At 43.2% G+C, this 57,671-nt stretch carries 60 protein-coding genes and 3 tRNA genes (2 of these 63 running past the window's edge); 54 read left to right on the top strand and 9 right to left on the bottom strand.

The features are described 5' to 3' along the window. The 11 genes from MHI15_RS17340 to MHI15_RS17290 all read left to right on the top strand — a co-directional run. Nucleotides 1-336 carry the 3' portion of an oxidoreductase gene (locus MHI15_RS17340; RefSeq protein ID WP_076220227.1) on the top strand. The gene continues 111 nt to the left of window position 1, outside the view, so only the last 336 of its 447 coding nucleotides appear in the window; the start codon falls outside the window, past its left edge; the stop codon is at nt 334-336. 102 nt (nt 337-438) lie between these two features. After that, nucleotides 439-1,044, top strand: coding sequence for a class I SAM-dependent methyltransferase (locus MHI15_RS17335; protein WP_076282036.1), 606 nt, complete (start codon nt 439-441; stop codon nt 1,042-1,044). Between the two features lie 241 nt (nt 1,045-1,285). Continuing rightward, entirely contained in the window at nt 1,286-1,831 is a 546-nt protein-coding gene (locus MHI15_RS17330; RefSeq protein ID WP_341164641.1) for an O-acetyl-ADP-ribose deacetylase, read from the top strand. Between the two features lie 34 nt (nt 1,832-1,865). Then, complete coding sequence (locus MHI15_RS17325) at nt 1,866-2,327, top strand: DinB family protein (protein ID WP_076280575.1); 462 nt, start codon at nt 1,866-1,868, stop codon at nt 2,325-2,327. 472 nt (nt 2,328-2,799) lie between these two features. Further along, on the top strand, nt 2,800-3,705 hold the full coding sequence (locus MHI15_RS17320) for a branched-chain amino acid ABC transporter permease (RefSeq protein ID WP_038569087.1): 906 nt from the start codon (nt 2,800-2,802) through the stop codon (nt 3,703-3,705). A gap of 10 nt (nt 3,706-3,715) precedes the next feature. Further along, nucleotides 3,716-4,684 carry a branched-chain amino acid ABC transporter permease gene (locus tag MHI15_RS17315; protein ID WP_341164640.1) on the top strand — a complete coding sequence of 323 codons (969 nt, stop codon included), beginning with the start codon at nt 3,716-3,718 and terminating at the stop codon, nt 4,682-4,684. After that, complete coding sequence (locus MHI15_RS17310; RefSeq protein WP_340034078.1) at nt 4,653-5,435, top strand: ABC transporter ATP-binding protein; 783 nt, start codon at nt 4,653-4,655, stop codon at nt 5,433-5,435. The genes MHI15_RS17315 and MHI15_RS17310 overlap by 32 nt, the downstream gene beginning before the upstream one ends. Before the next feature lie 6 nt (nt 5,436-5,441). Continuing rightward, complete coding sequence (locus tag MHI15_RS17305; RefSeq protein ID WP_076304490.1) at nt 5,442-6,143, top strand: ABC transporter ATP-binding protein; 702 nt, start codon at nt 5,442-5,444, stop codon at nt 6,141-6,143. A gap of 71 nt (nt 6,144-6,214) precedes the next feature. Next, nucleotides 6,215-7,405 carry an ABC transporter substrate-binding protein gene (locus MHI15_RS17300; RefSeq protein ID WP_341164639.1) on the top strand — a complete coding sequence of 397 codons (1,191 nt, stop codon included), beginning with the start codon at nt 6,215-6,217 and terminating at the stop codon, nt 7,403-7,405. Nucleotides 7,406-7,543: 138 nt separating this feature from the next. Continuing rightward, nucleotides 7,544-7,615 (top strand) — tRNA-Glu (locus MHI15_RS17295). Nucleotides 7,616-7,621: 6 nt separating this feature from the next. Further along, nucleotides 7,622-7,704, top strand: a tRNA-Leu gene (locus MHI15_RS17290). A gap of 87 nt (nt 7,705-7,791) precedes the next feature. Here MHI15_RS17290 and MHI15_RS17285 read toward each other — a convergent pair. Next, nucleotides 7,792-8,415: a hypothetical protein gene (locus MHI15_RS17285; RefSeq protein ID WP_341164638.1), complete on the bottom strand. Its 624-nt coding sequence runs from the start codon at nt 8,413-8,415 to the stop codon at nt 7,792-7,794. A gap of 227 nt (nt 8,416-8,642) precedes the next feature. On the opposite strand from MHI15_RS17285, the gene MHI15_RS17280 reads away from it, so the two are divergent. Together MHI15_RS17280 and MHI15_RS17275 are read left to right on the top strand one after the other, a co-directional pair. Continuing rightward, nucleotides 8,643-9,008 (top strand): helix-turn-helix domain-containing protein, encoded by a 366-nt coding sequence (locus MHI15_RS17280; RefSeq protein ID WP_076282034.1) that lies wholly within the window; start codon nt 8,643-8,645, stop codon nt 9,006-9,008. Nucleotides 9,009-9,096: 88 nt separating this feature from the next. After that, nucleotides 9,097-9,179: transfer RNA gene (locus MHI15_RS17275), tRNA-Leu, on the top strand. 67 nt (nt 9,180-9,246) lie between these two features. Here MHI15_RS17275 and MHI15_RS17270 read toward each other — a convergent pair. Beyond that, on the bottom strand, nt 9,247-9,756 hold the full coding sequence (locus MHI15_RS17270; RefSeq protein ID WP_076128218.1) for a GyrI-like domain-containing protein: 510 nt from the start codon (nt 9,754-9,756) through the stop codon (nt 9,247-9,249). 169 nt (nt 9,757-9,925) lie between these two features. Then, entirely contained in the window at nt 9,926-10,405 is a 480-nt protein-coding gene (locus tag MHI15_RS17265; RefSeq protein ID WP_038569095.1) for a glutathione peroxidase, read from the bottom strand. 180 nt (nt 10,406-10,585) lie between these two features. On the opposite strand from MHI15_RS17265, the gene MHI15_RS17260 reads away from it, so the two are divergent. The 15 genes from MHI15_RS17260 (at nt 10,586) to MHI15_RS17190 (ending at nt 24,002) form a co-directional block, all read left to right on the top strand. Beyond that, entirely contained in the window at nt 10,586-11,008 is a 423-nt protein-coding gene (locus MHI15_RS17260; protein ID WP_036681676.1) for an organic hydroperoxide resistance protein, read from the top strand. Nucleotides 11,009-11,198: 190 nt separating this feature from the next. Next, on the top strand, nt 11,199-11,477 hold the full coding sequence (locus tag MHI15_RS17255; protein WP_036681678.1) for a hypothetical protein: 279 nt from the start codon (nt 11,199-11,201) through the stop codon (nt 11,475-11,477). Nucleotides 11,478-11,571: 94 nt separating this feature from the next. After that, nucleotides 11,572-11,991, top strand: a complete 420-nt coding sequence (locus MHI15_RS17250; protein ID WP_076282033.1) for a thiol-disulfide oxidoreductase DCC family protein — start codon at nt 11,572-11,574, stop codon at nt 11,989-11,991. 112 nt (nt 11,992-12,103) lie between these two features. After that, nucleotides 12,104-12,976 (top strand): copper amine oxidase N-terminal domain-containing protein, encoded by an 873-nt coding sequence (locus MHI15_RS17245; RefSeq protein WP_179088185.1) that lies wholly within the window; start codon nt 12,104-12,106, stop codon nt 12,974-12,976. A gap of 35 nt (nt 12,977-13,011) precedes the next feature. Beyond that, complete coding sequence (locus tag MHI15_RS17240; protein ID WP_076185827.1) at nt 13,012-13,446, top strand: DUF6526 family protein; 435 nt, start codon at nt 13,012-13,014, stop codon at nt 13,444-13,446. 185 nt (nt 13,447-13,631) lie between these two features. Next, the gene (locus tag MHI15_RS17235; protein WP_076099052.1) at nt 13,632-14,795 is read left to right on the top strand and encodes a hypothetical protein; all 1,164 of its coding nucleotides are present in this window, start codon (nt 13,632-13,634) and stop codon (nt 14,793-14,795) included. Continuing rightward, nucleotides 14,788-16,020 carry a CpaF family protein gene (locus MHI15_RS17230; protein WP_076099051.1) on the top strand — a complete coding sequence of 411 codons (1,233 nt, stop codon included), beginning with the start codon at nt 14,788-14,790 and terminating at the stop codon, nt 16,018-16,020. The genes MHI15_RS17235 and MHI15_RS17230 overlap by 8 nt, the downstream gene beginning before the upstream one ends. A gap of 30 nt (nt 16,021-16,050) precedes the next feature. Next, nucleotides 16,051-16,854 carry a type II secretion system F family protein gene (locus MHI15_RS17225; protein WP_076099050.1) on the top strand — a complete coding sequence of 268 codons (804 nt, stop codon included), beginning with the start codon at nt 16,051-16,053 and terminating at the stop codon, nt 16,852-16,854. Between the two features lie 10 nt (nt 16,855-16,864). Continuing rightward, nucleotides 16,865-17,740 carry a type II secretion system F family protein gene (locus MHI15_RS17220; protein WP_076128212.1) on the top strand — a complete coding sequence of 292 codons (876 nt, stop codon included), beginning with the start codon at nt 16,865-16,867 and terminating at the stop codon, nt 17,738-17,740. A gap of 13 nt (nt 17,741-17,753) precedes the next feature. After that, nucleotides 17,754-17,942: a Flp1 family type IVb pilin gene (locus MHI15_RS17215; protein WP_076128210.1), complete on the top strand. Its 189-nt coding sequence runs from the start codon at nt 17,754-17,756 to the stop codon at nt 17,940-17,942. After that, the gene (locus tag MHI15_RS17210) at nt 17,939-18,610 is read left to right on the top strand and encodes a TadE family protein (RefSeq protein WP_076304493.1); all 672 of its coding nucleotides are present in this window, start codon (nt 17,939-17,941) and stop codon (nt 18,608-18,610) included. Before MHI15_RS17215 ends, MHI15_RS17210 begins: the two co-directional genes overlap by 4 nt. A gap of 27 nt (nt 18,611-18,637) precedes the next feature. Beyond that, nucleotides 18,638-20,866, top strand: a complete 2,229-nt coding sequence (locus MHI15_RS17205; RefSeq protein WP_076304494.1) for a hypothetical protein — start codon at nt 18,638-18,640, stop codon at nt 20,864-20,866. 18 nt (nt 20,867-20,884) lie between these two features. Next, nucleotides 20,885-21,871: a pilus assembly protein gene (locus MHI15_RS17200; RefSeq protein WP_076304495.1), complete on the top strand. Its 987-nt coding sequence runs from the start codon at nt 20,885-20,887 to the stop codon at nt 21,869-21,871. Nucleotides 21,872-21,896: 25 nt separating this feature from the next. Next, nucleotides 21,897-22,406, top strand: coding sequence for an A24 family peptidase (locus MHI15_RS17195; protein WP_076219718.1), 510 nt, complete (start codon nt 21,897-21,899; stop codon nt 22,404-22,406). A gap of 18 nt (nt 22,407-22,424) precedes the next feature. Continuing rightward, entirely contained in the window at nt 22,425-24,002 is a 1,578-nt protein-coding gene (locus MHI15_RS17190) for a DUF6382 domain-containing protein (protein WP_076309593.1), read from the top strand. Between the two features lie 27 nt (nt 24,003-24,029). Here the strand turns inward: MHI15_RS17190 and MHI15_RS17185 are convergent, their stop codons facing one another. Together MHI15_RS17185 and MHI15_RS17180 are read right to left on the bottom strand one after the other, a co-directional pair. After that, nucleotides 24,030-24,941 (bottom strand): TIGR01777 family oxidoreductase, encoded by a 912-nt coding sequence (locus MHI15_RS17185; protein WP_076219716.1) that lies wholly within the window; start codon nt 24,939-24,941, stop codon nt 24,030-24,032. Between the two features lie 39 nt (nt 24,942-24,980). Next, on the bottom strand, nt 24,981-25,442 hold the full coding sequence (locus MHI15_RS17180; protein ID WP_036681700.1) for a DUF2621 domain-containing protein: 462 nt from the start codon (nt 25,440-25,442) through the stop codon (nt 24,981-24,983). A 172-nt stretch (nt 25,443-25,614) separates the two neighbouring features. Between MHI15_RS17180 and MHI15_RS17175 the strand changes: the two genes are divergently transcribed. From MHI15_RS17175 to MHI15_RS17110, 14 genes are all read left to right on the top strand, one after another. Further along, nucleotides 25,615-26,724, top strand: coding sequence for a deoxyribonuclease IV (locus MHI15_RS17175; RefSeq protein WP_036681702.1), 1,110 nt, complete (start codon nt 25,615-25,617; stop codon nt 26,722-26,724). Nucleotides 26,725-26,789: 65 nt separating this feature from the next. Next, nucleotides 26,790-27,689: a formyltetrahydrofolate deformylase gene (gene purU / locus MHI15_RS17170; protein ID WP_076219715.1), complete on the top strand. Its 900-nt coding sequence runs from the start codon at nt 26,790-26,792 to the stop codon at nt 27,687-27,689. Nucleotides 27,690-27,864: 175 nt separating this feature from the next. Further along, complete coding sequence (locus tag MHI15_RS17165) at nt 27,865-28,614, top strand: SAF domain-containing protein (RefSeq protein WP_076309594.1); 750 nt, start codon at nt 27,865-27,867, stop codon at nt 28,612-28,614. Between the two features lie 12 nt (nt 28,615-28,626). Beyond that, entirely contained in the window at nt 28,627-29,691 is a 1,065-nt protein-coding gene (locus MHI15_RS17160; protein ID WP_076128191.1) for a hypothetical protein, read from the top strand. Beyond that, the gene (locus MHI15_RS17155; RefSeq protein ID WP_076280072.1) at nt 29,688-31,133 is read left to right on the top strand and encodes an ATPase, T2SS/T4P/T4SS family; all 1,446 of its coding nucleotides are present in this window, start codon (nt 29,688-29,690) and stop codon (nt 31,131-31,133) included. Before MHI15_RS17160 ends, MHI15_RS17155 begins: the two co-directional genes overlap by 4 nt. Nucleotides 31,134-31,145: 12 nt before the next feature. Further along, on the top strand, nt 31,146-32,195 hold the full coding sequence (locus tag MHI15_RS17150; protein ID WP_076307118.1) for a hypothetical protein: 1,050 nt from the start codon (nt 31,146-31,148) through the stop codon (nt 32,193-32,195). 11 nt (nt 32,196-32,206) lie between these two features. Beyond that, nucleotides 32,207-33,076: a hypothetical protein gene (locus MHI15_RS17145; RefSeq protein ID WP_341164637.1), complete on the top strand. Its 870-nt coding sequence runs from the start codon at nt 32,207-32,209 to the stop codon at nt 33,074-33,076. A gap of 57 nt (nt 33,077-33,133) precedes the next feature. Beyond that, nucleotides 33,134-33,343 carry a hypothetical protein gene (locus MHI15_RS17140; protein ID WP_076128184.1) on the top strand — a complete coding sequence of 70 codons (210 nt, stop codon included), beginning with the start codon at nt 33,134-33,136 and terminating at the stop codon, nt 33,341-33,343. Nucleotides 33,344-33,348: 5 nt separating this feature from the next. Further along, nucleotides 33,349-33,492, top strand: coding sequence for a hypothetical protein (locus MHI15_RS17135; RefSeq protein ID WP_162636675.1), 144 nt, complete (start codon nt 33,349-33,351; stop codon nt 33,490-33,492). A gap of 15 nt (nt 33,493-33,507) precedes the next feature. After that, complete coding sequence (locus tag MHI15_RS17130) at nt 33,508-33,888, top strand: hypothetical protein (protein ID WP_036681716.1); 381 nt, start codon at nt 33,508-33,510, stop codon at nt 33,886-33,888. Between the two features lie 20 nt (nt 33,889-33,908). After that, nucleotides 33,909-34,406, top strand: a complete 498-nt coding sequence (locus MHI15_RS17125; RefSeq protein WP_076128182.1) for a hypothetical protein — start codon at nt 33,909-33,911, stop codon at nt 34,404-34,406. Nucleotides 34,407-34,441: 35 nt separating this feature from the next. Then, a complete protein-coding gene (locus MHI15_RS17120) occupies nt 34,442-35,092 on the top strand; it encodes a hypothetical protein (protein ID WP_341164636.1) in 651 nt (216 codons plus the stop codon). A 6-nt stretch (nt 35,093-35,098) separates the two neighbouring features. After that, on the top strand, nt 35,099-37,357 hold the full coding sequence (locus tag MHI15_RS17115) for a PKD domain-containing protein (protein WP_341164635.1): 2,259 nt from the start codon (nt 35,099-35,101) through the stop codon (nt 37,355-37,357). A 12-nt stretch (nt 37,358-37,369) separates the two neighbouring features. Further along, nucleotides 37,370-41,164 carry a hypothetical protein gene (locus MHI15_RS17110; protein ID WP_341164634.1) on the top strand — a complete coding sequence of 1,265 codons (3,795 nt, stop codon included), beginning with the start codon at nt 37,370-37,372 and terminating at the stop codon, nt 41,162-41,164. Between the two features lie 87 nt (nt 41,165-41,251). On the opposite strand, the gene MHI15_RS17105 is transcribed toward MHI15_RS17110, so the two are convergent. After that, nucleotides 41,252-41,884 (bottom strand): hypothetical protein, encoded by a 633-nt coding sequence (locus tag MHI15_RS17105; protein WP_036681725.1) that lies wholly within the window; start codon nt 41,882-41,884, stop codon nt 41,252-41,254. Between the two features lie 303 nt (nt 41,885-42,187). On the opposite strand from MHI15_RS17105, the gene tkt reads away from it, so the two are divergent. Next, nucleotides 42,188-44,230 (top strand): transketolase, encoded by a 2,043-nt coding sequence (gene tkt / locus MHI15_RS17100; protein ID WP_036681727.1) that lies wholly within the window; start codon nt 42,188-42,190, stop codon nt 44,228-44,230. Between the two features lie 33 nt (nt 44,231-44,263). Beyond that, nucleotides 44,264-44,581: a pyrimidine/purine nucleoside phosphorylase gene (gene ppnP / locus MHI15_RS17095; protein ID WP_036681729.1), complete on the top strand. Its 318-nt coding sequence runs from the start codon at nt 44,264-44,266 to the stop codon at nt 44,579-44,581. A gap of 1,385 nt (nt 44,582-45,966) precedes the next feature. On the opposite strand, the gene MHI15_RS17090 is transcribed toward ppnP, so the two are convergent. Both MHI15_RS17090 and MHI15_RS17085 read right to left on the bottom strand, forming a co-directional pair. Then, on the bottom strand, nt 45,967-46,179 hold the full coding sequence (locus MHI15_RS17090; RefSeq protein ID WP_340393470.1) for a hypothetical protein: 213 nt from the start codon (nt 46,177-46,179) through the stop codon (nt 45,967-45,969). Between the two features lie 169 nt (nt 46,180-46,348). After that, nucleotides 46,349-47,251, bottom strand: coding sequence for an NAD(P)-dependent oxidoreductase (locus tag MHI15_RS17085; protein ID WP_076218826.1), 903 nt, complete (start codon nt 47,249-47,251; stop codon nt 46,349-46,351). Nucleotides 47,252-47,486: 235 nt separating this feature from the next. Between MHI15_RS17085 and MHI15_RS17080 the strand changes: the two genes are divergently transcribed. From MHI15_RS17080 to MHI15_RS17070, 3 genes are all read left to right on the top strand, one after another. Continuing rightward, the gene (locus MHI15_RS17080) at nt 47,487-48,842 is read left to right on the top strand and encodes a glucose-6-phosphate isomerase (protein ID WP_036681734.1); all 1,356 of its coding nucleotides are present in this window, start codon (nt 47,487-47,489) and stop codon (nt 48,840-48,842) included. A gap of 146 nt (nt 48,843-48,988) precedes the next feature. After that, the gene (locus MHI15_RS17075; RefSeq protein WP_076128170.1) at nt 48,989-49,621 is read left to right on the top strand and encodes a YigZ family protein; all 633 of its coding nucleotides are present in this window, start codon (nt 48,989-48,991) and stop codon (nt 49,619-49,621) included. 3 nt (nt 49,622-49,624) lie between these two features. Further along, the gene (locus tag MHI15_RS17070; protein ID WP_036681739.1) at nt 49,625-50,206 is read left to right on the top strand and encodes a TetR/AcrR family transcriptional regulator; all 582 of its coding nucleotides are present in this window, start codon (nt 49,625-49,627) and stop codon (nt 50,204-50,206) included. 146 nt (nt 50,207-50,352) lie between these two features. Here the strand turns inward: MHI15_RS17070 and MHI15_RS17065 are convergent, their stop codons facing one another. Continuing rightward, on the bottom strand, nt 50,353-50,754 hold the full coding sequence (locus tag MHI15_RS17065) for a secondary thiamine-phosphate synthase enzyme YjbQ (protein ID WP_076099035.1): 402 nt from the start codon (nt 50,752-50,754) through the stop codon (nt 50,353-50,355). Between the two features lie 208 nt (nt 50,755-50,962). Between MHI15_RS17065 and cysT the strand changes: the two genes are divergently transcribed. From cysT to MHI15_RS17030, 7 genes are all read left to right on the top strand, one after another. After that, nucleotides 50,963-51,778 (top strand): sulfate ABC transporter permease subunit CysT, encoded by an 816-nt coding sequence (gene cysT, locus MHI15_RS17060; RefSeq protein WP_038569140.1) that lies wholly within the window; start codon nt 50,963-50,965, stop codon nt 51,776-51,778. Further along, entirely contained in the window at nt 51,775-52,572 is a 798-nt protein-coding gene (locus MHI15_RS17055) for a sulfate ABC transporter permease subunit (protein WP_076104839.1), read from the top strand. Before cysT ends, MHI15_RS17055 begins: the two co-directional genes overlap by 4 nt. 1 nt (nt 52,573) lies before the next feature. Further along, nucleotides 52,574-53,638, top strand: a complete 1,065-nt coding sequence (locus MHI15_RS17050; protein ID WP_076104838.1) for a sulfate/molybdate ABC transporter ATP-binding protein — start codon at nt 52,574-52,576, stop codon at nt 53,636-53,638. Between the two features lie 308 nt (nt 53,639-53,946). Continuing rightward, nucleotides 53,947-55,014: a sulfate ABC transporter substrate-binding protein gene (locus MHI15_RS17045; RefSeq protein WP_341164633.1), complete on the top strand. Its 1,068-nt coding sequence runs from the start codon at nt 53,947-53,949 to the stop codon at nt 55,012-55,014. A 139-nt stretch (nt 55,015-55,153) separates the two neighbouring features. After that, entirely contained in the window at nt 55,154-55,939 is a 786-nt protein-coding gene (locus tag MHI15_RS17040) for an MBL fold metallo-hydrolase (protein ID WP_340034098.1), read from the top strand. Nucleotides 55,940-56,252: 313 nt separating this feature from the next. After that, the gene (locus tag MHI15_RS17035) at nt 56,253-56,633 is read left to right on the top strand and encodes a GNAT family N-acetyltransferase (RefSeq protein ID WP_076304507.1); all 381 of its coding nucleotides are present in this window, start codon (nt 56,253-56,255) and stop codon (nt 56,631-56,633) included. Between the two features lie 56 nt (nt 56,634-56,689). Next, a protein-coding gene (locus MHI15_RS17030; protein WP_143761966.1) for an ABC transporter transmembrane domain-containing protein crosses the window boundary here: on the top strand, nt 56,690-57,671 show its 5' portion. 764 nt of this gene lie beyond the right edge of the window; only the first 982 of its 1,746 coding nucleotides appear in the window; the start codon lies at nt 56,690-56,692; the stop codon falls past the right edge of the window.

Below are 57,671 nucleotides of genomic sequence, written 5' to 3'. Positions count from 1 at the left end.
AGGTCTCTTTACCAAATGTTAAAAAAATATGATAGGGTTCCTTCCCTCGGGTGGGGTAGTGAAGAGCATCAAAGGAAAATGATTAATTATTTTTTGTTAAACGAAATGCATGAATATTTGTACTACAGGTACCCAATATTAGTCTGTCCCTGGTGTGGCGATGAAGAATGTGGCTTTATATCCGTGTTTATTGAGAGAGAAGAGGATCTTATTATATGGAGAGATTTCAAATTAGAATCCGGTAATAAGACTATTGATATAGGCCCTTTTTGCTTTAAATGGGATGAATACGAAAAAGTTATTAAAGAGACATTTGGAACTGCGGGGATTCAATAAAGTAAACCTGAAAACCCATGGAAGAGATGTGCTCAAATAATTTATATGGGAAAGATCTATGAGTGAATCCAATAACTACATGATCAAAGGAGTGGAATCAACATGGAACTGTTTAAGCAGATCCCCTTGTACAGATTTTTGGCATTATGCAATGAAAGTGGTATGGAAAAAAACATATTAGACTGCGGGGCGGGAGGGGATTCACCTCCACTAAGTTTGTTTGCAAACTATGGATACAGTACATACGGTATTGAGATGAATGACGAACAAATTAAAAGAGCTAGTCAGTTCGCAACTGAAAGAGGACAGAATCTAAATATACAACAAGGCGACATGAGACAGTTGGCACTAAGTGATGAGTCGATGAGTTTTGTGTATTCATATAACTCTATTTTTCATATGAGAAAACAAGATGTGAAAAAAGCGATAAATGAAATGAAACGCGTTCTAAAACCTAATGGATTATTATTTGTGAATTTTTTAACCCTAAAGGATTTTAGAGTCGGCGATGGAGTTGATTTGGGGGATAATCAGTTTGAACAAATGGAAGACGATGAATTCGTAATACACTCTTATTATGATTATCATGAGGCGGATTCTATGTTTGATGATTTGCAGTTAATATACAAAGAAGATCGAGTACTGGAAAGAAAGTTTGAAGGCGAATGGATACGACAAGGATTTATCGATTACATATATAAAAAATAGCTGGATGCTGAAGAACATATTAGTAGCTCCGAAAAAGCTAGATAGCTGCGAACAATACGTTCACGCCGTGGACCACGAGGTGTTGGTTCGATAAAGGTAAAGGTTTGAAGAAGAGTTAGCCAGGTGGACAACCCCGCGAGTCTAATGCTAGCGACTGTTTCCTAGGGTGATTTAAGCCGCTTGAATGTCAATCAGCACTTGATGCTTGTTCGCAACCATTATACTTCGGGGGGAATTTCAGATGGATGTAATTATAAATAACTCAATGATTCAGTTGATTCAAGGAGATATAACTAAATTAGATGTTGATGCTATCGTCAATGCAGCAAACACAAGCTTGATGGGTGGAGGCGGAGTAGATGGAGCTATCCATAGAGCTGGTGGAAAAGCGATATTAGAGGATTGCATGAAAATTCGTAACCAAAGGGGAGGTTGTGAGGTTGGAGAAGCGGTAATAACAACAGGAGGAAATCTGAAATGTGAATTTGTTATTCATACCGTTGGTCCTGTTTGGAATAGTGGAAAGAATAACGAAGAAGAGAAGTTAAGGAATTGCTATAAAAATTTATTAATATTAGCTGAATCTAATGAAGTAACAAGTATTGCGATACCTAATATAAGTACAGGAATATATAATTTTCCGAAAGATCTTGCTTGTAGCATAGCTATAGATGAAGTTTCAAAATATATTATAAATAATAAGTCGGAAATAAATAAGGTTATTTTTATATGTTTCGATGAAGCGAACTATGAACTATATAAGAATGAATTAAAGAGATTTTGTTAGAATTTTGATGTTTACCAGAAAAGGAGATGTGCCAATGAATAACAGATCAGATTTGCTAAATCAGTTTAAGGAATGGAATGGATTTGTTCTAGAAATTATTGATTTAGATTGGAAAACACCCATCGCTGAAGGAAAATGGACCATTCATGATGTTGTTAGTCATATTTTGTTATGGGATAAATACTTCTATGAATCGACGATCGAACCGATAGCATACGATAAAGCGATAACACTTCAACTTATTGATTTCGATCAATTTAATAATGATGCTGTTACATATGGTAAAACAAAAACCAAAGACGAATTAATAGAATTGACTGTGAAGTATCGTAACTTAATATTAGATTGTATAAGTAGTCTTGAGGAGGGAAAATACTCAGGCAAATATGTGGACGGAAGGTTTTCCTTTGAGTCCTATTTAAAGGATTTTATATCGCATGACCTACATCATATGATGCAGATTAAAGAATTAAACAAGAAAATGATGAGTAATTGACTCGTGACGGAAGTGCAAAGAATGGAACTGACCACCCTAATTAGCTTTCTCTCACTCGAATTATTGTGTGGGACAGAGCTTTTTTTTGCGCAAAAATAGAGATACAACTTGACCAGTAACTCATAATAAACTCGAAAAACACATATCCAAAGAGACAAATGTTATATTATTTATCATTAAATGCAATCTGTAGGTAAAATCAAAGACTCCCCCTCTGAAAATCAAACTTTAAAAATCTCCATAATTCTTCTGTTTTCTTCTCTTTACCCACTTTCTATCTTTATACATCCCAAAGGTTTAACTCGAAATGTTATGTAATATAACATAAAATATTGAATATTATAGTAAAAACCTCAAATTTTACTGACGCATGTATAGTACTGTGTTAATATAAGTGACATAAAACGATGAAAATGAATGTAAGCTAAAGAAAGGTGTTTTTAAAAATAAATATGGGGATTGGGGGACGGCGATGGAGTATTTCATTCAACAGTTAATTAACGGGATTTCTGTAGGGAGCATCTATGCTCTGATCGCACTAGGGTACACCATGGTTTACGGGATTATTAAATTGATCAATTTCGCCCATGGGGATGTGTTTATGGTTGGGTCGTTTATTGGATTGTTCAGTGCCAGGTACTTGGCTTCAGCAGGGCTTCCTCCGATACTGGTCTTACTTATCTCATTGGTGATTTCTATGACGATCAGTGCGTTGCTGGGGATGTCAATCGAACGGCTAGCATACAAACCTCTACGAAAAGCTTCGCGAATCGCTGTGTTGATTACTGCAATTGGCGTTTCTTTTTTGCTGGAATACAGCGGTGTGTTTGTGCTTGGTCCTCAGGCTAAAGGATTTCCGGAGATTCTTAATAAGCAGCAATACAACTTGTTTGGTTCCTCGATTCAGGTGGACTCCAATCAAATCATGATCTTGGGGACGACGGTTATTTTGATGATCATCCTTCAGTATATTGTGCACCGAACAAAGATTGGTAAAGCGATGCGGGCCGTTTCTTTTGATATGGAAGCAGCACGGTTGATGGGGATTAATGTAGATCGGACCATTTCAGCCACCTTCGCTATAGGATCTGCACTTGCGGCAGCAGCAGGCGTTATTTTCGGAATGACTTATAATTCAGTGGATCCGATGATGGGGGTGCTTCCGGGTCTTAAAGCTTTTGTGGCTGCGGTTCTAGGTGGCATTGGCAGTATTCCTGGTGCTCTGGTAGGGGGACTTCTGCTGGGCACAGTTGAGACAGAGGTTTCTTCTCTGGGATACTCTTCATGGCGTGATGGTGTGGCATTTGCTGTACTCATCCTAATCCTTATCTTTAAACCATCCGGGCTATTTGGTAAAAATGTCCGCGAGAAAGTGTAGGGAGGTGCCTATGAAGAAGATAAACAAGTCATTTTGGATAGGCATTGTATTTTCTGTCATGCTATATATCGTCATTCAAGTTCTTCTAACAACGGGAATATTTGATGATGTCATGGAGTCTACGCTAATTCTAATTTGTATAAACGTCATGCTGGCGGTGTCTTTGAATCTGATTAATGGGATAACGGGGCAATTCTCAATCGGGCATGCTGGATTCATGTCTATTGGTGCTTATGTTTCTTCCATTTTAACTTTGAACTTTGAGATGCCATTCGTACTGGCGCTAGTGATCGCTGGACTGGTTGCTGCATTTTTCGGTGTACTTATCGGGATTCCGACCTTGCGGCTGAATGGAGACTATCTGGCGATTGCTACGCTGGGATTTGGTGAGATTATCCGGATTGTCCTGCTCAATACAGAATATGTGGGCGGAGCTTCAGGCCTAAGCGGCATCCCTAATCAAACGACTTGGACGATTATGTTTCTGTTCACATTGGTCACGATTGTTGTGATCAATAACTTTATACGTTCCACTCACGGCCGGGCTTGTATAGCGATTCGGGAGAATGAAATTGCTGCTGAAGCGATGGGGATTAATACAACCTTGTACAAAGTCATTGCTTTTTCCCTTGGAGCATTATTTGCGGGAATAGCGGGTGGTCTCTCTGCTCATAAGTTCTACGTCATCAATCCTGGCAGCTTTAATTTTCTGAAATCATTCGAAATTCTAGTCATGGTAGTGTTAGGTGGGCTAGGAAGTACAAGCGGGGCCATCGTGGGTGCGATTGTACTGACGGTGCTCTTCACGGTGCTTCAGGAATATCCGGAGCTGCGGATGATTATTTACTCGGCGATTCTAATTCTGATGATGATTTTTCGGCCTAAAGGACTGCTTGGCAGCACGGGTTTTTCTTTCTTGAAATGGTCTAAAAAGGAGGTCAAGCCAAGTGACAGCATCAACAGTGGAAGTGCTTCTTGATGTTCAACAAGCAAGTCGTGCATTTGGCGGGCTTAAGGCGCTTAACGAGGTATCTCTCCATATTAATAAAGGCGAGTTGATTGGGCTCATCGGACCTAATGGCGCGGGAAAAACAACCCTTTTTAACTTGCTGACAGGCGTATACCCGCCTTCCAGTGGCGATATTATCCTCAGCAATCAGGCAGTAGGCGGGATGAAGCCTTATCGGATTAACCGAAAAGGGGCAGCGCGGACATTTCAGAATATCCGTCTATTTACTTCTATGACGGTGCTGGATAACGTTAAGATCGCATTTCACCAGCATGCCAGACATTCGATGTTCACTTCCATGCTTCGTCTGCCTAAGCATTTTGTAGAAGAAAACGAAATTACGCAAAAGGCTATGGATATTCTCAAAATATTTAATCTTGCCGATCAATGTGATGAATGTGCCGGGAATCTTAGCTATGGAAATCAAAGGCGTTTGGAAATTGCGCGCGCGCTTGCAGCAGGACCTAAGCTTTTGCTATTGGATGAACCAGCCGCAGGGATGAACCCGAATGAAACTCGGGAACTAATGAATCTTATTGCCTGGATCCGTGAAGAGTTTGAGCTGACGATCCTGCTTATCGAGCACGATATGTCCCTGGTTATGGGGGTGTGTGACCGGATTTATGTGCTGGATCGCGGAATGTTGATTGCTGAAGGTACGCCCGTTGAAATACGGAATCATCCCAAAGTCATAGAAGCCTATTTGGGACAGGAGGCGTAGTGGACCATGCTTAGCGTACAGGGGATCAATGTATATTATGGGGCTATTCATGCCTTGAAGGATTTAAGTATGAATGTAAAAAAAGGCGAGATTGTAACTCTAATCGGCGCAAATGGAGCAGGCAAGTCCACGTTGCTTAAGACGCTTTCGGGACTGCTGAAACCCAAAACAGGCAGTATAGATTTCATGGATAAATCTATTACGAATCAGAGTGTTCAGTCTATTGTAAAACAGGGGCTTATTCATTGTCCGGAAGGCAGGCGTGTATTTGCTAATATGTCTGTGGAAGAAAATCTGGAGCTAGGAGCTTTTTTACAGGATTCAGGCAGCTTAGCTGCTGATTTTGCCAAGGTTTACTCCACCTTCCCGCGTCTTTTAGAAAGAAAAAAACAGCTTGCCGGCACATTATCCGGCGGGGAGCAGCAGATGCTTGCTATGGGGCGCGCGATGATGGGGCATCCCAAGCTTTTATTATTAGATGAACCCTCGATGGGGCTTGCTCCATTGCTCGTTCAGGATATTTTTCGGATCATCCAGGAAGTAAATGCCTCTGGAACAACAGTGCTTCTTGTAGAACAAAATGCCCATCAGGCGCTTAAAATTGCTCATCGGGCTTACGTTCTTGAGACGGGCAGAGTGGTGCTTGAGGGAGATGCCAAGGAATTGGCAGATTCGGAAGAGATCAGAATGGCTTATCTGGGACATTAATTCATCGGTTAGTTCACAACAGTATCACAGAAAGAACCTATAAATTATTTATTTTGGGAGGCTGGAAGAGGATGAAGAAAATCGGGGCCATATTGCTGACTGCGTTACTGGCTGGTGGATTGCTGGCAGGCTGTGGGAACAAGACAGACAACACTACTGCTGAAGGTGGGAATGCTGGTGGAGGGACCATCAAGATTGGAGCAGACCTTGAGCTTACAGGCGGCCAGGCTTCCTTCGGTGATTCTGCACTCAAAGGGGCAAAGCTGGCGGTAAAAGAAATTAATGACGCAGGTGGAATACTCGGCAAAAAACTTGAGCTGATTGAAGCGGATAATGCTTCCAAGTCGGAAGAGGCGACACGCGCAGCGCAAAAGCTAATTACTACCAATAAAGTTGTAGCTATTATAGGTGCAACTACATCTACGAATACACTCGGGATTGTTCCCGTTGCTCAAGAAAAAGGCATCCCGCTGGTTAGCTCCTCAGCCACCAATCCCAAAGTAACAGTTGATGAACGTACTGGAGATTTGAACGAATGGGTATTCCGGGCCTCTTTTATTGATCCTTTCCAAGGTGAAGTAATGGCTAACTTTGCTAAGGATACACTTAAAGCGAAGACGGCTGTTATTTATACGGATGCTTCAAGCGATTATTCCAAAGGGCTGCAGACCTTCTTTAAAGCAACGTTTACTAAGAACGGAGGCTCTATCTTAAGCGAAGAATCCTATCAACAAAAAGATTCTGATTTTAAAGCTGTATTAACACGTATTAAAGAAGCTAATCCCGATGTTATTTATCTTCCGGGCTATTATGAGGAGGTCGGCAAAATCGTAAAGCAAGCTCGCGAAATGGGGATCACCGTTCCGTTTATGGGCGGGGATGGCTGGGATTCACCTCAGCTGGCTGAGATTGCCGGAGCGGATGCCCTAAACAATACGTTTATGTCCAATCACTATTCACCTGAAGATAGCTCGCCAGAAGTGAAATTGTTCGTAGATGCCTTCAAGGCTGCTAACGGTGATCTTGTTCCAGATGGGATGGCTGCGCTTGGATATGATGCTGTGAAACTAGTGGCAGACGCGATTACACGTGCGGATTCCACAGAACCTGAGAAGCTGAAGGATGCACTGGCGGGGACAAAGGATTTACAACTGGCCACGGGTAAAATCACAATGAATGAAACGCATGACCCGGTAAAAGCAGCTGTGGTGCTAAAGTTTGTAGATGGGGTACAAACCTTTGAGGCAAAAGTAAATCCATAAGCGTTGTGATTAGAGGCGCGTACCTTTATTGGTGCGCGTTTCTTTTAGTTTAAACTTTTTTTAAAAAAAGGCTTGTCAAAATTCTTATGGTTTGATATACTCATTTTTGTTGTGACAAGAAAATAACTTGTAAAGCATGGCCCGTTGGTCAAGGGGTTAAGACACCTCCCTTTCACGGAGGTAACATGGGTTCGAATCCCATACGGGTCATATTATGCGGTAGTGGTGGAATGGCAGACACGCTATCTTGAGGGGGTAGTGGGTGTATACCCGTGGAGGTTCGAGTCCTCTCTACCGCATACAAATAAAAAGTAAGAAACCCTTTGTTCGCAGAGGATTTCTTACTTTTTTTTATAAGATTAGAAGTGAAATTCAGTGACGTCAGGTCATCTCTTAAAAGCCCCAGCATACTGGGGATAGAGCTGTCTTATGCAGTCTGGGCAGATATCATGAGTGAATTGCAAAGAAAGCTGATGCTTTAAGAAATGTTCAATGGTGATCCATTCATCCTTGGGATTACGAATACATTTACAGGAAGCACAGATTGGGATTAGCTCAAAAGATGATGGTAAGGTTGAACGGAGGTTTATGATCTCCGGATGAAGAGGTTCTTCTTTATAGGGGCCCACATCATATAGTGAAATTATAAAAGTGGCTTCTGGGTGCGGATCTGAGAGAAATGGGTAGATCTCCAAACGGAAGATTCGTTTCCCTTTATTAGCGGTTTGTATGGAGAATTCGGAAGTATAAACCTGATGCTCTCTGCGGAGTATATATTTCACTGATTCATAAAGCTTGGCCCATTGATCGGGATCGACAATCACATCTTGCATGAGCTCTGAGTAATACGCGCCAATCCATTTCTTATTAGTAGAAAGACCATATTCATGACTAAAGGTCTTCCACCTGCTGTTGGTGAACTGGATAATCTCATGACTGTTGATTACCACCGCATTGTGCGGTAAAGCTTCAAGTGAATGGATAATGGAAGATGATAAGCATTTTGACAAAAGTCACCGCTCCCTCCTAGAGATCATTCAGGATGATAAGTTAACAAAGGGGGCCAGACGGTATTCTAACAGATACTTGTCACCTGAGTCGCCTCTTATCGTCACTCCAGCCATATGATATAATCGGATAATACATAACAATACTAATTATATACTTTTTTACGTTATTTTGCAATAGGTAATTACGTAAATAAGTAATTTATTTTTAGATGGAGGGCGATTCACCGATGCAGACCATATACGAACGTATAGAATACCTGATTAAGCAGAAAGGTTTGACCAAAAAATCATTCTGTGAGCAGTTAAATATCAGCACAGGTAATATGGGAGATTGGAAGCGGGGGAAGACTACTCCAGGAACACATAAGCTGATTGAGATCGGTGATTTTTTTCATGTTAGTCTGGACTGGCTCATTCTCGGCAAAGATACACCGGATACTGTACGAGAGAGCGGCGTAGACTATGATTTGAGTGATGTTCAGCTATCGGAAAGCCGAGTAGAAGAATTACTTCCAGCAGAAAAGAATTTTATCAAGGAATATATAGCTTTTGCTGAATATCGTAAACAGAAAATGGTCGACGAAGAATCTTAAAATCTGCATCTTTACTTTTGAGAAAAGTACATTTATAATAATGAATGTTGACCTCAAACAAATTTATGTTCTATGTTTAACACACCGCGCGGTAGTGGTGGAATGGCAGACACGCTATCTTGAGGGGGTAGTGGGTGTATACCCGTGGAGGTTCGAGTCCTCTCTACCGCATACAGAATGAAGAAAGAGGCCTTGCGATGCAAGGCTTCTTTTTTTGTTCAATCCTCAATCACACAACCTACTTCTTTACAAGCGGCACGCATAGATTGGCTTCGAATCCTTCATCATCCGGACCGGACTTTTCCGTGTATTGGATGTAAAAGACTCCATCAGGGTTGAACTTATAACCGGAATCCGGCAGCCATTCATTATGTATATAATTCCAGGTATGTTGAAAAGCCAACTGAGGGAATCCTTTTGCAGTAAATATAGCATAGGTAGACGCAGGAAGTTTCTTATGAACAAGGCCTTCAGGGATACAATCTAACTGCTCGACTTCAACACAAAGGAAAAAATCAATATCCCATGCGGTATGCTCCCACAGTTTAGGCACGGATGTACGGTTCTGAAATAGACCGAGATAACAACCGCTGCTTTGAACTTTTGTGGGTATAGCATCAAATTTTGCATCAATATCCAGCTCGCCAAAAACATATTCCCAAAGATTCGCGTATGGCTCCCCGGATGAGTTTACATTTGCCCAGCCAATAACATTTAGTTCGGGTATATCAAGCAGTTGAACAGTCACCGATTGTCCCTCCCAGCAAAAATATTTCAACAATATTATAAAATATTCCAAGAGATTAAAGGGTGCTGATATATAGCGATATTATGACGTTCTTTCTAGTTAAAAAGGATACTTTACCGCATAACAACAGGGGGCTGTGTGATGTGGTGAGTATCCTTTTTCTAATGAATTATTTTAAAAGCTTGGAGATATCGGATTCGATCTGCTGTGGAGTGGTTTTAGGAGCAAACCGTTTTAGAACACGGCCATCTTGGTCAACCAGAAACTTCGTAAAGTTCCATTTCACGCTTTTTGAGCCTAAGACACCAGGGGCTTCTTTGGATAAGTATTTGAATAATGGATGTGCTTCATCGCCTTTTACGTCAATCTTCTCGAACATAGGGAAGGTTACCCCATAATTAATCTCGCAGTATTCCGCAATTTCATCACTTTCGCCAGGCTCTTGTCCAGCAAATTGATTGCTTGGAAATCCTAAAACTTCGAACCCGCGGTCCTTGAATTTCTCGTACACTTCCTGAAGACCTTTATACTGGGGAGTAAATCCACATTTGCTGGCAGTATTCACAACCAGGAGTACTTTACCCTTGTACTTTGACAATGATTCCTCTTCACCCTTAAGAGTGTTGACCTCAAAATCATAAATACTCATGGATGACACCTCCATAGCTAATTTAAGTTTTTAACAATTTAATTGTACACTATTTATGGTCTGGAGCCAAATAAGAAAGTATTATGAATCATTCCTCATCATCGTTTCAAATCATACCTGTTGTTTAAAGTATAAAGTATGAGCATGACCAATACAGCTTGATGAAGGAGAAGATGACTCATGAAAGCATTATACACAGCAACTACAACAGTCCATGGCGGTCGTGAAGGCTCCATTGAATCCTCGGATGGCGTGTTAAAGCATAATCTAAGCATGCCTAAAGAGCTTGGAGGGCCGGGAGGTTCCGGTACCAATCCAGAGCAACTATTCTCGGCTGGTTATGGAGCGTGTTACGAGAGTGCACTAGCGAATATCGCCCGTAAAGAGGGCGTGAAACTCCATGACGTGGAGGTCACTTGTAATGTGTCCATTGGGAAGGATGACAGCGATGGAGGCTTTAGACTTGCTGTGAGAATGGATGTGAAGCTGCCAGGGATTGAACACGACAAAGCAGAGGAACTGGCGAAGAAGGCTCACGAATTCTGTCCTTACTCCAAAGCAACCAGAGGTAATATCGAGGTTGAATTAAAGATTGTTGATTAAATGTATCTGTATATATTTTATGGAAATAATGGCTAAATAGAGACGTAAATCATAAAAGAGTAATAAATAGCTGCCGTGTTAGGCGTCTTTGGTTGACATCACCCTTAAAATTCTTTAATATGTCTAAGTATCTGAGAATGTGCCTGCGTGTGCAATTTACAACCAAAAATTTAAATAATGGGTGATGAAGATGTCTTACAGACCGAATATTACGAATGTGACCAAAGCCAGCAGCAACGATAAGGAAGGATTGTACGAGTTCATTATCAAGCTTGCTGATGGAACGGAGTGCCGCGCGTTTTATCATCGGTTTCCGGAATGGAAAATGACGAACATCAGCCGCCTGCTTAAAACTCCATGTCCAATTTGCCGCAAAGATTTCATCTGCAAATGCATGGAGGCATTCACTGCTGATTTCGAAGGGCAAATGATCGGGGATCAATGGATTGAGAAAGCAATCGCAGAATAATTAAAGAACGGCACTTGATGGCGCGGGAGGTTATCCCGCGTTTTTGTTTACCCAAAAAAGCAGAAATTTACGCCTTTAAGACAGAGGGGGAGCCATGAACGAGGAACTGAACCTTATGAAAGATAAGTCCATCGTATTGATAGACGGAGTGTGTCATCTTTGCCAGGGGGTAGTTCGTTTCATTATCCCGCGTGACCCCGAGGCTAAATTTCTATTCGCACCTTTACAGAATGAGATTGCGGCAAAGCTAATGAAAGAGTCTGGACTTCAGCCTGGACAATTAAACACGGTGATTTTACTGGAGAACGGAGTGTATTATACAGAGTCGGCCGCTGTGCTAAGAATTGCCCGTAAATTGAGATTTCCTTGGCCTGCCGCATACGTGTTCATCTTAGTACCACGCTCATTGCGTAATGCCCTTTATCGGTATGTAGCTAAGAACCGCTATCGTTGGTTCGGACGTGATGAGCAGTGTATGCTCCCTACCCCAGAGATCAAACGGAGATTTTTGTAAACCATAATCTGGGAGAATGTTATAATGAAACTATAAATGGGGACAGTTTTTTCATATTATCACTAGGGGTGAACGAATAGTGAAACGGAAAGGGCTTCTGCTTTGTATAGTCATGTTGTTATCTTTAAGTATGATCGGTACGGCCTCAGCTGCCCCCAAGCTTCGCATTATGGTGAACAATTCAAGTGTGGATGTTGGTGTGCAAATCGTGTCGGGGAAGACGCTGGTTCCGCTGAAGGCTTTTGAAAGATTCAAGAATACTTCTATTCAATGGGATGCCAATACCAAGCAAGCTACGATTGCTAGAGATTCTATGAAGATTAAGCTTACGGTTGGCTCACGGACGGCTTGGAAGAACTCGGAGGCTGTACAACTGGATGTATCGGCCAAAATAGTGGATGGAAGAGTAGCGGTACCCCTGCGGTTTATTGCGGAGGCTCTTGGAGCGAGAGTAACAGTAGATGCTGCTTCGAATACAGTCTGGGTTCAGGAACGGGCCAATGCTAAACTTGTGCAGAATTATAATAGTAATGACTTAGTTGTTTCCCGCATAGCTGCTCTGCAATTCCCGGTTGAAGAAAGAGAACCCTCCAAATTGACGGGTGATAATGAAGCATTGTCTATGACGTATTATTTTCCTGAAGGCAGATCTGATGGTTATTTTATATTGTATGGACATTTCGTAAAGTATTATGAGATCAAGGATAATATTGTAAAAGTAGTTTGGGAAGCTGATCTGGATATGTCCAAGGAGGCTACAAATAAAGATTTTACCGCGATATTCGGTTACCCAGTTGCGAAGGAATATGGTAAAGCACCTGTTCTAGCTCCATCCTATGCCTCTTTTTATACGAGTGTTTGGGGAAGTCAGATTATTTATGGAATGGTTAATGCGGATGGAACTACTAAAGTTTCAGGACAGTCTCTGTACTGGGGGAATAATGAACCTTTTGTCGTAGCTATTCCCGGAGAGACTAAGCTTTAAGCAATATATAAGTCTTATAAATATGGAGATGAATGATGAACAAGGGGAAGCCTAAAGGTTTTATGCGTTTTGATTGGCCTTATCATTTTGTAACTATGCCGCTAGCGCTGATTATATTTGTATGGTCGGGAATTTATGTCGTTCAGGTGTTACGTGATGATGGTGCTCTAACAGTGCCCTTGCTATTATTTGGTTTATCTCTATGCCTATTATTTGCGATTACTCGAATTCGAATTTATGCCACAAAAAATCAGGATCGAGTAGTGAGGGTAGAGGAGCAGTTCCGGTATTTCCGATTGACAGGTGAAGTATTAAATCCAGAGCTTGAATTAGCTCAGATTATCGCGCTTCGGTATGCAGGAGATGAAGAGTTTCCGGCACTATGTCAGCGGGCGGTGAAGGAAAAGCTTAGTCCTGCCGATATCCGGTCTGCCATCAAGAATTGGCGTGAAGATACGATGAGAGTCTAAAAACCACTTGATGTGCGAAAAAACTTATTGCTGCCTTCTTATATATATGCTACTATAGCTGTAAATTAAAGGGATAGTAACGGAAGCACCGTTCAATGTACCGTATCCACGGTTATTGTCGGTGCTTTTTTGCTGTCTTTTTTTTGACAATATTTATGAATTTCTTGCGAAAGGAGAGAGGTTTTATGGCGGCAAGGATTGTACTCGCAGTGCGTGAAAGCCAATATATCGAACCATTGCTACACTATCTTCATCATAGTGAGTATGGAGAAATGCTGCGAATCACGGCTTTTAGTCGGCTGGATGCTTTTATCGATTTTATGAGGGGAGAGGATATGCCGGATGCTGTTGTAGGCGACGTTACTTTTATCGAGGCTTGGCTTGTGGAGGGAAGAACTAAGGTGCCTTGGGCAGTTTTGAGTGAGGAGGGAGCTTATCTTAGCAGGGGTTCTAAAAGCCTGGCTGGAGGCATCATGATTGCGAAATATCAGGCACTGCCTTCTCTGCTGGGAGCATTTATTCAACTATGTGAAGTGAAACGAGCTAGAGGTTCCTCTGTATTAGATGAAACGCTGCTGCTCGGTATCGTCTCCTCAAGCGGGAACACGGGCAAAACCACAGTAGCTATGAATATGGCTAAGCAGCTAGGTGAATTGGGGCTTTCGGTCTTTTATTTGAATCTTGAAAGTGTGGACAGCAGTGGATTATTTTTACGGCCCCCTGCAGGAAATACGCCTGGACTAGAGCGGCTCCTTTATGAAATCAAAGCCAGCCGGGATAAGGGTGGAGCCGATACGATTGATTTGGGGCAATACGTGATTAGGTATGATCACCTTCGAAGTGCTGCTTTTAGGCCAATTATTAATGTAAAAGAAATGCTGCAGATGACTACGCAGGATACGCTAGATTTGTTGGCGCTGTTGGTTGCGGAAAGAAATTTTGACGTAGTTATAATAGATACCGGCAGTATTGAAGAAGAACGTGCCAAAGCTGTGTTACATAAATGCGGAATTCTATTGTGGGTAGTTAGAAATGACGAGGTAAGCATTCATAAGACCATGAGATGGCTATCCCATTGCAATGCTCCTAATTCTGGTATGCCCAGCCAAGTGATGGACAAAAGTAGATTTGCCGTGAATTTTGCCGCAGAGGGTTTAGAGGTGTGGGCACCTCCGGAAGGAATTACCGTTGAAGGTGTACTTCCGTATATCCCATCTTGGACGCTGCAGCACCGTGAGGAGCTTTTTCTGAACTCACCACAATTCCAAAAGGAGATCTTACAGCTGTGCAAGCAGATTATAGAACCGTCGCTTCCGCAAGTATTCACTGGTAAGGGTTTACATGAATGAGGAAATGTTTAAGGCACTTCGCAGTGACATCCGGGCAGGATTAGATGTTACTTCTGCAGTTGGAAATCGTGAACTCACCCAATATATTGAAAGGACAATTTTGGACAGCGAAAATCTGCGTTATTTAACAGCACAGGAGAAACATGAGCTCGTGAAGAGATTGTTCGATTCTTTTCGAGGATTGGATGTACTCCAGCCCTTAGTGGATAATCCGGCGATCACTGAGATTATGATTAACAGCCATACTGAGATTTTTGTAGAAGAGGAGGGGCAGATTCGTCGTCTCCATTTGGAATTTGAGTCCAGCAGCAGGTTGGAGGATATTATCCAGACGGTTGTATCCGGTGTGAACCGGGTTGTAAATGATTCTTCTCCTATCGTTGACGCTCGGCTAAAAGACGGATCGCGTGTAAATATCGTGCTTCCGCCGGTAGCTCTGAAAGGCCCGGCGATGACCATTCGGAAATTTCCTGAAACACCGATGACGATGCAGGATTTAGTCCGTCGTGAAGCTTTAAGCTTGGAAGCCGCAGAGTTGCTGCAAATTTTAGTGGCTGCTAAATACAATATTTTTATTAGTGGCGGGACAGGCTCTGGAAAGACTACTTTTCTTAATGCATTATCTCAGTATATCCCCCCACAGGAGAGGGTCATTACGATAGAGGATTCCGCTGAACTGCAGATTGTAACCGTGCCGAACCTTGTTTCACTGGAGACCAGGAATGCTAACACGGAAGGTAGAGGGGAGATTTCCATCCGAGATTTGATTCGTTCTTCTCTGCGAATGCGCCCTAACCGGATTGTTGTGGGGGAGGTACGGGGAGCGGAATGTCTCGATATGCTGCAGGCTATGAACACCGGACACGATGGAAGCTTGTCTTCCGGCCATAGTAACAGCGCACACGATATGGTCAGTCGACTGGAGACGATGGTGCTAAGTGCTGCGGAGCTTCCGGTAGCTGTTGTTCGCCAGCAAATTTCATCGGCAATTGATATCTTCGTACACTTATCACGTCTCCGTGATCGTTCCAGGCGGGTGATGGAGATCAGTGAGGTTGCGGGGTTGAAAGACGGGGAAGTGATCTTGAATCCCTTATATGAATTTCAAGAAGCTGGTGAACGAGAGGGAAGGGTGCAAGGGGGGCTGCTTCCCTGTGGTAACCCATTGTTGCATACAACGAAGCTTAGGATGGCTGGTGTAAACTCCTATCCATTGGCTCAATAGAGATTCAAAATTCCAGAAGGGGGGGAGGTCATGCTTAAGTTTAAATTTGTTGCTGCAAAGCCTGTAGAAGCGGATCCTGACGGTCCTTCGTTATTACCAGATTATAAGGTATACGAATTGACCTTGCTGCAGAGGATTCTGACCCTTACTGCAGGTGGACTGCTGATGTATGGAATTGGATATCTTTTTTATCATCATTGGCTGCTGTCGTTGCTGCTTATGCCTGGCGGAGCTTATGCCCCGCATATGCTGCGTAACTATCTACTGAAAAGACGTCGAAATGCACTGAATTTACAATTTAAGCAGACGTTATTTTCGCTGTCTTCCTCCCTTTCAGCTGGGCGTTCGGTGGAGAATGCATTCCGAGAGGCGGTTCAGGATTTACGTATGCTCGACCCGGAGGGAAGCAGTGATATGATCTCCGAGTTAAACATTATCTGTGCACGCATGGAATATGGACAGCCTGTGGAAGAAGCGCTGCGGAACTTTAGTGAAAGAGCGGGAATGGAGGACATCGAGCGATTCGCGGATGTGTTCTCGGTCTGTAAGCGTACTGGTGGTGATCTTGTAGAAGTGGTGCGCCGTACATCAACGATTATCGGTGAGAAGCTGGATATTCAGCAGGATATTGCTGTAAGTATTGCTCAGAAGAAATTTGAGGCTAAGGCACTGCTTATAGCTCCGCTGATCATGGTGATGTTTATGAGTTTGACGGCTGGAGAATATATGGAGCCTATGTATACAGGAGCGGGTATAGCCATATCGACATTAGCGCTTGTTGCTTTATTCCTATGTTATCTCTGGACTACTAAAATAATGGACATTCCACTGTGAAGGGGGTGAAATCATGCGCTGGCTATGTGCGGTGGTTACTGTTATTTTGCTGATAGTCTGGGTTCTACTGCGAATTCAATGCGGCAACAGATATGTCGCGTTACGCAGTCTTCCTATGGAAGGATTACGGCTTCGGAAGTTAGGCGAACCGTTATTACTGCTTATTGATAAGAGTGGTATCGCCAGTCGGTTTCCCTCACTGTTATTCAGAATTCAGCGTTCTCTACAGCGCAGTTATGGGATGCGTTATAGCGCAGAGCGGACCCTGCTGTTCATGGGTGAGATGCTAAGTTACAGCTGGCTGTTGCTTGTAGGTGGAAGCTTGACTACAGCATTTAGTGGCGAACAGGCAGGTATGATATTGGGTGTGTTTTTGGCAATTGCTCTACCAACCGCTATGGTTAGTGATCTGCACAAAAAGGTGAGAGTTAGGGAGCAGAATATTATGCTCGAATTGCCAGAGCTGCTGAACAGTATTGTGTTGTTGGTTGGCGCAGGAGAGACCGTGCAACGAGCTATTATTCGCTGTGTGGAAAGCCACCGGGGGGATACGAATCATCCTCTGTATAAGGAGCTAATGACTATGACTAGTGAATGGGAGGGCGGATATTCTTTCCAGCAGGCGTTTGAAAATTTCAGCAAGAGATGCGCTGTACAGGAGGTATCGGTATTCACAACGACAGTTTTGCTGAATTATCGCAGAGGTGGAGCGGATTTTGTGCTATCCCTACGTGATCTGTCGCGGATGTTGTGGGATAAACGAAAGGCACTTAGCCGGACGCGCGGAGAGCAAGCATCCTCTAAATTAGTTTTTCCGATGGTAGTTATCTTTTTAATAGTAATTGTACTGGTGGGAACGCCAGCATTTTTGATGTTAAAAATGTAGGAGGCTGAAGCTGATGGTATCAACAATGTTGGACAGTATGAAGAGCTTTTGGGAAGACGAGGAAGGTTTAGGAACTTTGGAGATGATTTTGATTATTGCTGTCTTGATTGCAGTTGTTCTTTTGTTTAAGGACAAAATTCAAGAGGTAGTAGAAGCCTTAATTAAAACGGCGGGTGAAAAGAGTCAGGAAGTATTCGATTGAACAAGTTTAAGGGTGATCAAGGCAGTTTTACTATTGAAGCGTCACTTCTGTTGCCGATCGTCATGTTTATTACGATGCTTCTTTTGTTTTTTTGCTTGTATAGCTATCAGAAGTCCATGCTGTTGCAAGTGGCCTCAGGAGCTACTGAGCGGGCGGCTTACAACTGGGACAACAGTCACAAGGAGGTCTCTGGTTCTTACATGGCTGGTGAGTATGACTCCCTTTATTGGAGAATTGGGGATGATGCCTTGTTAGCCTCATTATTTGGTGGAGAAGCTGGCAGTGCTGGCGTGACAATAGAGTTGCCCGGTGAATTATCAGAGAAGAGTGAATTGCCAGTGCTTAAACTGGGCCAATCGTCTACTATGATTCCGGACAATATGCCAGGAACTATGCGTTATGCTCACAGCCTTACAGGACGGAGAGTAAAGGCCGAGTTAAATCGTCTACTGAGCTTGCCTGTGCTTGATAGCATTCTATCGGATGAAGCTAACCCAACTGTTGAAGCCCAGTCTATCATTGTCGAGCCTGTTGAGTTTATTCGTACGGTCGACCTGATGCGTTATTTTGGAGCTAAATTTAAAGGGGGCTCTGAGGGTAGTGGATCTGCAGTTTACATGGATAAGAAGGATGCTTCTGCTATGCTGACCAAGCTTCAGGATAAGTAAAATCTCTGTTCAAGGGAGGGGGTTTTAATGAAAAGTATAATTACGGGTTGTCCTGCTAAGGGCAAAACAGAAGGCTCAGTTACAATTTTTCTAATCATGGTGCTGGCTTTCGTCTTTCTATTTACTGCTGTGCTGATTGATTATGCGCGAATCGCTGCGTTCAACGTTCAGGAGGAACGATTGGCGAGAGCCAGTATCCGCTCTGTTATGTCTTCATATCATGTTGAATTGCGTGAGAGATACGGTTTATTTGCATTCGGTGATAGTGATGGTGATATGCTGCTGTCCAAAGTGCTCAATGAAAATTTGCATAAAAGTGGGCGGGGGGATACGTTCAATCTCTTACCCTTTGCACTGGAATCCTCCTCTTTGGAATGGAGCCGACCGCTGGGAAGTTATGATGTTTTTCGTCATCAAATACTGGAAGAGATGAAATATAAGGCTCCGGTTGATTTCGCCTTGGAGCTGGCAGGTAAATTCAAGCCGCTGTCGGGCGTAATGGCAGAGGCCTCAAGAGCTACTGAATTACTTAGTAAGCTGCAACCTTTATATGATGAACGTGAAGAGAATTTGGATCTAATGTTAGAGCGGAGAAGCCAAGCGGCGGAGAGTGGAAGAAGAGTACTGCTATGGATTATGAATCCGCCCGGAGATTCTATCTCGGCCCATTTGCTCGGAAGCATGCAAGCAGCCGCGGATATACCAGCACAGTATAGTGACTATCTTGGGAAATATTACGAAGATCTATATCGTGATAGTAAAAAGCCTGCAAAGTACACTTATCAGTTGGCACTTTATCAGAGCCGAACTTCAGAGATGTTGTCGCGGCTCCCATCCTTATTAACAACCTTTCATGAAGAACATGGACAATCAATGGAGGAAGCGAAGGATGCGTTAAACAAAGCGCAGCAATTGAATGACCGGATGAGAGATGTTTTGGCAGCTTCCCGAATAAGTGGCGTAAATCTGGCAGACGATCCTGCTAAGGACTGGGATATTCCGGGAAACTCGGGGGAAATAAGCGCTGAGCCACTTAAAAAGCTGCATGAACAGGAAGATGCCTTGATCCTCTCTTCGGCTGACATTAGTAGTATGGAGAATGGTTTATTTATGCAGCAAAGTGCGTACGAGTCCATTGAACCGACGGTAACAGGATTATCAGGAGTGTTGCATGAAGCTTTGGGAGTCAACGGCGATTCCTACCAAATGATTTCCTCTGTTCTAGGGGCTTCGCATGTAGTGGACAACTATTATAAAAAATACGGTAAGAAGGGAAGTGTTATCGCTAGTGATTTGGCTTTTCTTGAAGAGCATCGCAGCTCGGATAAAGCACGTAAGCAAGTAGAGTGGGAAGCCAAATCCAAGCTGGGCGAGGTTAGAGCACTGCTGGACAAAATTAGAATGCTAGGTAGCGGAGCGGCAGCCTCGATGGAACGTTATCAAATCCTTCATCAATTTTATGAGGACAATGTTTCATTTAATAACGGATTGGAGTCTCAATCCTCTGATAAATCTGAAGTATCCTCAGATCCCTATGCTGCTGGAAGCTCGGCGATGAAGGATATTGACGGGATTTATGCAGCAATGAGTGGCATTATGGGGGGCGCTAGAGACAGGCTTTTTCAAACGGAGTATTCCGCGCTTTATTTTCAGCATTTTGATGTTTCAAAGTTAGCTAGTCTGGCACTGAATTCTCTGGAAGACACTAGTGAGCTCACAGATCAGCTTGATCCTCGCGCTCAGGAGCTGGAATACATTTTATACGGATTTCATAATCCCGCAGGGAATGTGGCCGCAGCCTATGCCGAAATATTCGCGATGAGGTTGTCCATTCGCACAATGGAAGGATTTATAGAGAAGGCAACCTTGGGAAATCCACTGGCTGTTCTAGCGGCGGCACTGTTGTATGGAATCCAGCATGCCATTCAGGATATGTTGCAGCTTTGTGAGAAGGATGCGATTCCTTTATCCAAATATATGCCGGCGCAGCTGACTTACCGTGATCATCTGCGACTGTTCATGATAATGCATGGAGGCGGGGAAGTGCAGCTATCGCGGATGCTGGCTCTAATTCAACTGAACACAGGAATAAATCCAGCGGAAAGAAACACCTATGTATCATCGGACATTAAGCTCCAAATGCAGTTATGGTTTCTGCCAGGTGTAGTTAAAATGTTGAATTACACTGCTGGTTTTCCGGGAGAGGTACAAGGGAATAAGTATCTGAGGGCAGTAAAAGCTGATTATTCTTATTAGCGGGAGGTTGGTAAGGAGATGGGGGATGGGTATGGGTATGGAATCAGAGGGGAGGACAAGGAAGAAGGTAGCATGGTAGTAGAAGCGTCGATGGTTCTTCCGTTCTTCCTACTATTCGTCCTGTTCCTGATTTCTATCGTACAGATGACCTTGTATTCGACAGCTTTGCAAAGTACAGCATCAGACACTGTAAAGTCTATCTCAACTCATATGTATCCTGCGGCTTTGGCGGTGCAGAAATGGGGAACATCCAGCGAAGTAAGTGATGATTCAGGAGGGGATGACAGTGATCATTCTGCTGGCCTGAATTGGACTATTCCTCGCTTGTCACTTACTGATTGGGGCGATAGTTATGCTGAGTCTTTACCCAAGCCGTTAAATGAGTGGGTTATGTCGGCTTTAGAAAGTGGTGAGGGACCGTTGCAGAAGTTTCAGGCAGAGACTAGTGAAAGTGTACTTGATCTTGCGATCAAACCTTTATTGAAACCATACCTGACATCAGATTTACTGGATTATGAGCGAATTCATGTATCTAATGTTATGGTGCCGGAGCTAAAAGAGGGTACTCGTCCCTACCTTGGGCTAGTGGTTAGTTATAAGCTGCCGATGAAGGTCCCCTTTCTAAACCAAAGTATTGTTTTAGAAGCAAGTGCTGTTGAACGCCTCTGGATCGGGGATACGGGAGAAGGCATAGCCAAGGAGGGGAACGGTACTGGCCAACCAGATGAATTTATTGAAATCTTAGAAAAGCCGAACCCGGCTGTAGCGAATAAGCAAGGCAAGGTTCGTGCCAGAATACCGCCGAATGCTTCTGCCAGCTTGTCAGTCTTTTATAAGAGCGGGGGCAGTACTGCTAAATATTTAGGCTGGAAACAAGCGGATGCAGATGGATATATCGAGTGGGAATGGAAAATTGGTGTAAATACCACACCGGGCTCGTGGCCGTTTGTTATACAACTGGATGATGGTAGATCTGTTGAGGTTATGTTCACAGTAGTGAAGTGAAAGGGTGGAAAAAGGAGTGTAATAAATGGCAGAGTGGACATTTTGGGGATGTCTACCGTTTTTAGTAGCGGCACTGATTACAGATTTGAAGTCGATGAGAATACCAAACTGGATCACCTTGTCAGGCTTGCTCACCGGTCTGCTTGCACAAGGGGTGATCAATAGCTGGCATGGACTGCTGAGGGCTTTCGGGGGAGCTGCTGTAGGATTTACAGTCCTTCTGATCATGCATTTAATAGGGGCGGTTGGCGCGGGGGATGTTAAGCTTTTTGCTGGAATCGGAGCGTGGACAGGGATGTTGTTTACGCTGCAAGTCGTCATGTACTCCGTACTATTTGGTGCTTTAATAGGCTGGTTAATTGTTTTAAAGAGACGGGAGGCGGTCAGTCGTTCGCGTAAGATCATCAGCAGAATTTCTGGATTTATTTTATGGAAGAGCCCGTTTCTATTAAAAAATAACGATAGTGAACTGTTGAAATTTCCCTTCATGCTGGCAGTAATTCCTGGTTCCATATGCGCTTATCTATACTTTTAGTTCGGGAGGTGATGTTTGTTGTTCGGATTAACCCGTGATTTTATACAACAGGATGGTATATATATGATCCTTGGTGAACCCGAAGGAATACACGCGGAGAAGCTTAATTTGATTCAGGCGCGCATGCTGATGAACACCGACATTCCTCATCATTTGAGGCTGATACTTAGAGAAATAGATATGAAGGTTACTATGGAATACGCTGTTTTACGCAAAAAAATGCTTAGTCATCTACTCAAAGGAGAGAAGCTAAGTATGAGCTCGTTTTTCGGGTTATTGCTGCAAATTGCCCAAGGCATGGAAGATGGCAGGTTATATATGCTGCGGGCGGAACAGTATGCTTTGCATGCAGATTACATTTTTATTGAAGGGTCGTTACAGAGCGGTAAAGTATACCTGACCTACATACCCATTCACGAGAATAAGTCTGGTTCAAAGCTTGGTGAGTCACTCAAGTCACTAATCATGGTGTTAATGGCATCTATCACAGAGCTTACTGGCAGTGGTGTGCAAAGACTATTGCAATATTGCAGTGAAGAGGGATTTACTCCAGCTGGCTTAAAGATTCTTCTATCAGAGTTGCTGACAGAAAGAGACCCTGTTACACCTGAAAGACAGCTTCATGAAGGCGTAAAAGAATATCTAGTGAAGGAGGCAGCAGCTCCACCATTAAGAAAAACATATGAGCACCACGAAGATAAGGGATTAGAGCTGCAGCCGACTGCTATTCCTTGGATCAGCAGCTATCCTAATCTTAAGATAAAAGAGGAGGAGAGCGTGTCTCTAAGCTTGGAGGATGAGCAGGTAACAAATCCACAAGCCTCAAGCTCAAGAACCTATATAGTGTTAGGGTGTCTATTAGGCGATGCACTACTGTGGAAGTTTCTATATTTGGATAGTCCAAAGCCGTTATGGCTTGCCGTCTGTGGAGTTGTGACGATTGTATTGGCTGTTTTAAGCTGGATGGTTTGGAGCGGAAGGTTAAAGCTTGGTAAAGAAGATGATGATAGTCTGAGTGAAGATTCTGAAGATACTAACTGTAATCCGAGTCGGAAAGAATTGGAGTGGAATTTTGGCAGGAACCCTGTGACTTCTACGCGTCCTCCAGCAACAATCCCAAAGGTAACTCCGCAATTCTCAGATTCAGCAGCTAACGTTCCGGCAACCCGTCATGAATCACTAGCAGAGGAACATTGTTCTGTTAAAGCACAAGAAGCCATAGCGCCAACAACTTTATTATCACAGGAGAAACCGCCTGAGCAAGGACGACAAATCGAAAAGCTGGATCAGAGTATTCCTTATCTCCAAAGAAGCGGTGAGGAGGGTGAAGAGGCGGAAATGATCGAGTTAAATCGAACTAGCTTCATTATCGGCCGATCGGCAGAGGTGGCTCAATATGTGGAAAGATCAGAAGGAGCCTCTAGAGTACACGCTGAAATATCTAGAAGCACCAGCGGATATATTCTGAAGGATCTTGACTCCAGAAATGGAACGCTTTTTCAAGGTGAAGGCATGGTCCCGTATAAAGAGTATCCACTAACAGAGGGGACCACATTTAAAATTATAAAAGGAAGCTACACATTTCATACAGCATGAAGGTGAGTTCTAACGATGAATGTGGCTCTACAATTTTTGTTTTTTCAAATCTTCTAAAGCGACTTGAAGTGTAGGGAAGGTAAAGTCAAAGCCATGATTTAATGCCGCTGCGGGCAGGACGCGCTGACCTTTGAGTAGGATTTCGGATAATTCCCCGACTGCTGTTTTTAACAGGAAGGCTGGCAAAGGGAACCAGTGCGGCCGTTTGTAGACTTTGCCAATCGTTCTGCCGAACTCTTCGTTCGTTACCGGATGTGGAGCAGTCGCATTAACAGGTCCGTTAATCGTTGGATTTTGCGTACAGAAATCAATTAGACGCACAATATCCGTCAGATGGATCCAAGAGAGCCACTGCTTTCCAGAGCCAATGTTGCCGCCACAACCTAATAAATAAGGCAGCTTCATTTTGGGGAATGCTCCGCTCTCATTGCCGAGCACAACTCCGGTACGCAGCTTGACCACGCGGATATCATGGTAGGTTTCATCTGAAGCCTCTTCCCATGTCTTAACTACTTCTGAAGGGAAATCCATGACCTGGGCTGGTGAGGATTCACTAAAAGTATCCTCTAAAGAGGTACCGTAAATCGCTACGGCGGAAGCCTGAATGATTGCGGAAGGCTTTTGCTTCATTTGATCTACTAACTTAGCTGCTGCGGAAACGGTTGCAAGTCGGGACTGCATAATCGCTTTTTTGCCACTTGGACTCCAGCGCTGGCTAAGGGAAGCTCCGGCGAGATTAATTAGGGCAGCTGCATTTTCCACTGGATCGGGATTAGAACTTAGACTGTCCCAGGTGTGGTAACTCAGCTTAGGATGAATTGTTGTTGCGTCTTTTGGTAAATTCCGACCTACAATAGCAACTTCATTACCTGCTTGCAGCCAGTATTTTGCTAGTTCGCTACCTATAAAACCGGTGCCGCCACATATCACATATTTCAAAGGAGGGCCTCCGTTCTAAATCGTACAATTCATTAAAAATTACTTAAACAAATGCTGGTAAGCAGAGTAATCGATTTTATTCTTTTCGAGAAAATTGACAAGAAAACGGTTATCGCGCCGCGGTGTGGCAACTATGTAACCTTTAATGCAGTGATCGCGAGTAACTTCTTTTGCATTGCTCTCGACGGCGATTTTTCCGATCTCGGCAGCAATAGAATGCTTCGCAATATCACGAAATGGCCCAGGTACAGGCTGAACAAGCTGGTCCAAAAAGGCTTTTGTTTCGTCACTCCAGAGCGGGCGGCTACGTTCCACCCAGTAATTTTGCCAGTCTAGCTTTGACTTTCCATCAGCTTTGGGCAGGACCTTTAGGAATTTGCGGAACATAAAAAAACCGCCGATACACATGGAACCAAGCAGCATAAATGTCCAGAAAGCGATAGAGTTCATAAACCAATTGCTCGGTGTGGATAATAAACCAAGTCCTGATTGGATAAACATGCATACACCACCTTTTGGCAATGAGGATTCTCACACGAATTATTCTCATATTAAAGTATAGCTTATTTCCAAAGTTTTGCGAAGCAGAACCCGGCATATTGGCCTCGTCTAGATTTATTTTTCCGATCACGGTAGAATAGGGGTTAATTCGTGAAGGAAAGAGGGAAGAAGTATGCTGAAAATAGGTTCACACGTGTCTTGCTCGGACAAGGGTCTTTTGACCGCAGCAAATGAAGCAAATGAGTATGGTTCCAGCTCGTTTATGATATATACAGGAGCGCCGCAGAATACGCGCCGCAAGCCGATTGATGCCATGTATCCCAACGAAGGGAAGCAGGTTATGAAAGAGAATGGTGTAGAGGAGATTGTTGTCCATGCACCTTACATTATTAATCTCGCTTCCTATAAAGAGAATACGTATCAACTGGCTGTTGATTTCCTGCAAGAGGAAATTCGCCGTACCCATGCACTTGAGGTCAAGCATATTGTATTACATCCAGGTGCGTTCACTGATAAAGATGCTGAATATGGTATTCAGCGGATTGCAGATGGCCTGAATGAGGTGCTTGGAGGCACGAACGAAACGGAAGTGCATATCGCTTTAGAAACTATGGCTGGTAAGGGAACAGAGATCGGCCGCAGTTTTGAAGAAATCGCTTCTATTATTGCTAAGGTCGAACATAACGAACGTCTATCGGTCTGTCTTGATACTTGCCACATTCATGATGCTGGTTATGATATCGTTAATGATTTGGACGGTGTTCTCAACAAATTTGATGAGACTATCGGATTGAACCGTCTTGGTGTAATCCACATTAATGACAGTAAAAATCCATGTGGCGCTCGCAAAGACCGTCACACGCCAATTGGCTCGGGTTGGATTGGGTTTGATACGATTAACAAAATCGTACACCATGAAAAGCTGGAAGGTCTGCCTTTCATTCTGGAGACCCCATGGATTGGTAAAGATGCTAAGACACAACGTCCGATGTATGAGGTGGAGATCGCTTTGCTGCGTGGTAACGTAGCTGAACGCTTTGGACCGGAATTCGTGCAGGATGTTGAAACATTACGTGAATTTTTTGCCAAGCAGGAGATTGATTCCCGTCAATATGTACTTAATGTCTGGGAGCTGCTGAAGAACGATGCCAAAGCTAAAAAAGCTGATCCACGTGAACCACTGGAGCGTCTGTACGATGAAGTTGTCGCTGCCCAGTTGTTCCCGCAACTAAGCGAGGAAGCTATTAATCATCGTTTAATTGCTTGGTTAGCAGGCAATTAAGTGCTCGTGAACGCTTAAGCTATACTTCAGATTGCGTATGTAGATGAGAGGATGGGAAGAGGGTCATGGAATTACACGTAAAAAGAAACAATTCGTCAGGTGTCGAGCATTATTCCAACCGGGCACGTATGCTCATTTCCTGTCCTGACGGACCGGGAATTGTGGCGGCTGTATCACACTTTCTGTATCAGCATGGCGCAAATATTGTGCAGTCGGATCAGTATACGATGGATCCAGATGGTGGAATGTTCTTTATGAGAGTCGAGTTTGACCTACCTGAATTAGGCGATCGTCTGGAAGAGATTCGCTCTCAATTTGGCGGAGTGGCGGAGCGTTTTAAGATGGACTGGAAGATTTTTAATGTTCGTCATAAGAAGAAACTTGCCATATTCGTCTCTAAAGAAGACCATTGTCTTGTTGAACTGCTCTGGCAGTGGCAAGCGGGCGATCTCGATGCCGATATTGCCCTCGTCGTTAGTAACCATTTGGATATGAAATCTTATGTCGAGTCGTTTGGCATTCCATTTCATCATATTCCAGTCACAGCGGATACTAAGGATGAAGCAGAAAAACGCCAGTTAGCGGTCATCGGAGACGATATCGATGTGATTATATTGGCACGGTATATGCAGATTATCTCGCCGTCCTTTATTGAGCATTATCGCCATCAGATTATTAATATTCACCACTCTTTCCTGCCTGCCTTTATTGGCGGCAATCCATACGCCCAAGCGTACCAACGTGGGGTGAAAATTATCGGGGCAACCGCTCACTATGTTACTGAAGAACTAGATGGTGGACCGATTATTGAACAGGATGTGCAGCGGGTAAGCCACAGTGATGATGTTATTGAGCTGAAACGGATTGGGCGTACCATTGAACGTGTTGTTCTGGCTCGTGCGGTGAAATGGCATATCGAGGACCGGATTCTCGTCCATCAGAACAAAACTGTAGTATTTAAATAAAGGTATTCTCCGGTGAAAGCAACGGTTATGCCCGAGGGCTTTCACCGGAACCCTTTAATTTAATAGTTCACTAAATCTCTATCAGGTAAAAAAGCATTTTACCAGCAGCTTGGCTATTTATGCCAAGGTGCTTTTTGTCGTTCTCAAAAATCATGTAGTTAAGGAGGTGGAAGGTTTGGCGTTACAGCGGGGACGTTTGTTAAAACGTAATTATTTTTTCGCAAGTCTCATTTTGATTACTGGATTCGGGGGATTGCTAGGTTATGATTTCTATTTCAAGCCCTACGTGCTTTCCCAAACCGTGGTCAAAGTTAAGGTGGGAGCTGGGGAATCTCTACCTAAAAATTATGAGCTGAAAGCAAGTGATTTGTATCTGGATTCTGTTCAGACCAAGGATATACCCTCTGGTGTAATTACGGAAATCGCACAAGTGGAGCACAAAATTACGAATGTAAATCTGACTAACGGTAGTATTTTGACAGCATCACTGGTGGATGTTAGTGATTTAGAGCCTTTGCAGGATGAAGGTATATTTCCTATTCCGAAGGAGGCTATTTATGCCATCAATGGTTCGTTGCGAAGCCGGGATAAGGTAGACATTTATCTTGTAGAAGGTGAGCGAGAGAAGCAGCGAGAGGCGCTTGGTTCAAATACAGTTAAAAAAGAAAACGAGGAACAGGTGAAAAAACAAAGCTTGCTTAGCGATCCTGCTAAAGAGATCTTTTTATCTGGAGTTACCGTGAACTATGTGCGAACAGAAGACAATAATGATGTACAGGATTCTGAGAAAGGCAACAACAATAACCGATTCACTTCTACTGGCAAGGTGGCGACACCAGAATTGAAGCTGAAGAAAAGTGAGGGTCAACGGTTAGGGCAATTTTTGGAGCAGGGCAAAAAACTGTGGATCGTACGGGTAGAGTAGGGGGAGATTGCCTTGAAAATATTTAGTCTGGGCATAGATCAGTTAACGATTAATGATATCAAAAACGCGGGATTTAATGTAGTTACACAAAACGTGTATCCCGATCCGGCGCATACCGAAGGTCATATGTTAATGGTTACTAGTGACCAGGTATCTGTTCAAGCGCTTAGCGAGCTGCGATACAAATATCCAAGCTCTATGATCCTGTATTTATATCTGCAAAAGGGAATTCGCGGCTATCAAGCTGTGCATATGTTATGTGAAAGCTTAGGTCTATATTTTATTCCTCCTCGTTCTACCTCGTCAGCAGTGATAGAGAAGATTCGTTTTATCCTGGAAGAGGATGGCGAGGAACGGAGCAATTTGGTTGGCTTTTTTGGCTCAGGTCCAGGCATTGGCTGCACGAGTGTGGCGAAGCTGTTCGCAAGACGAATTGCTGCGGCAGGTCTACGTGTTCTTGTACTTGGTTTGGATTTATATGACCCCGGGTATGACCGCAAAGCGACGATAAGTCTAGACAAACTGCGCCCCAAGCTTACAGGGAAGATGATTCATGATGAAGATTTCGAGCAATTGATTAGGCAGGATGGCTATTTGTATCTACCGGGGAATTACGACTACTTGAGTGTCCAGGATTATCTGGAGGAAGAGATCGAATATTTCTTGGCTAGAGCTGGAGCAAATGCGGATGTGGTTATTGCTGATTTCGGTTCAATTCCCGAGAGTGCTGCGTGGTATGTCGGTATGCAAAAGTCGTCGTTACGCATGATTGTCACTCATCCTAAACATGAACACAGATTAGAACCTCTATTCGAGCTTGCGGGGCATATAGATCTGCGTCCGCATGATTTCCAGCTGATCATTAACCGCAGTAATGTGGAGGAAATATCTTCGTCCAAAAATATGGCCCTTAGATTTGGCACTGAAATCTTGCTGGAGTTACCGTATTACCAGCCCTTGCAGGAAAGCTTGCCTCTAGGCAAAAAAGAGCTACAGCATGTGGATGATAAGGTACATTCTCTATTGGTGTCGATGGGATTAGCGCCAGAGGCCAAAAAGAAAGGGATATTTCTATGATTGAAACTCTCGCGAGTCGTCCACTCTTTTCTCTAAAACAAAGCGTGCTGCGCACTAGCAAACCGGGCAAGGAAGATTTTTATGCTTTTTTACAAAAAATGAAAACCGAGATGAACGAAGGGTTAGAACGTGAGGATGACGCTTACTTCGAGCTAAATGCAAAGGCATTAATTGGCGATCCGCAGGCAGTTAGCTTTTTTATGAATGAGATTGAGAAGTACTTACGAAAAACACCTTTTACTGGAAAGGTTCCAGAAGCGTACCGAACGGCGGCAGAGGCCCTGTATCACGAGTGGAAGGGTTTTGGACCAGCGTATCGTTGGTTTACTGATCGTGCATACAGCGAGTCAACCGGATTACAAATGATTGGGAAGCAAATTTTTTATAACCATAAAGGTGAGTTTATAGCTTACCCGTATGAGATGCCTTCACTGGATCGGGTGGAGCAGCTGAAGCGTTCCTTGCTAAAAAGTGATCCCAATAAAAAGCTGAACAAGGATAATCCTTCGGTGGAGTTCAAAATGGATGATCCGCTCTGGCCAGGTAGATTTATTCGGCTTGCGATTTGGGTATCACCTAGGGTCTGGGAGGGTTTTACTACGATATCACTGCGGCGACAGGTTGTGGAATTTCTGGATTTGGAGGATCAAGCGGGTACGGAATGTATTCCTGCCGAGGCGGTTGAGTTCATTCGGGCGTTATCGTCCACGTTTCGCAATACCATTATTGCGGGTGCTGTAGGGTCAGGAAAAACAACCTTTGCCAATACGATCGTTGGTGAGCAACTGCTTGGCTCTTCATCCTGCATGGGAGTAGTGATGATAGAGAAACATCCGGAATCCATTTTACCGTATCAAATTAAAGGGCATCGAATTATTCCAATTCAAGCTGCGAATGAGGAACTGATGGAGGTGGGAGTAGAGTCGCTGCGGCATGACCCAAATATTTTGTATATGACAGAGATGCGTTATAACGAGTGGGAATTTTATTTGTGGAGTGGGGAAAAAGGATACGACGGGATCACCGGAACCTTCCACACCGTGGATTCGGAGGACATTCCTTATCAAGGTGCGTTTGCTGTGTCGACAAGAATTGGCGGGAGTCTAAAGGGGCATTTGATTTCTGCGCTGAAATCATGCGAGCTGGTGTTTATTTTGGAGAGTGTCCCGAACGGGAAGAAGCGGCTGGCGCGAATATCAGAAATCTTTTACGAAGAGGATAGAAATTCAGTGTTTGCTAATGATCTTATGCGCTGGGAGCCGGAGGAAATGTGTTGGTCTTATAATGACAAGCTGACGAAAAATCTGATGCTGAAAATGACTAAGAAAAATGCACAAGCTACGCGGATTCTCCAAAAAGAGCTGGGACGACTTGCTTCAACAAAACCAATGGATCAGCCGCTTAAAGAAAGCTTGAAATCTAAGATAGTACTTAATGAGTGAGGAGGTGCAGATATGGATTTACTATTTTATATTTTTCGTTTTGTTCTTCATTTATGGATTGTGTGGGGACTGTGGTTACTCACCAAACTGCTCATCGAAAGGCATTTACGGCAGGTAGTCCAGAAATTCGATTTTCGAATTAAACATAAGATGAGCATTTTTGGAAAAAGAGTTAGCTCGGTTAAAAAAAGGCTGTGGCTCTACCGCCATCTGGACAAGCTTCTGTATTTCGTACACCGGAAGTATGAACCGGGTATTAGCGTTATGCGTTTTGTTATGCGTACAGCCATTTTGTTTATTGCGGTTTTCTTATCAGGACTACTGACACTTAGTGAGCTCCCTGGAAAGTTGAGTTTTAACAATCCTTTTTTGGAGGGGATTACTTTTAATGAAGGACAGCCGATTCAGGGGGCGTGGAGATTTCCGCTTTTTATAGCTGTAATATCTGCGACGATTCCTTATTTTCGTATGAGATACATCTATGCACAGCGGAAGGTACATGGAAGCTACGATCTCCTCGATGTAGTCAAAATCTCCACCAAATTCACACATTTGTCGGTAGATTCGATTCTTGATCGTACAGCGGATTTTCTAACAGATAAAAATGTACTAAAGAGTCCTCTGAAGCTGCTTGGTGCCGCATTTTCTAATTACAGTAATGAGAAGGAGCTTGTTGAGGAGGCAGGGAGATTCTCCAGTGCGATTGGCACCACCTTCGCCTTAGAGTTTATATCAGATCTGCTCTATGCCGAGAAGGAGGGAACCCGTTATTTAAAAAGCTCGCTAATGCTGTTGAATCGTTCTATGGAGCAGCAGAGAGAGACGATTTTAACTGTAAAAGCAGGAAGCAGAGATGCGATCAGCCTTGGCTTATATGGGAATCTTCTGGTGCTGGTATCTACGGTTGGTACCTTTATGTATATGCTGAAGCCCGATATCTATTTTCAACTGCAGTTCGAAACTACGGTAGGTCTTTCCTTTTTGATGGTGATCGTCTCCGGCCTTTTTATCTCTTTTGTGATCAGTACTATTCTTGCCAGGCCCAAACTGGACTACCACTAAGGTGATGAACTATGGATAGATTATTACTACTAATTACAGTGATCGGGATCGTGTATGTCGCATTACTTGTGTTTGTGAGCAGCAGCAGTAAGCAGGAACGATATCTTGTCCGACTGGGCATACGGTGGAATTCGCTGGGTGAACACGTGCAGAGTGATAGATTTCAGCAATTGTTGAATGAATGCGGTTTATCAATTTCGGCTCGAAAAGTTACGCTATTTCGTTATTCAGCGGCAATCATCTATTTATTTAGCCAAGTCGTCAGCGATTTCATCCGATCTGTTCCTTTTTCATTCTATGACCCTCTAATTGCTCTACTTATTCTCGTAATCAGCAGTCCGATGCGTTATCTTCCGCTTGGTTGGGTGTTGGCGTGGCTTCACCAAAAGACGAATATTCAAAAAGATGGCGAGTTGATCTCCTTCATTCGTCTCTATGAGAATAATCGCCTACGTAAGCGCGGATATGTGCAGTTTGGTGCTTTTTGTGGGAGTACAGCGGGACATTTTCAATATATACGTCAGGATTTGTATGAGCTGTCAGAACGGGCAGTAGATGAGGGTGTGGAGGGGGCGATTGAATGGTTTTGTGCCAAATTTCCGGATAACCATCACTTTATTAATGACATCCGGTCCATTTTGCTGGCGACAGAAGGTATGGATGATGACACGGAAGCTGCAAACTATTTGCGTGAACAAGGCAAGATTATCTCCAAAATCTCCAGCGATCAGTATTTTAAAAAATGGTCTTTCATCGGTGATCTATCGACGATTATTAATGTTATTCCATCGATAGCTACTTTTTTGATGATCGTTGCCATGGCGATGCAGTACATTTTGCTAATCAAAGGAAATTTTAATGGAGTCGGCATGTTCCAGTGAAAAATTGTATATTCAACCTTATTTTTAAAACCTAAAATAAAAAGGGAGAAATTAACAATGAAAAAAGACGCTATTTCTACAGGTTTGTTTATCGCTATCGGTTTTTTGTGTGTGGCCATCGTAATTGCTATTTTGATTCCTCTGGTGCGTGACGTGATTAATGCTGCCGATGATAATAGACCGACGATCCCGGGGGTATCTCTAACTCAACCGCTGGATTCCAGCCAGACTGCACTAACTATGTCCATGACTCACGTTTTGGTATAAGTCAGATGAAAAAAGACTCTATTTCCGTCGCTATGTTTTTGGCCATTGGCTTTGTAATTGCGGGGATGTTTGTCACGGTAGCTACGCATATGATCGGCAGCAGTCAGGACGATATCATCTCACATACTAAGCAAGTGGAACAGTATTAGAAGGAGGCGTGTCTAATGAAGGAGACTGTCCTCCGGGCATTGTTCATGTGGCTAGTCTTGTTTATTATCCTGCAGCCTATCTTTACCTACATAGATTATCTGCTAGATTTACAGGTCAAAGCTAATACGTCCTATATCACACAAAAAGCAGCAACAGAGGGGATGGTTACAGCTTCTATGCGGAATGAAGTAATTTCAAATCTGAAAGCGATTGGATTTTCTGAAGCTTCGATAGAAATTACTAGCAGTACAGACACCGTTCAAGAGCGAAAGCAACGAATTGATGTGTATGTAACCGCGCCGCGGATAAATCTGTTTCCTTATAATTTTTCTACGGTTTCGCAGCCGACTCGATATTATGGGCATGGATCAATTATGAGTGAGTATCTCGATTGACTAAGGGATGAGCGTAATTTATGGATTACATTATTAAGCTGGCATTTGTCCTACTGATCTTTATCTACTCCTGGTTCTTTCAGATCCAGAATCAGGAGTGGGACCAGCTGCGCAGCATGTTAAAAGACGCAAATAATATCGCTGTTCACGATGCCGCACAGGAATTAGATGAGACCGAATTGACTCGTGGTCGTCTGATTATAGATCCCGAAGATGCGTACGATACTTTTCAGCAAACCCTGCAGAACAATCTAGGCCTTGATAGCGGCCTTTCCCCCCAAGGGGGCAGTCGTTTTAAGACACAAGTAAAGATTGTGAAGTTCGATATTATTGACGATTCCGATGGCGTGAATTTTCCACTTTTATACGAGGATAGCGAATATGGCATAACCAAATACATCGCAGGTCCTTCGGTTATTGCCGTCATAGAGACGGAACACCCGGTTCTGATCTTCAGATCCAAAACACAACAGCCCATCAGGGTGCCAGCAGTTCAGGAGTATAAGTTCAATAAGTAAGAAAAGCCAATTAAAGAAAAGGGAGAGATTCAGTGATGAAGAAGAACATTTTAAGAGCAGCTTTGACTACAACAATGTTACTTAGCATGGTATCGGGGCAAAACGTGATTACTAACGCAGCAGCGGTTACACCAGTAACCGCATCTACACCATCAGCTACAGCAAAACCTGCTGCTACACCAGCACCCATTATGAGGGATAACTTAAGTAAATATGGTTTGAAAAAGGATTTAGAGTTGCCGGTTACGGTTACGGCGGGTGGGCTTAGTTATACGCTGGAGAAGTTTATGATTTATGATTTCAAGTCAAAAGATGCACAAAATTTAGTGAAACAATTTAAATATGACTCATTTGGAGGAATGGTTAGTAATCCGAAACATTTCATTTGGACTAAGATCACAATTATAAATAACAGTAAAAAAACAGTAAAAAGAACATTGGATGATCGTAAAGAAAAATGGACTTTAACTCTGCAGAGATTTGGGCAAATAGATGAAATTTGGCCAAAAGCAAACGTGAAAAAATTAAATAATAAAGAAGCTTATTATTATTATACCCTTAAGCCAGGAGAGCAATTAACTACTTACCAAGCTTATTTATATGATAAAGACATTAATTATTTTATTATTCGGTTATACCATGACGGTGGATTTGATGAAAAATTTGTAGTCAAATCTCCGGAGTAAGTAAAAATGAAAAAAATAATCATCTCATGTCTATGTTTTTTATTGCTTATTCAGCTTATGACACCTATTTCAGTACAAGCAACTGAGACGAAATTGACCTCGATTACTGTTCCTATTACCACTGGTTTGCAAGGGTCAAACAATGCAGCTAAAGATTTTTATTTAGAACTTCCTAGTGGAGTGTCTAGTTCATCAGTCAAGACAAGTACTTTAAAATACAGTGGATCTAACGAAAAAACAAGCCTATCTTTGGAGAACGGGAAGATTAAAGTTACGTTAAAGGGAGTCTCTAATCAAAAATATATTAAAGGTGTGCAGGGGTATAGAGCTTCTTTTGAAGCACTGTATAAGACGATAATCTACAATTCAATTTGGTTATACTCAGACGGTAGAAGATGGCAAATTAATGAGTACAGTGAAAAAAAAGATATTATGTCGACATATGATAAGCATGCAGAGGATGGATATCCCTCCAAGAATCCACCTGTAACCTCAGTAACTGCAGGTCCCTATCAAGAAAAAGAATATCTAAAATGGTATAACGGATCTAAAACTGAGATTATTGAATCTCAAGACATTATTCAATCTACTATAGAACCTAAATACACCGGTAAACCCTCATATGCCCAAGATCCAAAATTTAAAAATGGAAGAGTAATTATAAACTATTCGATTCCTAAGGGCGTCCCATGGGATCCTGAAAATAATGATGGTTTAACTGGAAAGGCAGAAGGACGAAGATATCTAGCATTCGCAGAATATTATTACACGGCAGACGCTAAAGTAACCACCTACAGCTACGGGGGAACAGTCAGCTTTGAATATGGTCTCCCAGATGAAGCTACACTCACAGGTTCTGCAATTCTAGAACAACCTAATCCAAACCCAATTAAGTTTGATAATAAGAATGTTTCGGTTAAGATCGCATTGAAGGGTGAGCTGCTATCCTATAAAGATATTTCGAATATTTCAGAATGGATTTTTTATGCCAAAGAGAAAGGTAATGACAGTTCACTCCAGACAAAAAAGGTGTATATCAAAACTCTAACGGCAAACGAAACTTTCAAGTTTGAAATTCCGAAGGAGAAAGTGGCAGGTAAAAGTAACTATAGTCAAGAGTACGAACTAAGTATAGTAGTGAGATTTAAGAATGAAGTCGTGAACAAAAGAAGTAAGTTCGACTTGTTAAAAGAATCTTTTACAGTCAAAGCAGGAGTGTATACAACTTCAGATCCTCCGGGAGGAGGGTTTCCAGGTCCTACATCACCGTCAGAACTACCGAGAGAGTTAAAACCTCCAGTAGCTCTTATAAATGCACCGAAAACTGTAAAAGCAGGACAAGAGTTTGTAGCCAGTGCAGCAGGGTCGTATGACCCCGATGGTTATATTACGGATTACTTTTGGGATACGCCTAATGCTAAGGGAGAATTGAGCACTTTGCCAAGGGGAACGCTTTGGTATGATAAAGACCATTTGGGGGAACAAACACTTGCTTTGACTGTAATGGACGACGACAAAATGACTGGAAGTACTAGTACTGAGGTTAATGTCATTGAGCCAAAACCAGATGCATCTATCAGGGTAGATGGTACATTAAAGCAAAATCGAAAGGTTATCATACAAAGTTACGTTAGTAGCCCGACCCACTACCCATTAGTAGATGCTAAGACTAAATTCACCATCACAGCCGTATCAGGTGGAACGAATTCTGATATTAAATATAGCGGATCGCTGAACGGAGTATATAGCAAAGATGTGCTATTCAAGAAGCCAGGGAAATATAAAGCAACCATTTATGTGGAGAATACATTAGGGCTAACTGCCAGAAACGAAACAACTTTTGATATAGCACCAGACCAGAAGCCTTTTGCATACTTTACGATGGCTGGAACAGTGTATCGCAATCCTGCAGATGGTAATCAAGCGACCCTATCAATAGATGATATGTCGTACTCACCAGACCAAGATATGGTGGCTCGAAGGCTTTGGGAATACCGCTACGATTCTGATAACAACGGAAATTTTTCAGGAGAACCATGGATTATTTTTAATAATGAGAATTTAGATCGTTTGAATCTTAAGGTAAGGGAAGTTGGAAAATACGAAGTGCGACTGACTGTATTTGAAGAGTTTGGCCAGCCGACTATTGCTGAGTTTGTAACGCAAGATGATCGGCAATCCATAGATTCAGAAGCTACACAAAATGTGATCGAACGGATCTTCACGGTTAAAAATCAGGCACCAGATGTCGATTGGTCATGGTAGAGAGGATTAAAGATGCGGAAATTAAAAAAAACAATTTCAACGTTTATGGCCCTTGTATTACTACTTCTTTCATTCCCTGAATTTTATTCGGGGAGTGTCAAGGTAGAGGCAGCAGGTGACCCAAATATCGTCAATTTTATGGATGTTCGTCTTGAAGGGTTTAACAAAACATCTTCTTGGGACCCAACTATGGGGAATATAGGATTTTTGAATTTGAATATGCCTGCTATGACCCTAACCAATATTACTTTTAATCTAACAACAAGAATACTACGCTACGATTATGTACCTGATGCGCCTGTAGTTTTAACATCAGGGAATATTAATTGGTTCTATGATACGCAGCGTACTAGATTTCTTAATATCTACAGTTATATGTACAGGACAGATGGAAGTGGTAATACTGATTATGCTACTGATGCCTCATGGAGAATTGAAGAAATGCCACCTGTGAAAAGTTCGGATAGTCTTCAGTTTAACCTTGACAGAAATACAACCGCTTTCTATGAAAGTTATGCTTATCCAGCGAAGTATGGCATTCCAAAAGCTCTTAAAGTCGCACTAAGAGCAAGTGATGCGCAACACCAACCTAACGAATGGATGAATGGTTGGCATAACAACGTATATTATGATTGGGAGAACATACCTCTAGAAATAAATTCAGCACCTACGCTCACAGTGACTACACCAAGCGAGCAGCAGCTACTGAATGAGCCAGGATTCAGTGGTATGAATATCGAAGGATATGTTCGAGATGTGGACAATAATGATCTAGTCGTTAGTGCTGAAATTCCTAATGTGTTCTATAAACAAGTCAATGTCCAACAGGCACTGAATAATAAATGGTTTTCCATCCCAATAGATGTTTTGGCAGACGGAATTCCTCCCGGACGACACAATATCATTATCAAGGTTGTGGATCCCTATAATTATAAGGATGAGAAATCGTTGGTCGTTAATGTATCCTATAGGCTTAGGAATAAATCCTTTATATTGATTAACACTCCTATAGACTTATCAACCACATACAAGGACTATGAAGGAGATTCTAAATATCAAGAACGCTATAGATACGACCATAACCCGTATTTCTTCGATAATTCGATGGGTATCATTTCGGATAGTGGGTTATGGCGTTCAGAAAGGTATACCTCCTTTCCATATAGCGGACTCTATAACGCAACCTTTCAAGCACGAGATAATCCTAAAAACGATGACAGATTCGATGTCTATCGTTTATGGAGCCGAGATAATTTATCTTCAATGACCTATCATGTTCATCGAAAGCCAATTGCATTGTTTGCTGCCAAACTGGCGTGGGGATCTCTTCAGCTAACAGATAGTTCCTACGATTTGGACCACATCACGGCTGTTAATAAGGGACTTATAGCTTGGCAATGGCAGTATAAAAAAACTGATTCTGAAATATGGACAGATGGTCAACCGCCAGCTCAATTACCGAATTCTGGACAATATGACATACGCCTTAGAGTACGTGATGTCGATGGCGAAAATGGGTTGGGGGTCTGGAGCGACTGGTGTGTAAGGACGGTGGGGACTGCAGGTAATCTACCTCCCGTAGCGTTATTTAGTGTTGATCCTAATATTGTTTCCTATCGTAAAGCTACTACCATAACAGACAAATCGTTTGATCCGGATAATGATCCATTAGATGTGTATTACTGGACGGTTATCAAAGACGGTTGGAACAAAGTTTGGGAGCATTGGGGTGGAGCTACAACGCCACCTAATATCGCAGCTTTTGGAATTGGTAATTATCAAATTAGTTTACAAGTACATGACAACCGAGGATTATGGTCAGATTGGTATCGTCAAAATGTTCAGGTGATTAATCACCCACCCGCAGCAGCATTTAACATGCCAGCTGAAGTATATCGAGACACTGTAATTACAATGGATAATCTAACACCAGATCCTGATGAAGATGGAGATTCGCTTACTTATTTATGGTACGCTAAACTCAACAATAGTCCTTATTATTATGCTGGCAGTAACCGCAACCAATCTTTGACGATACGAGATCTTATTGCTGGAAACGGAATTTCACCGCAGCAGGCTATATCAGAAGGATGGGAAATGCGCCTTAAGGCAACAGACGTACCTAATCCCTCAAGTAATGGAGCTTTAAGTTCCAATGCAACACGGGTATTTACTGTTAAAAATCATGTTCCAACAGCTGCTATTAATGGTCCATCGGCAGTATTCCAATATGATACCCGACAATATACATCTTTTGATGAGGATGGAGATCCCTCCGACGTCGCTAGTCTGCAATACTTCTGGAAAGTAACAGATAGTGATGGCCTTACGCAATGGTTTCGAACTCCTAGTATTGATGTTAATTTTCCTGAGTCCGGTATCTATACATTGGAACACTGGGTTATCGATCAGATCGGTGATAAGTCTAATATAGCTACGTTGGAGGTGAATGTTACTAAAAATTTAGCGCCCTCAATGACATTGATAACCCCGGCGGGAACCGTAACCAATCCAACCGTTATAGATGCCGAAATACAAGGAGATCCATTAATTAAATGGAATTATACAGATCCAGAGAATGATCCGCAGGAGAAGTACCGTTTAGAATTTTTTTCGAAAGACGGACTCTTAGTTAAGACAGTTGAAAACCTTGACACCACAGGTCAGCTGCGGCAGTATCAACTCCCTAACCATACATTCAATCGATTTGAATACTTCACCGTATATGGTCGGGCTTATTCCAAATTATCCTGGTCAGAAATATCTAACGAAAAAACGTTTATCATCGACAATCCGCCGCAGCCCGGATTCACACTTATCACGGATACAGGCAGAGATGCTGCCAAAGAGCCGATTTATCGCACGGATCTTCTAAATATCAAGAGCAAAGCGACGGATCCAGACCTTCCAAAAGGAGATACGATCAGCCATAAGTATGATTTGAAATCATCTAACGGGACGGAAGGATTGGCTAGTACTCAAGCTGAATTTACGAAGAAATTCACCTCAAATGGCGTCTTTACCTTGAAACAAACCGTTACGGATTCTCTAGGACTGTATCGAGAGCTATCTCTGAGTATCACCGTAGCCAACCGTAAACCGACCGTAACGATAACGTACCCAACAAGTACTGACTCAAGTAAGCCTATGATCGCAAGTACGCTTACACCAATCATCAAGTGGGATTATCAAGATGAGGATGGAGATGAACAACAGCGGTATAAGGTACAAATTATCAACTTGGCGACAGGGATGGTTAAGGTTCAATCTGGCGAACAAAATTCAAGTGCCAAACAGTGGCAAGTGCCAACTGGAATATTGGTTGAGAACGAAAAATATGCCGTGGAAGTGGAAGCTTTTGATGGTTATAACTGGAGTAATATCTCAGCGCGTAAATATTTCATGGTTAATCTACTGAGTATTAAAGGTGGGGTCCAGCACACAGAGGAATGGAATAACAACCGTAAAGGCTACAATTTGAACAAGAGCGGTAATGAGGAGAGTCCAAGAGGCTATAATGTGTTTTGGGCAGGTGAGCGATTTATTTTGCAAGGGATAGCAACCGGTCTACCTGATACTGTTGAGGTAACGATGACGGGAGGTTATTCTACGCAACTAAATCCAACGAACAGTGATAAAACCTTGTGGACAGGCGAATTTTATAATCCGGCATTTGTGAAACTTCCCGATGGTCCAGTGACCTTTACCTTCACAGCTAAGAATGAGTACAATACCAAAATTGATACAGTTACTGTTGTGATTGCTGGCGATTGGTCTGAATATTTTCGGAACCATCGTGTGAAGTAATGATACATCTACGAATTTATCCTTTTTCCATCTAAAAAGGGCTACGCGGAAATACGATCCGCATAGCCCTTTTTTACGAGCAACAACTTATATAACTCCTTCAGTCCGTTCTTCATTCATTCTCATCATTCTTGTCGCAACGGAAGGGGTATGTAAAGGTATGTTCGTCGAACGTGCAGAGGCTCTTTGAGCTCTACGCACATAATAGGATAACTTGCCGCTGAATATTTTATGGGAACAGAGTGAAAGAGCGAAATCCTCCGGGGTAACAAAGCAGGAAGGCTTATTCACAGGCTGAACTGCGGTATTTTCAAATAAGGAAGCAACAAAATGAGAGCAGAAATAAGCGTTCTCTCGATCTATTTTAACATTTAGAAGTACGCCGATCAGGCCTAAAAGATGGTATTTATAACGTTCCTGATTTTTCATCATCCCTTGGACATGATTGTACATGGCATCGTATTCCGTGGCACTGACACGTAACTGATAAATAGAGCAATTTGCGCTGCTATAGAAAGGGTGAATGAAATTTTCTTGAATCAGACCCGCGACGAATGGATTGTGCATTTTTTTTCTTCCGAAGCTGTACACTTCACGTAGTTCACTATCAAAGGCGATCGAAGCATGGTTCAGATCAGCTTTTGTAAACCACTTAATGAAACCACTGAAGGCTGTACCTGTACCGGTAAGCACAATATAAACATCCTTTTTCGAAGTCATGTTCAGAATTCCTTTCCACTTGGAGATATTGGATAATGAATGAAAATTTTACTTGTGTAACTCCATCTTACTTTATATTCGAGCATTGTAAAACAAACTTTAGTCGCAATAGAAAACTAGACCATAGGCTAAGTAAAAACCCGTCTCATGACATAGTTACTTTTGCGTATATAAATGCGTAGATATTGCAAAACATAAGCTGTCAAACAAAGAGTTTTTAAAAACAATTGGAATTGCTTCCACACTAGTGATACAATAAGAGTCAAAATGACATTCTTGAGATTTCAGAGGAGGAACTATTAAATGAGTGAACAAGAACAAGCGATCCAGAAGGAAGAAAACTCAACAGTAGATAACCTGTCGATCACAACAATTCGTACGTTGGCTATTGATGCTATCGAAAAAGCGAATTCCGGCCATCCAGGTATGCCAATGGGTTCTGCACCAATGGGCTACCAACTGTTTGCAAAAACAATGAATCATAACCCTGATCATCCAACATGGGTAAACCGCGATCGTTTTGTATTGTCCGCTGGACATGGTTCCATGCTTCTGTACAGCTTGCTGCACCTTAGCGGCTATGATCTTCCTATGGAAGAATTGAAACAATTCCGTCAATGGGGTAGCTTGACTCCTGGTCACCCGGAAGTTGGTCACACAGCTGGTGTTGATGCAACTACAGGTCCGCTTGGACAAGGTATTGGCATGGCCGTTGGTATGGCTATGGCCGAAGCTCAATTGGGCGCAACCTACAACAAAGAAGGACATAACGTAGTTGACCACTATACTTATGCTATTTGTGGTGATGGTGACCTTATGGAAGGGATCTCTTCTGAGTCCGCTTCTCTTGCTGGTCATTTGAAACTCGGAAAATTGGTTGTATTGTATGATTCAAATGATATTTCCCTTGATGGTAAATTGAATCTTTCTTTCTCCGAAAATGTAGCTCAACGTTTTGATGCTTATGGTTGGCAAGTTCTGCGCGTAGAAGACGGAAATGACCTTCCGGCTATTGAAAAAGCTATTGCTGAGGCGCAAGCTGAGACTAGCAAACCGACTTTGATCGAAGTGAAGACAGTTATTGGTTATGGTAGCCCTAACAAACAAGGTAAAGGCGGCCATGGCGGTACTCACGGTTCCCCACTTGGAGCAGAAGAAGCTAAGCTGACCAAAGATTTCTACAAATGGGTATACGAAGAAGATTTCTATGTGCCTGATGAAGTTCGTGCACATTTTGCAGAAGTGAAGAAAAACGGAATCGCAGCTAACAAAGCTTGGGACGACAAATTTGCGGCTTACAAAAAAGCATATCCAGAGCTAGCTGCACAATTCGAAACAGTAATCAATGGCGATCTTCCAGAAGGCTGGGATGCTAACCTTCCAACTTACACTACTGAAGATAAAGCAGTATCGACTCGTGTCGCTTCCGGTAGTGCGCTTAACGGTCTGACTGCTGGCGTTCCTCAGCTAGTGGGTGGTTCCGCTGACTTGGAAAGCTCCACTATGACGCATTTGAATGGTTTGACATCTTTCACACCAGAATCTTATGATGGCCGCAACATTTATTTCGGCGTACGTGAGTTTGGTATGGCTGCTGCAATGAACGGTATTGCTCTACACACTGGTCTTAAAGTATTCGGAGGAACATTCTTCGTATTCACAGACTACCTGCGTCCAGCAATTCGTTTGGCATCGATCATGAAATTGCCAGTAACCTATGTACTGACACATGACAGTATTGCAGTTGGTGAAGATGGTCCTACGCATGAACCAATCGAACAATTGGCTTCCTTGCGTATCATCCCAGGTCTGACTGTTATTCGTCCGGCTGATGCTAACGAAACCTCTGCAGCATGGGCTTATGCTATGGAAAACAAAGAGAATCCGGTTGCTTTGGTTCTGACTCGTCAAAACTTGCCAATTCTTGCTGGAACCGTAGATGGCGTTCGTGAAAACATCAAACGTGGTGGTTATGTTGTCTCTGATTCCAAAAATGGCACTCCACAAGCACAACTTATCGCAACTGGTTCTGAAGTACAGTTGGCAGTTAAAGCGCAAGCTGCTTTGGCAGAAGAAGGCATCGATGTTCGTGTAATCAGCTTGCCAAGCTGGGATCTGTTCGAAAAACAAGACAAAGAATATCGCGATTCCGTAATTCTTCCAGGAGTCAAAGCTCGTCTTGCTATCGAAATGGCACAAACCTTCGGCTGGGAACGTTACACTGGTGACCAAGGCGATATCCTAGGCATCACTACTTTCGGAGCTTCCGCCCCTGGCGATAGAGTTATGAAAGAATACGGCTTTACTGTAGAGAACGTAGTTAGCCGTGTGAAAGCACTTCTGTAATTAACTGAATAATCATTAGGGGGAGAACAAGTAATGAGTCAGTTTAACAACGCAACGATCGAAAAAGCAGCCAATGTATATTATGGCGGACAAGTAACCAGCCGTACGGTAATTTTGCAAGATGGATCTAAGGTGACACTGGGCATCATGTTGCCGGGTGTGTATGAATTTGGTACAGATGGTCCTGAAATTATGGAGATTCTGTCCGGCGATCTTAAAGTGCTGCTTCCCGGCACTGAGGTATGGCAGGAGATTAAGGGAGCGTCAACGTTCAATGTTCCTGGCAACTCTAAATTTGCGTTGGAAGTATTTGAAGTAACTGATTATTGCTGTTCTTACCCGGTTCTATAGAAAACAGACTTTTCTAAGGGCTGTCCTATAAGTAGCTTTTTTCTATGAGTGAGACGACCCGGATTCAATTTAAAAATCGTAAAAGTCAGCAAGGCAGCGGTTCTCCTGTTATTGGAGGATCGCTGCTTTTTGTGTTGTTGGTTGGTGATATTGCTTGATGTTCAATTATGTATTCATCATTCTATTTTGAGGCTTAAGGACTCAAATGACGTTAGGGCTGAATCGGATCATCACCAAATTAGCACTGAGTCATAACCATCCCCACCGCGTACGGACCCAGAGGACGCTATTAGCAAATTTATAGCCTTTTGAGCAAGTTTTCGGACTCCAGTGCAACTATTTCATAGAAATAGGCTCATAATTGGCGCTTTTTATGCCAATAGCGACTATGGAGTCCGATAGCATGCCAAATGTGGGATTATACTGCGAATAAGGTCAGCTGAGTCCGAAGGTGCTGTGTCATCACCAACTTGGCACCTGGTTAGCGCCAACCCACCGCGTACGGACCCAGATGGCGTTAGCGCTGGAGCAACACCAATTTAGTACCGGATCACCACCAATCCTACCGCTGTAGCACCTGGTCACCACCAATCCTACTGCTGTAGCACCCGGTCACCACTAATCCTACCGCGTACGGACCCAGATGACGCTATTAGCAAATTTATAGTCTTTTGAGCAGGTTTTCGGACACCAGTGCAACTATTCCATGGAAATAGCCTCATAATTGGCGCTTTTTATGCCAATAGCGACTATGGAGTCCGATAGCATGCGAAATATGAGATTATGCTGCAAATAAGGTCAGCTGAGTCCGATGGCGCTGTGTCATCACCAACTTTGGCACACGGTTAGCGCCAACCCACTGCGTACGGACCCAGATGGCGTTAACACTAGATCAACACCAATGTAGTACCCGGTCACCACCAATCCTACCGCTAAGGAGCCAGATGACGCTATTAGCAAATTTATAGTCTTTTGAGCAAGTTTTCGGACACCAGTGCAACTATTCCATGGAAATAGCCTCATAATTGGCGTTTTTCATGCCAATAGTGACTATGGAGTCCGATAGCATGCCAAATGTGAGATTATACTGCGAATAAGGTCAGCTGAGTCCGATAGAGATAGCTGTGTACCGCAGAGGTTACTTAGTTAAAGGAGCTTGAGGTTTGGAGCGAGGGAGAGGTTCCAGAAAATACGGGATATACCGTAGTCATCAAGCAATCAACTTGGTACCAATTTGCTACTAAACAGCAGCTCACCCAGTGACTCCTCCAGTAACTAAACAGCAACTAAACAGCAGCTCACCCAGTGACTATCCAACAATTTCTCCAGTATCTATCCAACAATTCAGCGCTCCTTCAGTAACTTTTCTGAAATTATCTAACAACTCATCCAGTAACTTCTCCAGCACTTACCCAACAATTCAGCACTCCCTCAGTAACTTTTAAGCGACTATTTAGCAACTCATCAGTAACTCCACCAGCACCAATCCACCGTTTCATCAATAATACAGTAACTTTTGCGACAAACCAGTACTTCGCGACCTTCTTAGTAACTATCCCACCAACACCACCACAACGTTCTGAGTAACTCCATAGCAACCAATATTTTCTTGCACTACAACTGTTAATTTGGTATTATAAATACACAAACAAACGTTCGTATAATTGGTTCGACAATGGGATTGTCCATAAAGAAAAGACCGCATCGCAATATCATGTGCGAGGCGGTCGTAAATGTTCTTATGAAGTAGGTTTTGAGCTCTTGGATTTATTTATTGGATACATTTGCACCCATCTTTTGGCCGATCCACTCTTCGTAACATTTCACTACGGCAGAGAGATCTTCTTCACCATAACCTTGGGTGAATCCAGCTTGGAACATGCTTTTAGCCAAGCCCAGCATAGGAGAAGGAACGCCTGTTGCATCGCTGTGGGCAGAGGCGAGCTTCAAATCCTTAAGCATTAGAGCGAGGGAGAATTGATTGCTGAAATCATCTTCTATGATTTTACGGCCTTTAAGCTCAGCTTGTTTGCTGCCCGCAGAACCAAGTTGTACCAGTTCCAGGAACTTGTCTGCTGGTACACCTGATTTAACAGCAATGGCGAATCCTTCGGCTAGGGCAACATTATGAATACCAACCATAGCATTGTGAGCCAGCTTGGCCACAGCGCCGCTGCCGTTCTCACCCATATGTAGCAGCTTCTTACCCAAAGTATCAAAGATATCACGATGTTGTTCTATGACCTCAGCACTACCGCCAACCATGAACACTAAGGTTCCTTCAATCGCTGCCGGTTTGCTTCCAGTTACTGGCGCGTCTAGGAAATGTCCACCGCGCGCTTCTACAGCAGCGGCAATCTCACGAACTAGTCCGGGTGAAATTGTGCTGGAATCAATAATTAGTCCACCAGGCTTCACAGCATCAAGTATACCATCTTGACCATAAAACACTTCACGAACCGAATCATCATTGCTGATCATGGTAATAATAACATCCTTACCCTCAGCCGCTTCGCGGGGCGTGAGAGCAGTCTGGGCACCTTCTGCTTCAAGAGGTTTACACTTGGCTGCCGTACGGTTGTATACCGTAACCTGAAAGCCGCCACGTAGTAAATTGGAGGCCATAGGCGCACCCATTGTTCCGAGTCCGATAAAACCGATTTGTTTCATTTATATAGCCACCTTCCGTTTTCTTTATTCTATCACGGCACTTTGTCCAGCACCACAGCACACCTATGTCTTTTGATACAGGAAACGCTTCCAAGGAACTTTGGAAAACTTGGTTCTAATGCCCTCTATGTGCCCTAAGACCTTGCCAGTCAAGGCAAATTAAAGTATCCTAATTATAAAGTTGTAACAAACGGTTTTAAATTTAAAGAGATAAAACAGGAGGTTACCATTACCGATGTCTAAGAAGATTAATTTTGACTACACAAAAGCTCTTTCGTTTTTTAACCAACAAGAAATCGACAACCTTGCCGCCCCAGTTAAGCTAGCACACGAACAGTTGCATAACAAAACTGGTGTAGGCTCTGACTACCTTGGATGGATCGATCTGCCGACAGCTTATGATAAGGAAGAATTCGCTCGCATTCAACAAGCTGCTAAGAAGATCCAAAGCGATTCCGAGGTACTGATTGTAATTGGTATCGGAGGTTCTTATCTGGGAGCACGCGCAGCTATTGAGGCGCTATCGCATTCTTTCTACAATAACCTTTCTAAAGATAAACGCAAAACTCCAGAAGTTTATTTCGCTGGTAATAACATTAGCTCTACATACATCACGCATCTGCTTGATCTAGTAGAAGGTAAAGACTTCTCCGTGAACGTAATCTCCAAATCTGGAACTACTACTGAGCCAGCGATTGCTTTCCGCATTTTCCGTGCTGCTCTGGAGAAGAAATACGGCAAGGAAGAAGCTCGTAAACGCATTTACGCTACTACAGACAAGGAAAAAGGTGCCCTTAAGAAATTGGCAACTGAAGAAGGTTATGAATCCTTCATCATTCCAGACGATGTTGGCGGACGTTACTCCGTATTGACACCTGTGGGCTTGCTGCCAATTGCTGTAGCTGGCATTAACATTGAAGAAATGATGCAAGGTGCTGCTGCCGCTGCGGATGAGTTCAACAATCCAGATGTAGCTACTAACCAAGCTTATCAATATGCTGCAGTTCGTAACGCTCTATACCGTAAAGGTAAAACAACTGAAATCCTCGTCAACTATGAGCCTTCCTTACACTTTGTATCTGAGTGGTGGAAACAATTGTTTGGCGAAAGTGAAGGTAAGGACTTCAAAGGAATTTATCCTTCTTCCGTTGATTTCTCCACAGATCTACACTCCATGGGTCAATTTATCCAAGAAGGTAACCGCAACATTTTTGAAACGGTTATCCAAGTAGATCAAGTAGCTCATCATGTTACGATTGAGAATGATCCGGATGATCTGGACGGCTTGAACTTCTTAACAGGAAAGACTATGGATTTCGTGAATAAGAAAGCTTTCCAAGGTACAATGCTTGCACATACAGATGGTCAAGTACCTAACCTTATCGTTACTATTCCTGATCAAACACCATATACCTTTGGATATTTGGTGTACTTCTTTGAAAAAGCCTGCGGTATCAGCGGATACTTGCTCGGTGTTAACCCATTTGACCAACCAGGCGTAGAAGCATACAAGAAAAACATGTTCGCATTGCTTGGCAAACCAGGTTACGAAAAAGAAAAAGCAGAGCTGGAAGCAAGACTTACTGAATAGTATTGCAGTAGGTTTTACAATAGCTATTAATCACAGAACATTCATACTAATGTAAGTCACCAGGAGCAGTCCATAGGTAATCCAATACCGGGACTGCTCCTGACATTATATGAAGACATCATATGTAAATAAGGACTGGAATAATTATGTTAGAACAATATCAAACGGTCCGCTCTTCCGGCTCAAAGGAAGTTGTGATCCGTAAATCCCGTTTCATTGGTCATGTTATGCCAGTGGAGAATGAAGAAGAAGCTTTGTTGTTTATCGAGGACATCAAGAAGAAACATTGGAACGCAACGCATAACTGTTCTGCTTATGTGATTGGGGAGAGAGACGAAATCCAGAGGCAATCGGACGACGGGGAGCCGAGTGGGACAGCCGGCAAACCGATTTTGGAAGTAATCCGCAATCAGGGAGTTAAAAATGTCGCAATCGTAGTTACCCGTTATTTCGGAGGCATTATGCTGGGTGCCGGTGGGCTGATTAGAGCTTATACGGATGGAGCAGTGCTTGCGCTTGAAGCAGGAGAAGTAATCACCCGTGTACTGAGACGAGAGGTATTCGTAGAGATCGAGTACACTTGGCTGGGCAAGGTTGAGAACGAACTTCGAGGAAGAGGGATTCAGACTGGCGAGACTTTGTTCACCGACAAAGTAACGTTGTTATGTTTGCCGCGAAATGATGAGGGTGAGACTTTTATGGCATGGATAACAGATCTAACCCAAGGGCAAGCCCTGATAACAGAAGGGCGGCGGATTTACTACAGCGAAGGGGATTAGTATATGGCAAGGAGAGCAGTGGAGCAGGAGTTGTCGAGGGAAAGGATTCTAGAGGCCGCTAGGCATCTGTTTATAACCAAAGGGTATCGGGCAATTTCAATGCGAAGTATTGGTCAGCATTTGGGATATAGCCACGGCTCTCTCTATTATCATTTCAAGGAAAAGGCGGAGTTGTTCTACGCTATTGTTGTAGAGGATTTTAATCATGTGGCTGCTTTACTCAGTCAAGTGATGAATAAACCGCCTGAAGAAGGAATGACAAGGGTAGAACAGCTGATTATGGAATTTATTAGATTTGGAATAGATCATCCCTATCAATATGAAATTATGTTCATGATTCGCGATGAGGAATTGCTAGCTTATTGTAGAGCAGAACAGGGACGATGTTTTGATTTATTCTCAAGTATTGTGCGCCGTCATATGAAGGAAGAGGGATATGTGTCTGAGGACTGGCAGAATGTGCCGTTAACAATGTTCTTGTCTGCACACGGATTTATTTCTTATTATATCCAGGATAAAGTATCATTTGACGATGTGAAAGAGGCAGCGTTAGCTCATATAAAGGTTTTATGTCGCAGCCTTTAAAATGCTGTTTTTTTTATAGATCTTCACTTTAAAGCTGTGCATTGGTATAACACTGCTTCTCTGCTTGATGAAAGTATTACTAGACTCTAGTTATAGTCTAAATGGCCGCTCCGCAGCGATAACGGAAGCGGTCATTTGTATGTTTATTATCCCTCTACTATTTTTAAGAAACATTGCCGGCGTCTAGGTCCATCGAACTCACAGAAATAAATACCTTGCCAACGACCGAGAATTAATTCACCTTCGTGGATGATCAGGGTCTGGGAAGGCCCGGTAGTAATAGATTTAAGATGAGAGGCAGTATTGCCTTCCGCATGCCGATACTTCGGATGCTCCCAAGGGTAGACCTCATCCAAACGCATCAGAACATCATGCTTCACATCAGGATCCGCATTTTCATTAATAGCAATACCAGCAGTGGTATGAGGACAATAAACTACAATCAATCCGTCTTGAACTCCACTTTTTTTCACATAAGAAATGACTTCCCGAGTAATATCACGTAATTCATCCCGCTTTGTAGTAGTGATCTCCAGAGTATGCAACATAATCAATCCCCTTCCTGTGAGGTGCCATTTTTTAGTGTACCTTTGATACATATATTTTAACCCAAATTCACTTGAAAGTAATTGACGGCGGTGAGAAGGATTTGGTAAAGTAGTAATAATATAAAACCAAGTATATAAATAGGAATAATTAATGAAGATTTTGGTTAGTATACCGACCGGTTATCCGGAGGTGGGAGGGCAAAAATCATTGAATTCGCTGCTTAGACACAAAGGCTGGACTTGGGGTTTCCGAACTACAATTTTGCTCTATTTTGTAGTATTGATCGTGTTGCCCATACTCGGGGTCTATTACAACTCTTTTTCTCTTGGTTTTGGCAATTTTGTGGAAAGCGTCAGCGATCCAATTGCTTGGAAGTCGGTGCTGTTAACCTTAAAGCTGGCGATTATCGCTACTTTAATTAATGTCTTGTTAGGAACTATGATTGCTTGGGTCCTTATTCGTTATCAATTTGCTGGTAAAGCGCTGCTAAACAGTCTGGTCGATTTACCTTTTGCACTGCCAACAGCTGTCGGAGGTTTGATGATTCTACTGCTGCTTGGACCAGGGAGCCTTATCGGCAAAGCAGCTGAGGCACTTGGATTTGAAATTGTTTTTCATCAACCGGCTATCGTAATTGCTATGGTGTTCGTGACGTTTCCATTCGTGATTCGAGCGGTTCAGCCCTTGCTGGAGGAGTTGGATCCATCCGAAGAGGAAGCAGCATATACAATGGGTGCCAAGGGGGCAAGGGTATTCTGGCAAGTTATTCTTCCATCAATGGCGCCTGGGATGATCAGTGGTGGGATGCTCGCATTTTCAAGAGCACTTGCGGAATTTGGTGCAGTGGTACTCGTCGCAGGTAATATTCCGGGGCGTACGCTTGTATCTTCTGTTTTTATTTTTGGTGAAGTTGAAAGTGATAATCCGGTCTCCGCCGCTGCGGTTTCTGTTATTCTCTTGACCTTATCCTTTCTCATTCTTTGGCTGATTAATATGCTGCAGATGCGGGGGAGACGCTCATGAGGAAATTATGGATTGCTCTTACTTATTTAGTGTTTTTTCTGCTCATTGCTGCTCCATTAGGAAAAATGGCTATCGGTGCTTTTAGTGAAGGATTTGGTGGTTTCTGGAATGCTCTGACTAGGCCTGAAGCGCTGCATGCGCTCATGATGACTGGGCTTGTTGTGATAGTAGTTACGTTATTAAATACATTGTTCGGTATTATGATGGCTCTGTATCTTGTTCGGGCGAACTGGATCGGCAAGCGTCTAAAAGGATTATTGAACAGTATTGTGGATTTGCCTTACGCGGTATCCCCTGTAATCGGAGGATTGATGATTGTCCTGTTGCTGGGTCCCGATAGTACCTTGGGAGCGATTTTTGAGGGGATTGGACTAAAGATCGTTTATGCGATTCCCGGGATGATCATTGCCACTTTATTTGTTACCTTTCCTTTAATGGTGCGTGAGGTGATGCCGGTGCTTCAGGAGATTGGTTCACAGCAGGAGGAAGCGGCTTCGACATTGGGCGCTCGTAGCTGGACTATTTTTTGGAAGGTAACCTGGCCTTCGATTCGTTGGGCGGTTGTGTATGGTGTCATTCTTACGGTGGCACGTTCACTTGGAGAGTTCGGCGCGGTGCTCGTGGTTTCGGGGAATATTATGAACAAAACCCAGACGGCGACAACTTTAGTCTATCAGGATGTTGAGAATTTTAATGTGACGGCTGCTGGAGGAATAGCGCTAGTTCTGGCTGCATTTTCCGCAGGTCTGCTGCTGTTGATGGAATGGACCAAGAGAAGAAAGGAAGTGCAGTAATATGCATGTAGAAGTGCGGGGGTTAAACAAGCATTTTGGAGATTTTCATGCGGTCAAGGACGTCAATTTCACCATTACAAAAGGTCACCTGATTGGATTGCTCGGCCCAAGTGGAGGCGGGAAAACCTCAATTCTACGTATGCTGGCGGGACTGGAGTCACCGGATACCGGAGAGATTATTTTTCATGGTCAGACGGTGAACAATCTTCCTCCTCAAGAACGTGGGATCGGCTTCGTTTTCCAGAACTATGCACTCTTCAAACATATGACTGTATTTGATAATATCGCTTTTGGCTTAAAGGTTAAAAAGGCTAACAAAACAGCTATCCGCGATCGTGTTATGGAACTTGTAGAGCTTACAGGGTTAAAAGGGTTCGAGAAACGTTATCCGCATCAGCTATCAGGGGGACAACGTCAGCGTGTGGCTTTTGCACGTGCGCTTGCGCCTGAACCACAGCTGCTGCTTTTAGATGAACCTTTTGCCGCTATTGATGCGAAGATCCGCCAGGAGCTGCGCGCTTGGCTGCGTGAACTGATTGAGCGTGTAGGTATCACCTCTATTTTCGTAACCCATGATCAAGATGAAGCGATTGAAGTAGCGGATGAAATTATGATCATTAATCAAGGACGTTTGGAACAAAAGGGTACCCCGTGGGATATTTACAAGGAACCCAAAACACCGTTCGTGGCAACATTTATCGGCGAATCTACGCTGATTGAGAACGCTTCTGAGGTTAAGGGCTTTACAGGTGCGGGGGACGGCAAGCCTACCAAAGCGCTGATTCGTCCTGAATATATTGAAGTGGGTAACCTGCATGAGTTCAAGATGGCTTCTGCCACGGAAAAAGGTGTTGTGAAACATCTGCATTTCCGCGGCAGCGAATGGCTCGTTGAGGTTGAAGTAAATGGCCACAAGCTGGTCACCTACCGTTCGTTGGAGAAAGAAACCTTGCAGCCGGGTCAGGAAATCTCAGTACTGGTACATCGGGCTTATCTGTTTAATGATGAGCGCAGCTGGATCCAGGAGAACAACCTGAAAGAAGATCCAATGCCGATTTTTATTTAAAAATAAATAAAATTATTTTCAATTTCTTTTGATAGTAGCGAATGTGATTCGCTAGGATTAGAGGAACTGATGTGAAGGCCAGAAGTAATGAAGTGGAAGTTTGGAACTGTAGGAGCGGAGCGACCGCCTTTGTTTCCGGATTTAATCCGCTGAGGATATAAAATTAATAAATCTGGGAACAACAGCGGCCGACATTCCGCGTAATTACGGCAAATACCGAACGTTGGATACTTGAATTTTAAGTTTCAGCCATAGAGCTACTTTCAAGGAAATATTAAAAATCATTACCTCGAAGGATGTGGGCCGCAATGAATATCAAAAGGAGCAGACAACTGCACGGATGTTTTGCTGCCCTAATGCTGGCCATACTCACGCTGACAGTATTCGGTTGCGGGAATGAGAAGGCAGCTACGACGATGGCAGAGCCTTCGAAGCAAGGGGATGTTACGCTGGTAATTGGCGCATACAGTGTGGCTAAGGATGCGATGCAGGATATTTTGCCGTTATTTGCTGCCAAGTGGAAGGCAGATACGGGTCAGGATATTAATTTTCAGGAGTCTTATGAGGCTTCAGGGACACAGGCGAGAGCGATTGTAGGTGGATTTGAAGCGGATGTGACGCTGCTAGCCATGGAAGGTGATGTCGAGAAGCTAGTTAAGGCTGGACTCGTAGCGCCAACATGGAAAGAGCAGGGTGAACAAGGCATGGTAACACGTTCAGTAGTAGCTCTTGGTACCCGCGAAGGAAATCCCAAAGGCATTCGCGATTTTGCGGACTTAGCCAAGCCAGGGATTAAAGTGTTATATCCAAACCCGAAGACCTCTGGTGGTGCGCAATGGGATATCAACGCGATCTATGGGGCTGGTCTGAAGCTGTCAGAGGAGCAGGAGGGGGCAAAGGATCCAGCAGCAGCCAAAGCTTTTTTGGAAAGCATCCATGCCAATGTAGAGTCTCTGGATAAGAGTGGCCGCGCTTCTATGGCAGCCTTCGAGTATGGAGTGGGGGATGTAATTGTCACCTATGAGAATGAACTGCTGGCCCGGATTGCTCAGGGAGTCAAATACGAAGTCATTATTCCTAAAAATACAATTCTGATTGAGAATCCGGCGGCTGTTGTAGAGAAATATGCGGATGAGCATGGGACACGCATAGCATCAGAAGCACTGGTTGATTTTTTGATAACTCCACAGGCACAAGAGATCTTTGCAAAATATGGCTTTCGTCCCGTGGATAAACAAGTCTATGCTGAGCACAAAAGCGATTACCCTGATCCGGCGGGCCTCTTTGATATTAACTATTTAGGAGGCTGGGATGAGGTGCGAAGCTCACTTTATTCCAAGCGTGGAATTTGGTATCAGGTACTTGCCGGAATATAAGGTAGAGGTATAACAAAAGAGTCATCCCAGCAGTTCATCTGTGGTGGGGATGGCTTTTTTTGCTGGGTCTCTTTAAGATAGAGAGAGGGTAATTTAGATTTATTACTTCGTTGAAGAGAACCTGAAGGAGAGATAGCAGATGGATACGTTGGTGTTTTTGGGTACAGGGGATGCCATGGGGGTTCCTCGGGTATATTGCAGTTGTGAGACCTGTACAGAGGCAAGGGAACAGGGTAAAAATATTCGCCTGCGCTCTTCTGTACTTATAGATAATGGCAGTGACTTTTTAGTGATCGATTGTGGGCCTGACTGGCGGCGTCAGATGGAGGCGCAGGGAGTACGGAATATGCGCAGACTGCTGGTGACACACGCTCATTTTGATCATATTGGTGGGCTGCCGGAATGGGCGGATTCTTGCCGCTGGATGGGATATAAGGGCCAGCTCTATGCCCCAGCAGAAGTGATCCCGATAATAGAGCGGCAATATCCATGGCTGCGCAATCAGATCGAGATGATTCCTTGTGATGAAGGCATAGAGCTAGACGGCTGGACAATTGATACCTGGAAAGTGAACCATGGCAAGAATGGATACTCGTATGCTTTTCGTCTGGAGAAGGAGGGCTATGTATGGGTGTATTGTCCAGATTCCATTTCTCTTGGAGCTGAAGAGACACGCCTGATGCATGGAGCTGACTTGCTGGTATTAGGTACAAGCTTCTATTACGAAGCAGCGGAGTTATCGACTCGTTCTGTATACGATATGACGGAAGCAGCGGAGCTGCTGCAAACTGTGAAGCCTCAAAAGGCAATCTATACCCATATGTCGCATGATGTGGATATGAGAAAATCATATATTTTACCGGAAAATGTTACGCTGGCCGAGACGGGGATGAGAATACCCTTAGGATCTTTGGAGATCAGCTGAAATTTAGATAAAAAGAAAACTCCCTTTTGCTGGAAGGAAGTTTTCATGATCCTATTTAAACCTGTTATATTCCGCCTTGTTGAATATGTTTAATGAACTCTTCAAGCCAATAAATGGAGTGGTCCGCTTTAGTTGAGATATTCACTAAATCAAAAAGGGACATCATTCGGGCAACTTCAGCCTGTTGATGTTCCTTTTGTGATTTCTATTGCATTCAGTATTCAGATCCCGATATATACTATATAATCAAAAAGCATATCGTATTATTTTTACATATTTAGAATAATTATCATCTCCAAAGGAGGAGTACGAAGTGGCTGACTCCAAGGATCCAATCCTGCTTGATTTTCCCGAGAGTTTTGAAACAGAGAGGCTGCTCATTCGTGCCCCTTTATGGGGAGATGGAGTTAGCATGAATGAGGCTATCCGTGAAAGTATAGATGAATTGAGACCTTGGATGGCTTTTGCTCAAGTAATACCCACATTAGAAGAATCAGAGAAAGTTTTTGCCATACGGGAATTAGGGGCGAATCGTCTCGAAATCTTTTGTAGTGCACGAAATACCAAAAGTGCCGCGGTAGCCGAACGTGCGGGTTTTACCCTGGAAGGGATCCTGCGCAGTGCGAGTCTTGGGTATGACGGGGAACGGCATGACAGTAAGGTGTTCGCTAAGGTTAGAGGTATAGAATTTTAAGTGAGAGGGCTGGTTCTTTGAAGCAGAAAGGCGTATTTTCAAGATTAAGTACATATATGTTAAGGCACAAGCTCTTATATACGATTTTATTATTTACGACTTTATTTGGGATTGTTCTGGATTTAACGATTGCTTGGCTGCTCTCAGTAATTACGGATGCTGCGGTTAGACTCGATGTGAAAGCTTTTAAAGGGCTGGTTATTTTCGGATTAATCTACTTATTAGTGAGTGCAATTAATGGTTTCATCGATCGATATCTCAAAAATAAAATCGCAGCTAAGATCAGAAATGAGCTGCGGTTGGATATGATGCGGCATGCCTTAGCTCTTCCTCAGTCTTATTTTGACCGTAATCATTCCGGGGATTTATTGTCCCGCTTTACTAATGATAATCAATCTGTTGGTAATGCTACAGGCGAGGTAATGATTGATCTAATCCGTAACCCTTTACTAGCCCTCGCGGCATTTGGTTATTTGCTCTATATTAACTGGCTACTGGCATTGATCTGTTTTGCAATGGGGCCTTTGATGTTCCTTACGGGAAAAATCTTCGGTTCAGCGATGCGTGAGAACAGTGTGAAGATTCAGACTAATATGAGCAAGATTACTTCCTTTTTACATGACATTCTAGGCAGTAGTATGGTGTTTAAATCCTTTAGCATTGAACGCAGACTAATGAAGCAGTATCAGGAGCATAGTGAGAATATTACTTCTGAAGAATTGAAGCGGGGAAGAATTGAGGGAGCTACTGGCTCATTCTCCTCTTTTTTGGGAAACTTTACGTTTCTTCTGGCGCTGGTCGTGGCTGGTTATTTTGTGGCAAAAGGATCACTTGAGGTCGGTGCGATGATTGCTTTCATCCAGCTCATGAATTATTTAGTGATGCCGTTCTCGTCATTGCCGGGACTGATCAATTCGATGCAGCAATCACTTGGGGCGGCGGGACGGATCTTTGAGGTGTTGGATAGCCCGGTGGAGGTTGAGACCCTTCCAGAAGTGGAGACTAAGCAACCAGAATTTGAGAGTATGGTTATGTCGT

The organism is Paenibacillus sp. FSL H7-0918 (assembly GCF_038007025.1).
Classification (GTDB): domain Bacteria; phylum Bacillota; class Bacilli; order Paenibacillales; family Paenibacillaceae; genus Paenibacillus_AQ; species Paenibacillus_AQ odorifer.
The sequence above is the reverse complement of the archived record's forward strand: the minus strand, read 5'-3'. Positions and strand labels throughout refer to the sequence as shown.

Coding starts and splice junctions, on each gene's coding strand:
- MHI15_RS17045 (WP_341164633.1), top strand. CDS start 53,947: ATGAATATCAAAAGGAGCAGACAACTGCACGGATGTTTTGCTGCCCTA.
- MHI15_RS17235 (WP_076099052.1), top strand. CDS start 13,632: ATGGCGGCAAGGATTGTACTCGCAGTGCGTGAAAGCCAATATATCGAA.
- MHI15_RS17070 (WP_036681739.1), top strand. CDS start 49,625: ATGGCAAGGAGAGCAGTGGAGCAGGAGTTGTCGAGGGAAAGGATTCTA.
- MHI15_RS17245 (WP_179088185.1), top strand. CDS start 12,104: ATGTTGTTATCTTTAAGTATGATCGGTACGGCCTCAGCTGCCCCCAAG.
- MHI15_RS17180 (WP_036681700.1), bottom strand. CDS start 25,442: ATGTTTATCCAATCAGGACTTGGTTTATTATCCACACCGAGCAATTGG.
- MHI15_RS17240 (WP_076185827.1), top strand. CDS start 13,012: ATGAACAAGGGGAAGCCTAAAGGTTTTATGCGTTTTGATTGGCCTTAT.
- MHI15_RS17150 (WP_076307118.1), top strand. CDS start 31,146: ATGGATTTACTATTTTATATTTTTCGTTTTGTTCTTCATTTATGGATT.
- MHI15_RS17255 (WP_036681678.1), top strand. CDS start 11,199: ATGTCTTACAGACCGAATATTACGAATGTGACCAAAGCCAGCAGCAAC.
- MHI15_RS17065 (WP_076099035.1), bottom strand. CDS start 50,754: ATGTTGCATACTCTGGAGATCACTACTACAAAGCGGGATGAATTACGT.
- MHI15_RS17155 (WP_076280072.1), top strand. CDS start 29,688: ATGATTGAAACTCTCGCGAGTCGTCCACTCTTTTCTCTAAAACAAAGC.
- MHI15_RS17140 (WP_076128184.1), top strand. CDS start 33,134: ATGAAAAAAGACGCTATTTCTACAGGTTTGTTTATCGCTATCGGTTTT.
- MHI15_RS17325 (WP_076280575.1), top strand. CDS start 1,866: ATGAATAACAGATCAGATTTGCTAAATCAGTTTAAGGAATGGAATGGA.
- MHI15_RS17105 (WP_036681725.1), bottom strand. CDS start 41,884: ATGACTTCGAAAAAGGATGTTTATATTGTGCTTACCGGTACAGGTACA.
- MHI15_RS17200 (WP_076304495.1), top strand. CDS start 20,885: ATGGGGGATGGGTATGGGTATGGAATCAGAGGGGAGGACAAGGAAGAA.
- MHI15_RS17115 (WP_341164635.1), top strand. CDS start 35,099: ATGAAAAAAATAATCATCTCATGTCTATGTTTTTTATTGCTTATTCAG.
- MHI15_RS17135 (WP_162636675.1), top strand. CDS start 33,349: ATGAAAAAAGACTCTATTTCCGTCGCTATGTTTTTGGCCATTGGCTTT.
- MHI15_RS17230 (WP_076099051.1), top strand. CDS start 14,788: ATGAATGAGGAAATGTTTAAGGCACTTCGCAGTGACATCCGGGCAGGA.
- tkt (WP_036681727.1), top strand. CDS start 42,188: ATGAGTGAACAAGAACAAGCGATCCAGAAGGAAGAAAACTCAACAGTA.
- ppnP (WP_036681729.1), top strand. CDS start 44,264: ATGAGTCAGTTTAACAACGCAACGATCGAAAAAGCAGCCAATGTATAT.
- MHI15_RS17305 (WP_076304490.1), top strand. CDS start 5,442: ATGCTTAGCGTACAGGGGATCAATGTATATTATGGGGCTATTCATGCC.
- MHI15_RS17085 (WP_076218826.1), bottom strand. CDS start 47,251: ATGAAACAAATCGGTTTTATCGGACTCGGAACAATGGGTGCGCCTATG.
- MHI15_RS17175 (WP_036681702.1), top strand. CDS start 25,615: ATGCTGAAAATAGGTTCACACGTGTCTTGCTCGGACAAGGGTCTTTTG.
- MHI15_RS17225 (WP_076099050.1), top strand. CDS start 16,051: ATGCTTAAGTTTAAATTTGTTGCTGCAAAGCCTGTAGAAGCGGATCCT.
- MHI15_RS17050 (WP_076104838.1), top strand. CDS start 52,574: ATGCATGTAGAAGTGCGGGGGTTAAACAAGCATTTTGGAGATTTTCAT.
- MHI15_RS17320 (WP_038569087.1), top strand. CDS start 2,800: ATGGAGTATTTCATTCAACAGTTAATTAACGGGATTTCTGTAGGGAGC.
- MHI15_RS17250 (WP_076282033.1), top strand. CDS start 11,572: ATGAACGAGGAACTGAACCTTATGAAAGATAAGTCCATCGTATTGATA.
- MHI15_RS17145 (WP_341164637.1), top strand. CDS start 32,207: ATGGATAGATTATTACTACTAATTACAGTGATCGGGATCGTGTATGTC.
- MHI15_RS17075 (WP_076128170.1), top strand. CDS start 48,989: ATGTTAGAACAATATCAAACGGTCCGCTCTTCCGGCTCAAAGGAAGTT.
- MHI15_RS17125 (WP_076128182.1), top strand. CDS start 33,909: ATGGATTACATTATTAAGCTGGCATTTGTCCTACTGATCTTTATCTAC.
- MHI15_RS17330 (WP_341164641.1), top strand. CDS start 1,286: ATGGATGTAATTATAAATAACTCAATGATTCAGTTGATTCAAGGAGAT.
- MHI15_RS17260 (WP_036681676.1), top strand. CDS start 10,586: ATGAAAGCATTATACACAGCAACTACAACAGTCCATGGCGGTCGTGAA.
- MHI15_RS17205 (WP_076304494.1), top strand. CDS start 18,638: ATGAAAAGTATAATTACGGGTTGTCCTGCTAAGGGCAAAACAGAAGGC.
- MHI15_RS17040 (WP_340034098.1), top strand. CDS start 55,154: ATGGATACGTTGGTGTTTTTGGGTACAGGGGATGCCATGGGGGTTCCT.
- MHI15_RS17300 (WP_341164639.1), top strand. CDS start 6,215: ATGAAGAAAATCGGGGCCATATTGCTGACTGCGTTACTGGCTGGTGGA.
- MHI15_RS17110 (WP_341164634.1), top strand. CDS start 37,370: ATGCGGAAATTAAAAAAAACAATTTCAACGTTTATGGCCCTTGTATTA.
- MHI15_RS17315 (WP_341164640.1), top strand. CDS start 3,716: ATGAAGAAGATAAACAAGTCATTTTGGATAGGCATTGTATTTTCTGTC.
- purU (WP_076219715.1), top strand. CDS start 26,790: ATGGAATTACACGTAAAAAGAAACAATTCGTCAGGTGTCGAGCATTAT.
- MHI15_RS17080 (WP_036681734.1), top strand. CDS start 47,487: ATGTCTAAGAAGATTAATTTTGACTACACAAAAGCTCTTTCGTTTTTT.
- MHI15_RS17195 (WP_076219718.1), top strand. CDS start 21,897: ATGGCAGAGTGGACATTTTGGGGATGTCTACCGTTTTTAGTAGCGGCA.
- MHI15_RS17130 (WP_036681716.1), top strand. CDS start 33,508: ATGAAGGAGACTGTCCTCCGGGCATTGTTCATGTGGCTAGTCTTGTTT.
- MHI15_RS17055 (WP_076104839.1), top strand. CDS start 51,775: ATGAGGAAATTATGGATTGCTCTTACTTATTTAGTGTTTTTTCTGCTC.
- MHI15_RS17120 (WP_341164636.1), top strand. CDS start 34,442: ATGAAGAAGAACATTTTAAGAGCAGCTTTGACTACAACAATGTTACTT.
- MHI15_RS17335 (WP_076282036.1), top strand. CDS start 439: ATGGAACTGTTTAAGCAGATCCCCTTGTACAGATTTTTGGCATTATGC.
- MHI15_RS17280 (WP_076282034.1), top strand. CDS start 8,643: ATGCAGACCATATACGAACGTATAGAATACCTGATTAAGCAGAAAGGT.
- MHI15_RS17215 (WP_076128210.1), top strand. CDS start 17,754: ATGGTATCAACAATGTTGGACAGTATGAAGAGCTTTTGGGAAGACGAG.
- MHI15_RS17265 (WP_038569095.1), bottom strand. CDS start 10,405: ATGAGTATTTATGATTTTGAGGTCAACACTCTTAAGGGTGAAGAGGAA.